Source organism: Streptomyces sp. Ru72 (assembly GCF_002920635.1).
In the GTDB taxonomy this organism is placed as follows: Bacteria; Actinomycetota; Actinomycetes; order Streptomycetales; family Streptomycetaceae; genus Streptomyces.
This window is the reverse complement of the sequence record NZ_PQSR01000035.1, coordinates 1-57,017: the sequence shown is the minus strand read 5'-3', so window position 1 is coordinate 57,017 and position 57,017 is coordinate 1. Positions and strand designations below refer to the sequence as shown.

At 71.7% G+C, this 57,017-nt stretch carries 50 protein-coding genes and 2 pseudogenes (1 of these 52 running past the window's edge); 31 read left to right on the top strand and 21 right to left on the bottom strand.

Translation table 11 applies throughout. The features are described from left to right. The 8 genes from C3488_RS18440 to der form a co-directional block, all read left to right on the top strand. On the top strand, nt 1–563 hold the 3' portion of the coding sequence (locus tag C3488_RS18440; protein WP_103840754.1) for a segregation/condensation protein A. 688 nt of this gene lie to the left of the window's left edge; only the last 563 of its 1,251 coding nucleotides appear in the window; its start codon lies off the left edge, out of view; its stop codon occupies nt 561–563. After that, nucleotides 560–1,231, top strand: a complete 672-nt coding sequence (gene scpB, locus C3488_RS18435; RefSeq protein WP_103840752.1) for an SMC-Scp complex subunit ScpB — start codon at nt 560–562, stop codon at nt 1,229–1,231. Before C3488_RS18440 ends, scpB begins: the two co-directional genes overlap by 4 nt. Further along, the gene (locus tag C3488_RS18430; protein WP_103840750.1) at nt 1,231–2,301 is read left to right on the top strand and encodes a pseudouridine synthase; all 1,071 of its coding nucleotides are present in this window, start codon (nt 1,231–1,233) and stop codon (nt 2,299–2,301) included. The genes scpB and C3488_RS18430 overlap by 1 nt, the downstream gene beginning before the upstream one ends. Before the next feature lie 171 nt (nt 2,302–2,472). Beyond that, the gene (gene aroH / locus C3488_RS18425; RefSeq protein ID WP_103840748.1) at nt 2,473–2,835 is read left to right on the top strand and encodes a chorismate mutase; all 363 of its coding nucleotides are present in this window, start codon (nt 2,473–2,475) and stop codon (nt 2,833–2,835) included. Continuing rightward, nucleotides 2,832–3,917, top strand: coding sequence for a prephenate dehydrogenase (locus C3488_RS18420; protein WP_103840746.1), 1,086 nt, complete (start codon nt 2,832–2,834; stop codon nt 3,915–3,917). Before aroH ends, C3488_RS18420 begins: the two co-directional genes overlap by 4 nt. Before the next feature lie 164 nt (nt 3,918–4,081). Further along, entirely contained in the window at nt 4,082–4,777 is a 696-nt protein-coding gene (gene cmk / locus C3488_RS18415; protein WP_103840744.1) for a (d)CMP kinase, read from the top strand. Continuing rightward, a complete protein-coding gene (locus tag C3488_RS18410; protein WP_103840742.1) occupies nt 4,774–5,421 on the top strand; it encodes a 1-acyl-sn-glycerol-3-phosphate acyltransferase in 648 nt (215 codons plus the stop codon). The genes cmk and C3488_RS18410 overlap by 4 nt, the downstream gene beginning before the upstream one ends. A 73-nt stretch (nt 5,422–5,494) precedes the next feature. Next, complete coding sequence (gene der / locus C3488_RS18405) at nt 5,495–6,976, top strand: ribosome biogenesis GTPase Der (RefSeq protein WP_103840741.1); 1,482 nt, start codon at nt 5,495–5,497, stop codon at nt 6,974–6,976. A gap of 76 nt (nt 6,977–7,052) precedes the next feature. On the opposite strand, the gene C3488_RS18400 is transcribed toward der, so the two are convergent. Both C3488_RS18400 and C3488_RS18395 read right to left on the bottom strand, forming a co-directional pair. Further along, nucleotides 7,053–7,379 carry a hypothetical protein gene (locus tag C3488_RS18400; RefSeq protein ID WP_103840780.1) on the bottom strand — a complete coding sequence of 109 codons (327 nt, stop codon included), beginning with the start codon at nt 7,377–7,379 and terminating at the stop codon, nt 7,053–7,055. A gap of 88 nt (nt 7,380–7,467) precedes the next feature. Beyond that, nucleotides 7,468–8,241 (bottom strand): hypothetical protein, encoded by a 774-nt coding sequence (locus tag C3488_RS18395; RefSeq protein ID WP_103840778.1) that lies wholly within the window; start codon nt 8,239–8,241, stop codon nt 7,468–7,470. Between the two features lie 540 nt (nt 8,242–8,781). Between C3488_RS18395 and C3488_RS18390 the strand changes: the two genes are divergently transcribed. The 3 genes from C3488_RS18390 to C3488_RS18380 all read left to right on the top strand — a co-directional run bounded on the left by C3488_RS18390 (nt 8,782) and on the right by C3488_RS18380 (nt 11,558). Further along, a complete protein-coding gene (locus tag C3488_RS18390; RefSeq protein WP_103840739.1) occupies nt 8,782–9,438 on the top strand; it encodes a transglycosylase family protein in 657 nt (218 codons plus the stop codon). A 240-nt stretch (nt 9,439–9,678) separates the two neighbouring features. Beyond that, nucleotides 9,679–10,473, top strand: a complete 795-nt coding sequence (locus C3488_RS18385; protein WP_103840776.1) for a hypothetical protein — start codon at nt 9,679–9,681, stop codon at nt 10,471–10,473. Between the two features lie 47 nt (nt 10,474–10,520). Beyond that, complete coding sequence (locus C3488_RS18380) at nt 10,521–11,558, top strand: YafY family protein (RefSeq protein WP_103840737.1); 1,038 nt, start codon at nt 10,521–10,523, stop codon at nt 11,556–11,558. Here the strand turns inward: C3488_RS18380 and ctaD are convergent. Continuing rightward, a complete protein-coding gene (ctaD, locus tag C3488_RS18375; protein WP_146067881.1) occupies nt 11,440–13,131 on the bottom strand; it encodes a cytochrome c oxidase subunit I in 1,692 nt (563 codons plus the stop codon). The genes C3488_RS18380 and ctaD overlap by 119 nt on opposite strands. A gap of 431 nt (nt 13,132–13,562) precedes the next feature. Between ctaD and C3488_RS18370 the strand changes: the two genes are divergently transcribed. Next, nucleotides 13,563–13,778: an I78 family peptidase inhibitor gene (locus C3488_RS18370; protein WP_103840735.1), complete on the top strand. Its 216-nt coding sequence runs from the start codon at nt 13,563–13,565 to the stop codon at nt 13,776–13,778. A 112-nt stretch (nt 13,779–13,890) separates the two neighbouring features. Here the strand turns inward: C3488_RS18370 and C3488_RS18365 are convergent, their stop codons facing one another. Next, nucleotides 13,891–14,907, bottom strand: coding sequence for a phosphatase PAP2 family protein (locus C3488_RS18365; protein WP_103840733.1), 1,017 nt, complete (start codon nt 14,905–14,907; stop codon nt 13,891–13,893). 241 nt (nt 14,908–15,148) lie between these two features. Next, complete coding sequence (locus C3488_RS18360) at nt 15,149–16,321, bottom strand: glycosyltransferase family 39 protein (protein WP_103840731.1); 1,173 nt, start codon at nt 16,319–16,321, stop codon at nt 15,149–15,151. A 257-nt stretch (nt 16,322–16,578) separates the two neighbouring features. Here C3488_RS18360 and C3488_RS18355 point away from each other — a divergent pair, with 257 nt between their 5' ends. Continuing rightward, nucleotides 16,579–18,180 (top strand): MFS transporter, encoded by a 1,602-nt coding sequence (locus C3488_RS18355; RefSeq protein ID WP_103840729.1) that lies wholly within the window; start codon nt 16,579–16,581, stop codon nt 18,178–18,180. Nucleotides 18,181–18,321: 141 nt separating this feature from the next. Beyond that, entirely contained in the window at nt 18,322–19,512 is a 1,191-nt protein-coding gene (locus tag C3488_RS18350; protein WP_103840727.1) for an acyl-CoA dehydrogenase family protein, read from the top strand. Between the two features lie 42 nt (nt 19,513–19,554). Here C3488_RS18350 and C3488_RS18345 read toward each other — a convergent pair whose 3' ends face one another. Continuing rightward, nucleotides 19,555–19,992 carry a cell division protein SepF gene (locus C3488_RS18345; RefSeq protein WP_103840725.1) on the bottom strand — a complete coding sequence of 146 codons (438 nt, stop codon included), beginning with the start codon at nt 19,990–19,992 and terminating at the stop codon, nt 19,555–19,557. A gap of 292 nt (nt 19,993–20,284) precedes the next feature. On the opposite strand from C3488_RS18345, the gene C3488_RS18340 reads away from it, so the two are divergent. Then, nucleotides 20,285–21,472, top strand: coding sequence for a DUF5685 family protein (locus C3488_RS18340; protein WP_181139074.1), 1,188 nt, complete (start codon nt 20,285–20,287; stop codon nt 21,470–21,472). 140 nt (nt 21,473–21,612) lie between these two features. Next, a complete protein-coding gene (locus C3488_RS18335; RefSeq protein ID WP_103840721.1) occupies nt 21,613–22,890 on the top strand; it encodes a nitrate- and nitrite sensing domain-containing protein in 1,278 nt (425 codons plus the stop codon). On the opposite strand, the gene C3488_RS18330 is transcribed toward C3488_RS18335, so the two are convergent. Continuing rightward, nucleotides 22,850–23,806: an ABC transporter substrate-binding protein gene (locus C3488_RS18330; protein WP_103840719.1), complete on the bottom strand. Its 957-nt coding sequence runs from the start codon at nt 23,804–23,806 to the stop codon at nt 22,850–22,852. The two genes, C3488_RS18335 and C3488_RS18330, sit on opposite strands and share 41 nt — an antisense overlap. Nucleotides 23,807–24,224: 418 nt before the next feature. Between C3488_RS18330 and C3488_RS18325 the strand changes: the two genes are divergently transcribed. From C3488_RS18325 to C3488_RS18290, 8 genes and pseudogenes are all read left to right on the top strand, one after another. Next, entirely contained in the window at nt 24,225–25,073 is an 849-nt protein-coding gene (locus C3488_RS18325) for an amino acid ABC transporter permease (protein WP_103840717.1), read from the top strand. Then, complete coding sequence (locus C3488_RS18320) at nt 25,070–26,827, top strand: FAD/NAD(P)-binding domain-containing protein (protein WP_103840715.1); 1,758 nt, start codon at nt 25,070–25,072, stop codon at nt 26,825–26,827. Before C3488_RS18325 ends, C3488_RS18320 begins: the two co-directional genes overlap by 4 nt. A 33-nt stretch (nt 26,828–26,860) precedes the next feature. After that, nucleotides 26,861–27,844 (top strand): LLM class flavin-dependent oxidoreductase, encoded by a 984-nt coding sequence (locus tag C3488_RS18315; RefSeq protein ID WP_103840713.1) that lies wholly within the window; start codon nt 26,861–26,863, stop codon nt 27,842–27,844. A gap of 139 nt (nt 27,845–27,983) precedes the next feature. Then, nucleotides 27,984–28,766 (top strand): DUF1684 domain-containing protein, encoded by a 783-nt coding sequence (locus C3488_RS18310; protein WP_103840711.1) that lies wholly within the window; start codon nt 27,984–27,986, stop codon nt 28,764–28,766. 228 nt (nt 28,767–28,994) lie between these two features. Then, nucleotides 28,995–29,900 (top strand): S1 family peptidase, encoded by a 906-nt coding sequence (locus C3488_RS18305; RefSeq protein ID WP_103840709.1) that lies wholly within the window; start codon nt 28,995–28,997, stop codon nt 29,898–29,900. A gap of 173 nt (nt 29,901–30,073) precedes the next feature. Continuing rightward, nucleotides 30,074–30,499 (top strand): annotated as a pseudogene (locus tag C3488_RS41080) (SPFH domain-containing protein); the annotation flags it as partial. Between the two features lie 559 nt (nt 30,500–31,058). Continuing rightward, entirely contained in the window at nt 31,059–34,490 is a 3,432-nt protein-coding gene (locus C3488_RS18295; RefSeq protein ID WP_103840707.1) for a DNA polymerase III subunit alpha, read from the top strand. Then, the gene (locus tag C3488_RS18290; RefSeq protein WP_103840705.1) at nt 34,487–35,461 is read left to right on the top strand and encodes a hypothetical protein; all 975 of its coding nucleotides are present in this window, start codon (nt 34,487–34,489) and stop codon (nt 35,459–35,461) included. Before C3488_RS18295 ends, C3488_RS18290 begins: the two co-directional genes overlap by 4 nt. A gap of 3 nt (nt 35,462–35,464) precedes the next feature. On the opposite strand, the gene C3488_RS18285 is transcribed toward C3488_RS18290, so the two are convergent. After that, nucleotides 35,465–35,839: a cupin domain-containing protein gene (locus C3488_RS18285; RefSeq protein WP_103840703.1), complete on the bottom strand. Its 375-nt coding sequence runs from the start codon at nt 35,837–35,839 to the stop codon at nt 35,465–35,467. A gap of 95 nt (nt 35,840–35,934) precedes the next feature. Between C3488_RS18285 and C3488_RS18280 the strand changes: the two genes are divergently transcribed. The 3 genes from C3488_RS18280 (at nt 35,935) to C3488_RS18270 (ending at nt 38,078) form a co-directional block, all read left to right on the top strand. Beyond that, nucleotides 35,935–36,381, top strand: a complete 447-nt coding sequence (locus C3488_RS18280; RefSeq protein ID WP_103840701.1) for a MarR family winged helix-turn-helix transcriptional regulator — start codon at nt 35,935–35,937, stop codon at nt 36,379–36,381. Nucleotides 36,382–36,572: 191 nt separating this feature from the next. Next, complete coding sequence (locus tag C3488_RS18275) at nt 36,573–37,430, top strand: triacylglycerol lipase (RefSeq protein ID WP_103840700.1); 858 nt, start codon at nt 36,573–36,575, stop codon at nt 37,428–37,430. A gap of 174 nt (nt 37,431–37,604) precedes the next feature. Next, nucleotides 37,605–38,078: a GNAT family N-acetyltransferase gene (locus tag C3488_RS18270; protein WP_103840698.1), complete on the top strand. Its 474-nt coding sequence runs from the start codon at nt 37,605–37,607 to the stop codon at nt 38,076–38,078. A gap of 80 nt (nt 38,079–38,158) precedes the next feature. On the opposite strand, the gene C3488_RS41610 is transcribed toward C3488_RS18270, so the two are convergent. After that, nucleotides 38,159–38,293: a hypothetical protein gene (locus C3488_RS41610; RefSeq protein ID WP_103840696.1), complete on the bottom strand. Its 135-nt coding sequence runs from the start codon at nt 38,291–38,293 to the stop codon at nt 38,159–38,161. Nucleotides 38,294–38,465: 172 nt separating this feature from the next. Here C3488_RS41610 and C3488_RS18260 point away from each other — a divergent pair, with 172 nt between their 5' ends. Further along, nucleotides 38,466–39,092 carry a bifunctional 2-polyprenyl-6-hydroxyphenol methylase/3-demethylubiquinol 3-O-methyltransferase UbiG gene (locus C3488_RS18260; protein ID WP_103840774.1) on the top strand — a complete coding sequence of 209 codons (627 nt, stop codon included), beginning with the start codon at nt 38,466–38,468 and terminating at the stop codon, nt 39,090–39,092. Nucleotides 39,093–39,152: 60 nt separating this feature from the next. On the opposite strand, the gene C3488_RS18255 is transcribed toward C3488_RS18260, so the two are convergent. Both C3488_RS18255 and C3488_RS18250 read right to left on the bottom strand, forming a co-directional pair. Further along, nucleotides 39,153–39,653 (bottom strand): DUF402 domain-containing protein, encoded by a 501-nt coding sequence (locus tag C3488_RS18255; RefSeq protein WP_103840694.1) that lies wholly within the window; start codon nt 39,651–39,653, stop codon nt 39,153–39,155. Then, on the bottom strand, nt 39,634–40,563 hold the full coding sequence (locus tag C3488_RS18250) for a GNAT family N-acetyltransferase (RefSeq protein WP_103840692.1): 930 nt from the start codon (nt 40,561–40,563) through the stop codon (nt 39,634–39,636). Before C3488_RS18250 ends, C3488_RS18255 begins: the two co-directional genes overlap by 20 nt. Before the next feature lie 71 nt (nt 40,564–40,634). Here C3488_RS18250 and C3488_RS18245 point away from each other — a divergent pair, with 71 nt between their 5' ends. After that, nucleotides 40,635–41,003 (top strand): GntR family transcriptional regulator, encoded by a 369-nt coding sequence (locus tag C3488_RS18245; protein ID WP_181139073.1) that lies wholly within the window; start codon nt 40,635–40,637, stop codon nt 41,001–41,003. 148 nt (nt 41,004–41,151) lie between these two features. Here the strand turns inward: C3488_RS18245 and C3488_RS18240 are convergent, their stop codons facing one another. Both C3488_RS18240 and C3488_RS18235 read right to left on the bottom strand, forming a co-directional pair. Further along, nucleotides 41,152–41,940: a DUF72 domain-containing protein gene (locus C3488_RS18240; RefSeq protein ID WP_103840688.1), complete on the bottom strand. Its 789-nt coding sequence runs from the start codon at nt 41,938–41,940 to the stop codon at nt 41,152–41,154. 114 nt (nt 41,941–42,054) lie between these two features. Beyond that, nucleotides 42,055–43,149 carry a DUF5925 domain-containing protein gene (locus tag C3488_RS18235; RefSeq protein ID WP_103840686.1) on the bottom strand — a complete coding sequence of 365 codons (1,095 nt, stop codon included), beginning with the start codon at nt 43,147–43,149 and terminating at the stop codon, nt 42,055–42,057. Nucleotides 43,150–43,325: 176 nt separating this feature from the next. Between C3488_RS18235 and C3488_RS18230 the strand changes: the two genes are divergently transcribed. Continuing rightward, nucleotides 43,326–44,747, top strand: a complete 1,422-nt coding sequence (locus tag C3488_RS18230) for a xylan 1,4-beta-xylosidase (protein WP_103840771.1) — start codon at nt 43,326–43,328, stop codon at nt 44,745–44,747. Nucleotides 44,748–44,818: 71 nt separating this feature from the next. Here C3488_RS18230 and C3488_RS18225 read toward each other — a convergent pair whose 3' ends face one another. The 5 genes from C3488_RS18225 to C3488_RS18205 form a co-directional block, all read right to left on the bottom strand. Beyond that, the gene (locus C3488_RS18225; RefSeq protein WP_103840684.1) at nt 44,819–48,475 is read right to left on the bottom strand and encodes a lipopolysaccharide biosynthesis protein; all 3,657 of its coding nucleotides are present in this window, start codon (nt 48,473–48,475) and stop codon (nt 44,819–44,821) included. Then, nucleotides 48,468–49,268: a polysaccharide deacetylase family protein gene (locus C3488_RS18220; protein ID WP_181139072.1), complete on the bottom strand. Its 801-nt coding sequence runs from the start codon at nt 49,266–49,268 to the stop codon at nt 48,468–48,470. Before C3488_RS18220 ends, C3488_RS18225 begins: the two co-directional genes overlap by 8 nt. Further along, on the bottom strand, nt 49,265–50,269 hold the full coding sequence (locus C3488_RS18215; RefSeq protein ID WP_103840682.1) for a glycosyltransferase family 2 protein: 1,005 nt from the start codon (nt 50,267–50,269) through the stop codon (nt 49,265–49,267). The genes C3488_RS18220 and C3488_RS18215 overlap by 4 nt, the downstream gene beginning before the upstream one ends. Next, nucleotides 50,266–51,084 (bottom strand): glycosyltransferase family 2 protein, encoded by an 819-nt coding sequence (locus C3488_RS18210; RefSeq protein ID WP_103840680.1) that lies wholly within the window; start codon nt 51,082–51,084, stop codon nt 50,266–50,268. The genes C3488_RS18215 and C3488_RS18210 overlap by 4 nt, the downstream gene beginning before the upstream one ends. 671 nt (nt 51,085–51,755) lie before the next feature. Then, the gene (locus tag C3488_RS18205) at nt 51,756–52,091 is read right to left on the bottom strand and encodes a hypothetical protein (protein WP_103840679.1); all 336 of its coding nucleotides are present in this window, start codon (nt 52,089–52,091) and stop codon (nt 51,756–51,758) included. Between the two features lie 316 nt (nt 52,092–52,407). Here C3488_RS18205 and C3488_RS18200 point away from each other — a divergent pair, with 316 nt between their 5' ends. Further along, nucleotides 52,408–53,214: an SGNH/GDSL hydrolase family protein gene (locus C3488_RS18200; protein WP_103840677.1), complete on the top strand. Its 807-nt coding sequence runs from the start codon at nt 52,408–52,410 to the stop codon at nt 53,212–53,214. A gap of 39 nt (nt 53,215–53,253) precedes the next feature. On the opposite strand, the gene C3488_RS18195 is transcribed toward C3488_RS18200, so the two are convergent. From C3488_RS18195 to C3488_RS18185, 3 genes and pseudogenes are all read right to left on the bottom strand, one after another. Continuing rightward, on the bottom strand, nt 53,254–54,858 hold the full coding sequence (locus C3488_RS18195; RefSeq protein ID WP_103840675.1) for a serine/threonine-protein kinase: 1,605 nt from the start codon (nt 54,856–54,858) through the stop codon (nt 53,254–53,256). Between the two features lie 72 nt (nt 54,859–54,930). Next, nucleotides 54,931–56,520, bottom strand: coding sequence for a sulfite exporter TauE/SafE family protein (locus C3488_RS18190; RefSeq protein ID WP_103840673.1), 1,590 nt, complete (start codon nt 56,518–56,520; stop codon nt 54,931–54,933). Then, nucleotides 56,517–57,017, bottom strand: a pseudogene (locus C3488_RS18185) (hypothetical protein); the annotation flags it as partial. The pseudogene C3488_RS18185 and the gene C3488_RS18190, both read right to left, overlap by 4 nt.

The window sequence follows — 57,017 nt, the reverse complement described above, 5'->3', positions numbered from 1 at the left end:
ACCTCGCGCTGCTCGAAGCCAGGGACCTGCTGTTCGCGCGGCTGCTGCAGTACCGCGCGTACAAACAGATCGCCGAGATCTTCAACCGGCGCACCGACGACGAGGCCCGGCGGTATCCCCGTACCGTGGGCCTCGAGCCGCACCATGCCGAGCTGCTGCCCGAGGTCGTCATCAGCATCGGGCCCGAAGGATTCGCCAAGCTCGCCGTCAAGGCGATGCAGCCCAAGCCCAAGCCGCAGGTGTATGTCGACCACATCCACGCCCCGCTGGTCAGCGTGCAGGAGCAGGCCGGGATCGTCGTGGCCCGGCTGAGAGAGCTCGGGGAGGCCAGCTTCCGGGCGCTGATCGAGGACACCGACGACACCCTCACCGTCGTCGCCCGCTTCCTCGCACTGCTGGAGCTGTACCGGGAGAAGGCCGTGGCGCTGGAGCAGGAGGCCGCCCTCGGCGAGCTGGTCGTGCGCTGGACCGGTGGGGACGGGGACGCCGACGTCATGGTCACCGACGAGTTCGACCGGCCGCCCGAGCAGCCCGAGCCGGCCAAGGAGGAGGAGAAGGCGTGAGCGAGGACACCATCGACGCACCGGCAGGGCTGAACACCGTCGCCGACCTCGACCTCAAGCCCGCCCTCGAGGCCGTCCTCATGGTCGTGGACGAGCCCGCCACCGAGGAGCACCTGGCGAAGATCCTGGAGCGGCCCCGCCGGCAGATCGCGGACGCGCTGCGCGAGCTGGCGGACGAGTACACCGTGCAGGGGCGCGGCTTCGAGCTGCGGTTCGTCGCGGGAGGCTGGCGCTTCTACACCCGCGCCGAGTACGCCCCCGCCGTGGAGCGGTTCGTGCTCGACGGGCAGCAGGCCCGCCTCACCCAGGCCGCCCTCGAGACCCTCGCCGTGGTCGCGTACCGCCAGCCGGTCAGCCGCAGCCGCGTCTCGGCGGTGCGCGGAGTGAACTGCGACGGGGTCATGCGCACCCTCCTCCAACGCGGTCTGGTCGAAGAGGCGGGCACGGAACCCGAAACAGGTGCGATCCTGTACAGGACGACGAACTACTTCCTGGAGCGGATGGGCCTGCGCGGTCTGGACGAGCTCCCGGAGCTCGCGCCCTTCCTCCCGGAGGCGGAGGCGATCGAGGCCGAGACCCAGGAGGGCGTACCGTCGTTCGACCCGGACGCTCCCGATGCTCCGGACGCAGACGACGATCACACGACGAAGACGACGACGGAACTTTGATGCGAAGCAGCGGCAGCGGCAAGAGCGGCGGGCGCGGTAACTACCGCGGTGCCGGCAACAACAGGGACCAGAAGCAGGGGCAGGGCCGCCCCCGCAAGCCCCGCCCCGAGGAGCGCCGCTACGACGTCGGCCCGGGCGCCACGCAGGACGGCCCGAAGGCCGGGCGCGGCGGCGCGGCCCGCGGCGGCGCCAAGGGCGGCCCGAAGCAGTCCCAGCAGCGCGGCGGGCGCGGTCGTACGGCCCCGGCGCGCCCGCGCGAGTACGAGGCGCAGATCGAGGAGCGCAACCGCGAGCGGTACGCGGGCAAGAAGGACCTCAAGCTGCCCAAGACCTTCCCGGGCGCCGAGCAGGAGGGCGAGCGGCTCCAGAAGGTGCTCGCGCGCGCGGGTTACGGCTCCCGGCGTGCCTGCGAAGAGCTGATCGAGCAGGCCAGGGTCGAGGTCAACGGCGCGATCGTCACCGAGCAGGGCCTGCGGGTCGACCCCGAGAAGGACGAGATCAAGGTCGACGGGCTGACCGTGGCCACGCAGTCGTACCAGTTCTTCTCGCTCAACAAGCCGGCCGGTGTCGTCTCCACCATGGAGGACCCGGAGGGCCGCCAGTGCCTCGGCGACTACGTCACCAACCGCGAGACCCGGCTCTTCCACGTCGGCCGGCTCGACACCGAGACCGAGGGCGTCATCCTGCTCACCAACCACGGTGAGCTGGCGCACCGGCTGACGCACCCCAAGTACGGCGTGAAGAAGACCTACCTCGCGCACATCGTGGGCCCGATCCCGCGCGACCTGGGCAAGCGCCTGAAGGAGGGCGTCCGGCTCGAGGACGGGTACGCGCGCGCGGACCACTTCCGGGTGGTCGAGCAGACCGGCAAGAACTACCTCGTCGAGGTGACCCTGCACGAGGGGCGCAAGCACATCGTGCGGCGCATGCTGGCGGAGGCCGGTTTCCCTGTGGACAAGTTGGTCCGCACCGCGTTCGGGCCGATCACGCTGGGGGACCAGAAGTCCGGTTGGCTGCGGCGGTTGTCCAACACCGAGGTCGGCATGCTGATGAAGGAAGTCGATCTGTAACGGCTGAGAACCCGGTGCCTGATGCCGGGTCGCGTCCGGCGGCTCCGTCGTGGTCGATCGCGCCCACGCGGCGGAGCCGCACATCGTCACAGCCCGCGTCCCTATCGGGGTGCGGGGCGTGCTCTACGCTGGTGAGCAGACCTTTTCCGTAGATCAGCAAGGAGCACCAGCGTGGCGGTACGAGCGGTCCGGGGCGCCGTTCAGCTCGAGCGGGACGAGGCCGGGCACATGGACGAGCAGGTCGGCGCCCTGCTCACCGCCGTCCTGGAGCGCAACGGGCTGACCACCGACGACCTGATCAGCATCTGGTTCACGGCCACGCCCGATCTGCACAGCGACTTCCCGGCGGCCGCCGCCCGCAAGCTCGGCATCGTCGACGTGCCGCTGATCTGCGCCCAGGAGCTGGACGTCGAGGGCGCGATGCCCCGGGTCGTCCGCATCCTCGCCCACATCGAGTCCGACAAGCCGCGCGCGGAGATCGCGCATGTCTACCTCGGCGCCGCCGCCGCTCTGCGCAAGGACATCGCCCAGTGAGGACCGCACTCGTCATCGGCACAGGGCTGATCGGCACGTCCGCGGCCCTGGCGCTCGCCGCCCGCGGGGTCACCGTGCACCTCGCCGACCACGACCCCGAGCAGGCCCGAACGGCCGCCGCGCTCGGAGCCGGGACCGACGAGGCGCCCGAGGGCCCGGTCGACCTGGTGGTCGTCGCCGCCCCGCCCGCCCACGTGGCGGCCGCGCTCGCCGACGCCATGCGGCGTGGCCTCGGTCGCGCCTACCTCGACGTGGCCAGCGTCAAGGGGGGACCGCGCCGCGAGCTGGAGGCGCTCGGCCTCGACCTGACCTCGTACATCGGCACACACCCCATGTCGGGACGGGAGAAGTCCGGCCCGCTGGCGGCCAGCGGCGACCTCTTCGAAGGGCGGCCCTGGGTGCTGACCCCGACCCGGGACACCGACACCGAGGTGCTCAACCTCGCTCTCGAGCTGGTCTCGCACTGCCGCGCCGTGCCGGTCGTCATGGACGCCGACGCCCACGACCGCGCCGTCGCGCTCGTCTCGCACATGCCCCACCTGGTCTCCAGCATGGTCGCCGCGCGCCTGGAGCACGCCGAGGAGGCGGCCGTGCGGCTGTGCGGGCAGGGCATCCGGGACGTGACGCGGATCGCGGCCTCCGACCCCCGGATGTGGATCGACATCCTGTCCGCCAACCCGGGCCCGGTCGCCGACCTGCTCTCCGAGGTGGCCGCCGACCTCGACGAGACCGTCCAGGCCCTGCGGGCCCTGCAGTCCTCCGACGAGGCCAAGCGGCGCGAGGGCACCGAGGGCATCCAGGACGTGCTGCGCCGCGGCAACGCCGGGCAGACCCGGGTGCCCGGCAAGCACGGCAGCGCGCCACGGGCCTACGAGACCGTGGCCGTCCTCATCGACGACCAGCCCGGCCAGCTGGCCCGTATCTTCGCGGACGCGGGCAGGGCCGGGATCAACATCGAGGACGTCCGCATCGAGCACGCGACGGGGCAGCAGGCCGGCCTGGTCCAGCTGATGGTGGAGCAGACGGCCGCTCCGGTGCTGAGCGCCGCGCTGCGGGAGCGGGGCTGGGTGATCAGGCAGTAGGGCGGCGGTACGACCGGTCACGGGTCCGCGCCGGGCGCTGCGGCGACCGGGTGACGGGCAGGCCCGGCCTACCGGGCCCCGCGAGCCAGTAACCTTGTGCGGGGCGCCCTCGCGTCCCGTCCGTCCACCCACCCGCCACACCCCACCAGGAAGGTGTTCCCACCGTGGAAAACGGCGCCGCCCGGACCGCCCCGGCAGTGATTGTCGCCATCGACGGCCCCGCCGGCACGGGCAAGTCGAGCACGTCGAAGGCTGTGGCCGCACAGCTCGGGCTGAGCTACCTGGACACCGGCGCCCAGTACCGGGCGATCACCTGGTGGATGGTGCACAACGGCATCGACATAGCGGACCCCACGGCCATCGCGGCGGTGGCGGGCAAGCCGGAGATCGTCTCCGGCACCGACCCGAAGGCTCCCACCATCACGGTGGACGGCACGGACGTCTCCGGGCCGATCCGTTCCCCGGAGGTCTCCTCCAAGGTCAGCGCGGTCAGCGCGGTGCCCGAGGTGCGCGCCCGGATCACCGAGCTGCAGCGCTCGCTGGCCGCCTCCGCCGAGAACGGCATCGTCGTCGAGGGCCGTGACATCGGCACGACCGTGCTGCCCGACGCCGATCTGAAGATCTTCCTCACCGCCTCCCCGGAGGCACGCGCCGCCCGCCGCAACGGCGAACTGAAGGGCGCGGACCTGCACGCCACCCGTGAGGCGCTGATCAAGCGGGACGCGGCCGACTCCAGCCGCAAGACCTCCCCGCTCGCCAAGGCGGACGACGCGGTCGAGGTGGACACCACCGAGCTCACCCTGCAGCAGGTCATCGAGTGCGTCGTCACCCTCGTCGAGGAGAAGCGGGCCGGGAAGTGACCGAGGTTCCTTCCGCGCGGAGCGCCGAAGTCGGACGTCGCATCGGCGTCCCGCTGATGTACGGGCTGTGGAAGCCGCGCGTGCTCGGCGCGTGGAGGGTGCCCGCGAGCGGCCCGCTGATCTTCGCCGTGAACCACTCCCACAACATCGACGGGCCCATGGTCATGGGCGTGGCGCCCAGGCCGACGCACTTCCTGATCAAGAAGGAGGCGTTCGTCGGCCCCCTGGACCCCTTCCTGCGCGGCATCGGCCAGCTGAAGGTGGACCGCACGTCCACCGACCGCACGGCCGTCACCCGGGCGCTCGGCGTGCTCCAGAACGGGGGAGTCCTCGGCATCTTCCCCGAGGGCACCCGCGGCGGGGGCGACTTCGCCTCGCTGCGCGCCGGGCTCGCCTACTTCGCGGTCCGCAGCGGGGCGCCGATCGTCCCGGTCGCGGTGCTGGGAAGCTCCGAGCGGCGGGGACGGTTGATAAAGGGGCTGCCCCCGTTGCGCAGCCGTATCGACGTCGTCTTCGGCGACCCGTTCCAGGCGGGCGACGGCAGCGGACGGCGTACGCGCAAGGCGCTGGACGAGGCGACCGTGCGCATCCAGAAGCAGCTCACCGAGCACCTGGAAAACGCCAGGCGTTCGACCGGGCGCTAGGCGACACTTGAGTAGTGGATCACCGTAGGCGCGGTGCCCCACCGATCACCACGATGAACGAGGTACGGACTTCATGAACGACCAGATCCAGCCCGATGGCTCGGCCGAGCACGAGTACGAGCACGGGGCGCTCGGCGACGCCGAGTACGCGGAGTTCATGGAGCTCGCCGCGGAAGAGGGATTCGACCTCGAGGACGTCGAGGGCGCCATCGAGGAGGCCGGACACGGCCCGCTACCGGTGCTCGCCGTGGTCGGCCGCCCCAACGTCGGCAAGTCGACCCTGGTGAACCGCATCATCGGCCGCCGCGAGGCCGTCGTCGAGGACAAGCCCGGCGTGACCCGCGACCGCGTGACCTACGAGGCCGAGTGGGCGGGCCGCCGCTTCAAGGTCGTCGACACCGGCGGCTGGGAGCAGGACGTCCTCGGCATCGACGCCTCCGTGGCCGCGCAGGCCGAGTACGCCATCGAGGCCGCCGACGCGGTCGTGTTCGTCGTCGACGCCAAGGTCGGCGCCACCGACACCGACGAGGCGGTCGTCCGCCTGCTGCGCAAGGCCGGCAAGCCCGTGGTGCTGTGCGCCAACAAGGTCGACGGCCCGAGCGGCGAGGCCGACGCGGCGTACCTGTGGAACCTCGGCCTCGGCGAGCCGTACCCGGTCTCCGCGCTGCACGGCCGTGGCACCGGCGACATGCTGGACGCCGTCCTCGAGGCCCTGCCCGAGGCGCCCGCCCAGACCTTCGGCGGCGCCGGGGTCGGCGGACCGCGCCGCGTCGCCCTGATCGGCCGCCCGAACGTCGGCAAGTCCTCACTGCTGAACAAGGTCGCCGGCGAGGAGCGCGTCGTCGTCAACGAACTCGCGGGCACCACCCGCGACCCGGTCGACGAGCTGATCGAACTCGGCGGCAGGACCTGGAAGTTCGTCGACACGGCCGGCATCCGCAAGCGGGTCCACCTCCAGCAGGGCGCCGACTACTACGCCTCGCTGCGCACCGCCGCCGCCGTCGAGAAGGCGGAGGTCGCGGTCGTCCTCATCGACGCCTCCGAGTCCATCTCCGTACAGGACCAGCGCATCGTCACCATGGCGGTGGAGGCGGGCCGTGCGCTCGTCCTCGCCTACAACAAGTGGGACACCCTGGACGAGGAGCGCCGCTACTACCTGGAGCGGGAGGTCGAGACCGAGCTGGGCCAGGTGGCGTGGGCGCCGCGCGTGAACGTCTCGGCGCGCACCGGCCGCCACATGGAGAAGCTGGTCCCGGCCATCGAGACCGCTCTCGCGGGCTGGGAGACCCGGGTGCCGACGGGTCGCCTCAACGCGTTCCTCGGCGAGCTGGTGTCCGCGCACCCGCACCCGGTCCGGGGCGGCAAGCAGCCGCGCATCCTCTTCGGAACGCAGGCGGGTACCAAACCCCCGCGGTTCGTGCTCTTCGCCTCCGGCTTCATCGAGGCCGGCTACCGCCGGTTCATCGAGCGGCGGCTGCGCGAGGAGTTCGGCTTCGAGGGGACGCCGATCCACATCTCGGTCCGCGTGCGCGAGAAGCGCGGCAAGAAGAAGTGAAGTGACGTGATGTGACACAAGGGCCGGCCCCGTGGGGGCCGGCCCTTTGCCTGTTCTGCGTCCTCGGCCGCCCCGCTCACAGTCCCCTGCGTGGTGCGGGGGGCAGCGCCGGGACGTGGTGCATGCCGCGCGCGTGCCGCGCCACCTGCTGCCAGACGTCGGCCGCCGAGGCCGTATGGCCGTGCTGGGCGGCCAGGTGCCCGGTCCCGTGCTGGGGGGAGGCGGAGAAGGCGGTGAAGCCCAGCTCCTCCTCGCCGCTGCGGTCGCCCGGGCACGTCCGGAAGGCCCTGACGTACTCGGCGTAGAGCGCGTCGTAGATCGGCGTGGCGGAGGGGTTCTGGACCGCTGCCCCGGAGCGGATCGGCTGGTAGGACTGGCGGCGGGGGACGTCATATGCGTGCACGTAGGTGCCAACGACCCCGCCGCTCAAGGGATGCGCACGATTAGTCCGCTTCGTCGGCAGCGGCGGCGCCCTGGACGGAGCCCAGGTCTCAGATGCCCGCCAGAGGCAACGCAGCTGCCACGAGCTTGCCGTTCGCCGCCGCCCTGTCCAGCGCCTCACGCAGCAGGTCCTCGCGCGGCTGACGCCCGATCGATCCCACCGGCGCGGCGAACATCAGCACCTGCTGGTGCTTGTTGGCGGCCGCCCGCCACCCGTCCGTCACCTGCAGCGGCTGGTGGGCCTGCCACCATGCCACCGGCTGCCCGCCGTTCGCTCCGGGCTGCAGCACCGCGTGCAGCTGGCCCACGGCGAGCAGGACCGACCAGCCGTGCAGCACCGGCGGCACCGACTCGATCGCCGTCAGCGGCATGAAGCCCTGCTCGATGAGCAGCGGCAGGAAGTCGTCGCCGATCCCGGTCGTGCCCGGACGGGCGATCGGCGCGGTCGGCTCCACGACGAGCGCCGGGTGCAGCTCTCCGGCGATCAGGACGAGTCCGCTGGTGACACCGAGCACCGCCTGCTCGGGGACGGCCGTACCGGGCCCCTGGTCGGCGGTGATGGACCGGACGGCGCCCTGGAGCTGTTCCTCGGTGACCTGGACGACCTGGGAGGGCAGGCAGGTGGCGTGGGCGAAGGCGAGGACGGCGGTCTCCTCGCCGACGAACAGGACGGTGCTGGTGCGCTCCTGGTCGGAGTCGCCCGGGGTGCGGCAGGAGGTGCAGTCGTAACTGCCCGGGGTGTTGTCTCCGGCGAGCAGCCGGTCGGCTTCTTCGTCGCCGATCTCGGCGCGTACGGCGTCGCTGACGTCGAGCATGCGCGGCACGGGTGGCTCCCTCGGGATGCGGTACGTGACGGTGCCGGGCGGCTCCCGGCCCATGAGCCCGGGGGTCCCCGGCTCATGAAGATGACAACGGACGATCTGTGGCCGGAGTCACGCCCGAAGGCGAACGGAATCGAACCAACCAGCGCGCAGGGTGAGGCCCCCCGCGGAATCGGTTACTCCATGTCAACTTCTCTGACGCCGCTGTGAGTTGATTCCGTGAACTGACTCACAGACCGACGCGTGCCCTGGTCGACAAATCCGGAAATCAGCGAATGAAATGGGTGGCCTGAAATCGACGATACCTGCGGTAACGGCCAACTGGCCTGGAATGACATGGAGTTGGTTGATTTCGGGCCGCCGACCTCCTTACATTCCTCCGCCGTGTGCAACGAGCACCGCCCGGGTACGTCCACCGGCCGCGCCGCACAGCCGGCGCGGAGCACCACCTCCGGTGGACGGGGCGGAGTGCGACGACCGCGTTCCATGCGCGGGACGGCGCGCCTCGCCTTGGGGGATCCGGGTCTGTGGAGAGGGAATTACATGTCCGAATGTGCCGATAACGCCCGTAAGACTCGTACGACCCGTAACTCGGCGGTCCTCGCCGGCGCGGCCCTGCTCGCCCCGCTCGGACTGCTCGCCGCGACCGGCAACGCCGCCGCGGCCGACGGTGGAGTGTGGGACCGCATCGCCCAGTGCGAAAGCGGCGGGAACTGGCACATCAACACCGGCAACGGCTACTACGGAGGACTGCAGTTCTCCGCCGGCACCTGGCGCGCGTACGGCGGCACGGCCTACGCCCCGACCGCCGACCAGGCCTCCCGCCAGGCGCAGATCGCCGTCGCCACGAAGGTTCAGCAGGCCCAGGGCTGGGGCGCCTGGCCGGTCTGCTCGCAGCGCGCCGGAGCCTACGGCAGCGCGCCCGCCGCGTCGGGCGCCGAGGTGAGCACCCGCTCCTCCTCGAAGGCGGCCACCACCGAGTCCGCTCCCGCGAAGCAGTCGTGGAAGGCGCCGCAGCGCTCGACGGGCCACGTCAACCGCAGCGCGTCCCGCGGTGACTACACCGTGCGCCAGGGCGACACGCTCAGCGGCATCGCCGAGCGGCACGGCACCACCTGGCAGCGGCTGTACGAGCGCAACAAGGCGGTCATCGGCGGCGACCCCGACCTGATCGTTCCCGGGCAGCGACTCGAAATCTGACCGCGCCCGGCACTGGGGCCCCGACGTCACAGCGGGACGTCGGGGCCCGACGCGTTCGAGCACGGCCGACGGGTCGCCGCCCACCGCAGCGGTGAGCAGCGGCCCCGCCTCCGACGACGCGCATGAGCCGCCCGTCCGTGGGAGGCTGGGAGGACAGCGCCTTCGGGACCGGAGGGACGAACCGCACGACGTACAGCGTCGCGAGCGCGCTCGCCGAGCAGCACGACGTGGCCCCGCATGATGACCGAGCCCCCACACACCGCCCCGCCCGTGACCGCCGACTGCGTCGCCGACACCGCGGGAGGGCTGACCTTCGACATCGGCATCGCCGGGCCGGGTCCCGCCTACCTGCTGCTGCGGCGCCGCGACGGCGAGGAGTGCGCGCTGCCACTGGCTCCCGCCGAGGGCGGCCGGCTGCGCGCCGCCCTACCCAGCAGCGTCGACCTGCCCGAGGGCCGCTGGAACGCCTACGCACGGTTCGCCGAGGACGAGCAGCACCCCCTCGTCCCGGGCGTCAGTGACCTGCGGTCCCTCGTCGACCGCGTGCCCGGGGAAACGGCCGCCCGGATCGCCGTCCGCATCCCCTACACCACCAGGCAGGGCACGCTGGCCGTCCGCAGCTGGTTGCGCGCCCCGCACGCCGAGGCCGGAGAACTGCACCTCACCCAGGGCGGGTTCGCGGTGAGCGGCCGGGTGTACGGCACCGGGCTCGAGCCGGACGCCTATGCCGAGGTCCGCGAGCGGAGCCGCGCGGAGAAGGTGCTGCGCGCGGACGTCACCGCCCGGGAGGCGGAGTTCGGCTTCACCGTTCCCTACGCGCCGCTCGACCCCGGCATCTGGGACCTCTGGCTGCGCCCGGCGGGGGAGGAGGGACCGAGGGTGCGGATCGCGCGGCTGCTCGACGACGTCGTGGACAAGAAGCCGGTCTTCCGCTACCCGAGGGCCGCGGTGCGGGCGGAGCACGGCGAGGTCCGGGCACGGCCCTACTACACCGTCGACAACGACCTGTCGGTGACCGTCAGCGCCGTGAGCTGACCGCTTCGCGGCCAGGCCCGGCCGCCGGGCCTGGCAGACTCGGGCCCATGCTGGACACCTCGGCCCGACTGCTGCGCCTGCTGTCCCTGCTCCAGGCCCACCGCGAATGGTCCGGAGCCGACCTCGCGCAGCGGCTGGGCGTCAGCCCCCGCACCGTCCGCCGGGACGTAGAACGGCTGCGCGACCTCGGCTACCCCGTCAACGCCAGCCCCGGGAGCGGCGGCGGCTACCAGCTCGGCGCGGGAGCCGAACTGCCGCCGCTGCTGCTGGACGACGACGAGGCCGTCGCCGTGGCCGTGGGGCTGCGCACGGCCGCCGGGCAGGGCATCGAGGGCATCGGGGAGAGTTCCGTCCGCGCCCTCGCCAAGCTGGAGCAGGTGCTGCCCGACCGACTGCGCCGCCGCGTCGGCGCCCTCAACGCCTTCACCGTGCCGATGCTGCGCGGGCCCGCCCCGTCCCCCGTGGACCCGGGCGTCCTCACGGAGCTGGCCCACCTGTGCCGGGACGCGGAGCGGCTGCGCTTCGAGTACCGCGATCACGAGGGCGCCGCCACCCGCCGTACGGTCGAGCCGCACCGCCTGGTGTGCACCGAGCGCCGCTGGTACCTGGTCGCCTGGGACCTCGACCGCGACGGCTGGCGCACCTTCCGCGTCGACCGCATCACCCCCAAGCCGCCGCACGGCCCCCGCTTCACCCCGCGCACACCACCGGCCGACGACCTGGCCGCGTACGTGTCGCGGGGCGTCTCCACGCGCGCGTACTCCGCGCAGGCCGTCGTACGGCTGCTGGTGCCGCTGCACGAGGCGGCCGAGCGTGTCTCCCCGTCGGCCGGGACTCTGGAGGAGGAGAGCGAAGGCAGCTGTCTGCTGCGGACCGGGGCTCCGAGCCTCGAGGCGATGGTGGTCCATGTGATGATGACCGGCTTCCCCTTCGAGATCCTGGAGCCCGCAGAGCTCACCGAGACCATCAGGACGGCTCGTGACCGGCTTGATGCGGCTCTGGCTCGGGCTGGGGGGCCTGGCCGGCGTACAGCGGATGGTGCAGGTCGAACGCCGGGGACTCCGAGCGGATCCGGGGCAGCGTGACGAAGTTGTGCCGTGGCGGCGGGCACGAGGTCGCCCACTCCAGGGAGCGGCCGAAGCCCCACGGGTCGTCCGACTCCACCTTCGGCGCGTACTGGGCGGTGCGCCACACGTTGTAGAGAAACGGCAGCGTCGACAGGCCGAGCAGGAGCGCGCCGATCGTCGAGACGGTGTTGAGCGCGGTGAACCCGTCGGCGGCCAGATAGTCGGCGTACCGGCGCGGCATCCCCTCCGCGCCCAGCCAGTGCTGCACCAGGAACGTGGTGTGGAAGCCGGTGAACAGCGTCCAGAAGTGGATCTTGCCGAGCCGTTCGTCGAGCATCCTGCCGGTGAACTTGGGCCACCAGAAGTAGAAGCCGCCGAAGGTCGCGAAGACGACGGTGCCGAAGACCACGTAGTGGAAGTGGGCGACCACGAAGTACGAGTCGGTGACGTGGAAGTCCAGCGGCGGCGAGGCGAGGATCACCCCGGTCAGCCCGCCGAACAGGAACGACACCAGGAAGCCGGTCGCCCACAGCATCGGCGTCTCGAAGGAAAGCGAACCCCGGAGCATGGTGCCGCTCCAGTTGAAGAACTTCACGCCCGTCGGCACCGCGATCATGAAGGACATGAACGAGAAGTACGGCAGCAGCACCGCCTGCGTGGCGAACATGTGGTGCGCCCAGACGACGATCGACAGACCGGTGATCGCCATGGTGGCGCCGACCAGCGTCAGATAGCCGAAGATCGGTTTGCGGCTGAAGACCGGGATGATCTCCGTGATGATCCCGAAGAACGGCAGCGCGATGATGTAGACCTCGGGATGGCCGAAGAACCAGAACAGGTGCTGCCACAGGAGGGCGCCGCCGTCCGCGGACTCGAACACCTGCGAGCCGAACCGCCGGTCCGCCTCCAGGACCAGCAGCGCCGCCGCCAGCACCGGGAACGCCATCAGGACGAGGATCGACGTGAACAGCGTGTTCCAGGTGAAGATCGGCATCCGGAACATCGTCATCCCCGGCGCGCGCATCCCGACGATCGTCGTCAGGAAGTTCACCGCGCCGAGGATCGTGCCGAAGCCGGACAGCGCGAGTCCCAGGATCCACATGTCGGCGCCGATGCCCAGTGTGTGCTGGTGGCTGTTGAGCGGGGCGTAGGCGAACCAGCCGAAGTCGGCGGCGCCGTCCGGCGTCAGCAGCGACCCCAGCACGATGAGTCCGCCGAACAGGAACAGCCAGTACGACAGCATGTTCAGCCGAGGGAACGCCACATCCGGGGCGCCGATCTGCAGTGGCATGATCTCGTTCGCGAAGCCCGCGAAGCTCGGGGTCGCGAACAGCAGCAGCATGATCGTGCCGTGCAGGGTGAACAGCTGGTTGTACTGGGTGTTGCTCATGATCTGCAGGCCGGGTCGGGCCAGTTCCGCGCGCATCAGCAGCGCCATGACGCCGCCGATCAGGAAGAAGCCGAACGACGTGATCAGATAGAGGTGGCCGATCTTCTTGTGGTCGGTGGTCGTCAGCCAGTCGACGACCAGCCGCCCGGCCCGCCTCCTCGGTACGGGCCCCGCGATCGCCCGCGCCGTGTCCGTGCCCATGCTTGCCTCTCGCTCGTCGCGCCCTGGGCCTGCCGGCGCCCGCGGCTCGGCACTCCCGCGGGCTCACGCCATGCTGCGCGCCGCCGACGGCTCCGACCGCAGACATACGGGGATTCTGTGCCGAAGCCGTGTGTTTCTTATGCGGAGTCGGGCGGCGCGGGCCGTCCTGGAATCGGAATGGAAAGAGCCGTGGTGAAGTGCGCACCCGGCTTTCCGCGGGGTTATTCCGAACCCCTTCCGACCGTGGTCAAGCTAGCCCTGAATTGCGTTCTGCGGCGTGCTCGGCGCGAGCGGAACCGCCCGTACGTGTGACGCCGTTGGGGCGAAACGGGTGTCGTGATCCTGTGACAGAAGCGTGATCAGAGGGGTATCAGGGCCACCTGAGGCGTTCCGGGCTTCCGCCTCGGGAGCCCGCGTCCTACGGTGGCGGCATGGCACCCCATCCCACACCTGACGCCGAACCCGAGGACTCCCCGGAGCGTTACGTCGGCCTGGAGGCCGGGCAGGCCGAGCGGCTCGCCCGGGAGCGCGGCTGGCGCACGGTCCGCTCGCTGCCGCCGGGCTCGATCATCACCATGGAGTACCTCTTCGGACGGATCAACTTCGAGGTCGAGGGCGGCAGGGTCAAGCGCTCCTGGAAGGGCTGACCGAACCGCGCGCACCCATGACGAAGGCCCCGGCTCCCAGGAGCCGGGGCCTTGGAGTTCCAAGCCCTGCGGAGAGGCGGGTGTGCGTACCGGTCCCCGCGATGCGGGCCGCTCAGCCGCCCGCCAGGGGCCGGGCCGAGGCGGTGCCGCGCGAGGCGCGGTCCGAGTGCGGCGGGCGGCGGCTGCCCACCGGGGTGACCGGAGTGCGTTCCGCCCGGGTCAGGTGCGGTCCCGGGGCCAGGTACGCCGGTGAGCGGGACCCGCGGGTGGCGGTCACCGGCTCCCACACGGGCGCCGGCTCGTCGGCGGCGCGCGGGGCGACGACCAGCGACGGGGCGCCGACCGGGGCCGGAGCGGGCACGGAGGCGGCACCGCGGCTGCGCAGGCGGTCCCGCAGCGCCAGGATGCGGACCTCGGCGGTGGCGATCGGCGACTCGAACCAGGGCAGCGCCAGCAGGATCAGCAGGCCCGCGGCCCAGCCGAGGAGCACATCGCTCAGCCAGTGCGTACCGAGGTAGACGGTGGTCATGCCGACCCCCAGGGAGGTCACCGCGGAGAGCGCGGACAGCCAGCGTCTGGCTCGCGGCGTGGAGGCCAGATAGGCGAGGATGCCCCAGGTCACCACGGCGTTCGCGGTGTGACCGGAGGGGAATATATCGCCGCCGCGCCACATCTCGTTCGACCCGATCACGGTCGCGTAGTGCGGTCCGAGACGGCCCATGCCGTACTTGGCGGCACCGACCGTGATGTTGAGCAGCAGCAGCGCCGTGGCCAGGGTGAGCAGCGGGCGCAGGGTGTGCTGCCGCCAGGAGCGCCAGCCGAGCCAGGCCGCGACCATCACCGCGGTGGGACCGCGCTGGCCGAGCACCACGTAGTAGTCGAGGAACGCGTGGATCTGCGGCCACTGCTGGTACGGCCGGAAGAACATGACCTGCCAGTCGAGCCGGACCAGCCAGGAGGAGACGACGACGGCCCACACGATCGCCAAGTAGAAGGCCAGAGTTGCCGAGAAGAGAACCACTCGGTGCCGGCTCATCCTGGGCACGTCGATGTGGGCCGGTCGGCTCGGCTCACGGTCCAACCGGGCGAAGACCCGCTCCCAACGGCTCAGCTTTCGTTCGGTACGCACTCAATCGACGTTACAGCGGGTGAGCTGTGAACCCGCCCGAAACACTGGGGTCGTGATGACGATGTGATGTGGGATTCCTCTCAACAGGCCGTTTATTTCGACGGATTCCGCAATGAGCCGCGAGGAGTGACCTTCAATTCCATTGATCTCCGCGGGTCCGTGTTTTGTGGACCCTTATCTATTCGTTCACCGAATGCTGGGACTCAATTCCCCGGCCGACCACCGCCCGTCGCGGAGTGGATCACAGGGGACCGGAGCCGTTCAGCCACAACGCTCCGTAGAGGGCCGATGCCACCGCGACACCGCCGAGCACCGACGCCGAAGCCGGTGTCCGTCCCCGGGCGAGAGCGCGGGCGAGGGGCAGCAGCAGCGGGAAGGCGGGCATCAGGAGGCGCGGTTTGGAGCCGAAGTAGCTTGCCGCGCCGAGCGCGAGCGCCGTGACCACGCCCGTGTACACGAGCAACGGCAGCGGCTGGCCCTGCCGTACGCACACCGCGTACAACCAGACGATCAACGCGACCCCGGCCACCAGACCCAGGCCGGCCGGCACCGAGGCCGGCGACGTGAACTTGGCGGCGGCGAAGCGCGCGAAGGCGTAGCCGCCGTCGAAGCCGTTGCGCCAGCCCGCCTGGACGTCGAGGTAGCCGAGCGGGCCCCGGCCGGTGCGGTGCCCGACCCACAGGACGTACCCGGCGGCGCCGAGCGGGGCGAGGAGCATCCCCAGCGCCCGGCGGACCGGGCCGCCCGTCCGCCCGTCCGCCGCCGACGCATCCCGGTCGCGTAGACACGAAAGGATCGCCGCCACCCACACGGCCGCGACCACGGCCGCACCGACCGGACGGGTCAGGCCCGCCAGCGACGCGAGCAGGCCCGCACTCACCCAGCGGTCCCTCAGCACCGCGTGCAGCGCCCAGGCGGCCAGCGCCGTGAACAAGGACTCGCTGTACGCCGTCGACTGCACGATCCCGACCGGCAGTGCCGCCCACACCAGCACCGCGCACACTCCGACACGGCGCCCGTACACATGGTCCGCGACGGCGAAGATCCCCCAGGCCGCGGCGAGCGAGGCGATCGTCGAGACGGCGAGGCCCGCGTCGGCGTACGACAGCGGGGTGAGTGCCGCGCCGAGCCGCTCCAGCCAGGGCAGCAGCGGGAAGAACGCGAGGTTCGAGTGCACGTCGCCGTTCGGCAGCCGGACCTCGTAGCCGTAACCGAGCGCGGCGACCCGGGTGTACCACAGCGAGTCCCAACGGGCGCTCAGCAGCGTGTGCGGGCTCGTGCCGCGCGCCGCGCTCCACACGGCGAGCACGACGAGCCCCAGGGCGCGCACGGCTGCGTACCCCGCCAGGGCGGGGGCGGCCCGGCGCACGGTGCCGGTGGGGGGCGGCACCCGGCGCGTTGCAAGATCGGTCACGCGCTCGATTATCGGCGCCGTACGGAACCGCAGCGGTCATCCGTGCGTGGTGACCGGGGGAGGCGTGGCGCATACCACACCCTCTCCCAGAGGAACGTGAGAGGTCTGCCACGTGACGGCCGGGGGAACTCGCGTACGCTGACCACTCACTCGCTTCGTTGCGCGGGCCCGGAGTACCGCTCCTCCCGGCCGTTACCACGGGGACGTCCCCACCTCGTGGATCCGCCGAAACGAGGGACCATCTGGGAGGTACGTACATGTCCGGGACGACCACGGGCGCCGCTCGGCTGCGCCGTAGGACGGCCGGGGTGGGTGCCAACCGCTGGGTCGTGCTCGTCGTCCTCTGTGCGAGCCTGCTGCTCGTCGCCCTCGACGCGACCGTGCTGCACGTGGCGATGCCCGCCGTCACCGAGGATCTCAAGCCCGGCGCGATAGAACTGCTCTGGATCGTCGACACCTATCCGCTCGTCTGTGCCTCGCTGCTGATCCTGTTCGGCACACTGGGCGACCGGATCGGTCGCAGACGCGTCCTGCTGCTCGGCTACGGACTCTTCGGAGTCGCCTCGGGTGTCGCCGCCCTCGCCCAGGACGCCCAGGTGCTGATCACGGCGCGGGCGCTGCTCGGCGTGGGCGGCGCGATGATCATGCCGGCGACGCTGTCCATCCTGCGCCAGGTGTTCCCCGACCGGCGCGAGCGAGCGCTGGCGATAGGCGTCTGGAGCGCGGTGGCCGCCGTGGGCGCGGCGGTCGGTCCGCTGCTCGGCGGCTTCCTGCTCGAGCACTTCTGGTGGGGTTCGGTCTTCCTGATCAACATCCCGCTGATGCTGGTCAGTCTGCCGGTCGGACGGCTGCTGCTGCCCGAGTCGAGGGGGGAGCGGGACGGCCCGTGGGACGTGGTCGGTGCGCTCATGGCGGCGGGCGGTCTCTTCGGGCTGGTACTCGGAGTGAAGCGGCTCGGCGGCGGTGAGCCGCCGTTGGGCCCGGCCACCCTGCTGCCGTTGCTGGTGGGCGCGGTCCTGCTGACGGGTTTCGTACGGCGGCAGCGACGCCGCGCGCACCCCCTGGTGGACCTGAGGATGTTCGCGCGTCCGGCGTTCAGCACATCGGTGGGGTGCATCGTGCTGGCGATGCTCGCGCTGGTCGGCCTGGAGCTGATCGCGGCACAGTACCTGCAACTGGTGCTGCGTCTCTCGCCACTGCAGACGGGCCTCAGGCTGCTGCCGCTGACGTTCGCGGCGATGGCGGCGGGCCTGGTCGGCTCCCACCTGCTGCACCGGTTCGGCCCGCGCCGGATGGTCGCCTTCGGCTTCTGCCTCACGGCGGCGGCGGTGCTCCTGCTGACGGCGATGGGCGGGGAGGACGACCCGGCACTGCTGCTGTCCGGTTTCGTCCTGCTGGGCTTCGGGCTGGAGACCACGCTGTTCGCGGCGTACGAGTCGATGCTGAGCGAGGCGCCGCAGGAGCAGTCCGGCGGCGCGGCGGCGATCGGTGAGACGTCGTACCAGCTGGGCGCGGGCATCGGCATCGCGCTGCTGGGCAGCGTGATGAACGCGGCGTACGCGCCCAGGCTGTCCTCAGTGCCCGGAGTGCCGGCCGGGGCGTCACGGGCGGCGGGGCACTCGCTGGGCGAGGCGTACGAAGTGGCGGACCGGCTGGGCGGTGCGCGGGGCGCCGCACTGCGCACCGCCGCGCGGGACTCCTTCGTGCACGGTCTGCATGTGACGCTGCTGGTGAGTGCGGGGCTGTTGCTGCTGGGGGCCGTGATGGCCGTGAGGCTGCCGCGGGCGATGAACTGTGAGGCGCCTCCGGCCGCCGTGCCGACCTCGCGCGAGGCCGCCGACACGCGCGTCTCGGCGTAGCCACGGCCTTTCCCACCCCCTGCAACGAGGTGCCCGGGTGGGCCCGGCCCGGTACTGGACGTGGAGCGCGCCGCGCCGTAGCGTCGGCCCCGTCCAACTTGGCTAGCGCTGTTAGTTTTCAGTGTCACGGAGGCTGCCCCCATGACCGCGTCCTCGACGTTGCCACCCTTCGACCCGGCCGACCCGCTGGGGATCGACGACCTGCTGGACGCCGAGGACCGCGCCATCCGCGACACCGTACGGGCCTGGGCGGCGGACCGCGTGCTGCCCTTCGTCGCCGAGTGGTACGAGAAGGGCGAGCTGCCCGGCATCCGCGAGCTCGCCCGTGAGCTGGGCGGCATCGGCGCCCTCGGTATGTCCCTCAGCGGCTACGGCTGCGCGGGAGCCAGCGCCGTGCAGTACGGGCTCGCCTGCCTGGAACTCGAGGCCGCGGACTCCGGTATCCGGTCCCTGGTCTCCGTGCAGGGCTCCCTCGCCATGTACGCCATCCACCGCTACGGCAGCGAGGAGCAGAAGCAGCAGTGGCTGCCGCGCATGGCCGCCGGGGAGGTCATCGGCTGCTTCGGGCTCACCGAACCCGCCCACGGCTCCGACCCGGCCTCGATGCGGACGTACGCCAAGCGCGACGGCTCCGACTGGGTCCTCAGCGGCCGCAAGATGTGGATCACCAACGGCTCCGTCGCCGGGGTCGCCGTCGTCTGGGCGCACACGGACGACGGTATCCGCGGGTTCGTCGTCCCCACCGACAGCCCGGGCTTCTCCGCCCCGGAGATCAAGCACAAGTGGTCCCTGCGCGCCTCCGTCACCAGCGAGCTGGTCCTAGACGACGTACGGCTGCCCGCCGACGCCGTACTCCCCGGGGTCGCAGGACTCAAGGGACCGCTCAGCTGTCTGTCCCACGCCCGCTACGGGATCGTGTGGGGTGCCATGGGGGCCGCCCGGTCGTGCTTCGAGGCCGCCGTGGAGTACGCCAAGAGCAGGGAACAGTTCGGCAGGCCCATCGGGGGATTCCAGCTCACCCAGGCCAAGCTCGCCGACATGGCGGTCGAACTGCACAAGGGGATTCTGCTCGCCCACCATCTGGGGCGGCGCATGGACGCGGGACGGCTGCGTCCCGAACAGGTCAGCTTCGGCAAGCTCAACAACGTCCGCGAGGCCATCGAGATCTGCCGCACCGCGCGCACGATCCTCGGCGCCAACGGGATCTCCCTCGAGTACCCCGTGATGCGGCACGCCACCAATCTGGAGTCGGTTCTCACCTATGAGGGCACCGTCGAGATGCACCAGCTCGTGCTGGGCAAGGCGCTCACCGGACTCGACGCCTTCCGCTGACCCGGAACCCGGGAGCGGGCAGGGCCGGTGAGCGGCCCTGCCTCAGCTCTGGTTGAAGAAGCCGTCGCCCTGCCGGCTCGCGGTGTCGCCGCTGACGATCTCCGTGTTCGCCGGGGTCAGCAGGAACACCCGGCTGGAGACACGGTCGATCGAGCCGCGCAGGCCGAAGATCAGCCCGGCCGCGAAGTCGACCACGCGCTTGGCGTCGCCGGGCTCCATGTTGGTGAGGTTCATGATGACCGGGACCCCGTCCCGGAACAGCTCGCCGATGGCCCGGGCGTCCCGGAAGCTGTCCGGGGTGACCGTGCCGATCCGGCGGCCCTTCTCCTCCGCCGTGTCGGAGGCGACCTTGACGCGCGGGTCGGTCACCCAGGCGTCGCCGTGCTCCTGGTCCTCGGCGTAGTCGTCGTCGTAGTAACGCTCGTCATCGTTGTCGTCGACGAGGCCGAGCCAGGCACTCGCCTTGCGCACCGATCCCATGGACGCCTCCTCTCACAGCGGTCTTTTTCATGCCTTCCGCAACCCCATGGTCGTCCATGATGCGGATGTGGCGCCAAGGGGATAGACGCCGCGCGGGGGTTTCGTGACGGTACTGGTGCACAGCGGATCCGTCGAGAGGCCGTATGCCCCAAGAGTTCGGGCTCAGACGCCTGCTGACTATGAGTGAAATACGATTTGTCGCGGCGTCCGGGTGACGATGGGTGCGTACGGGTGAACGAGTCGGCGGATAATCTGCCGCAGCTCAACATCGTACGAGCCACGGGGGAGTGTCGTGTTCGGAATGGTCCGGCCCTGCCGTCACCGGATGAGCGAGGGCCTGAGGGCCCAGTGGATGGCGCACTTGTGCGGGCTGTGTCTCGCGCTGCGCCGGGACCACGGCCAGCTCGCGCGTGTCGTCACCAACTACGACAGCCTGCTGATCTCTGTTCTGACGGAGGCTCAGGCCGGGGGGTCCGCGGGGTGGCGGCGCACCGCCGGTCCGTGCCCGTTGCGCGGGATGCGCACCGCGTCCGTCGCGCGGGGCGAGGGGGCACGGCTCGCGGCCGCCGTGTCGCTGGTGCTCGCCTCCGCCAAGGTGCGCGACCACATGGCCGACGGAGACGGGTTGTTGGCGCGCGCGCCGGTCGCGTTCGCCGCACGCCGGGTGGCCCGGAACTGGGGCAGCGCAGGGGCCCGTACCGGCTCCGACGTCGGGTTCGACACCGCCGTGCTGGTGGACGCCGTGGAGCGGCAGGTGGGCATCGAGGCGCTCGCAGGGCCCGGCACTCCGCTCCTGGCCGTCACCGAACCGACCGAGACCGCCACCGCCGCCGCCTTCGCGCACACGGCGGTCCTCGCCGGGCGCCCCGGCAACGCCGCACCGCTCGCCGAGGCCGGCCGGCTCTTCGGGCGGCTGGCACACCTGCTGGACGCCGTGGAGGACCGGGAGGCGGACGCCGCGTCGGGCGGCTGGAACCCGCTGGCCGCTACGGGTACCTCACTGGAGGAGGCCCGTCGCCTCGCCGACGACGCGTTGCACGGGATACGCCTCGCGCTGCGCGAAGTGGCCTGGGGGTCCGGGGCCTTTCCGGAAGGACACAGCGGCGATGGGCGGCTCGCGCACGTCCTGCTCGTCCACGAGTTGCGGCGCTCGGTGGACCGGGCCTTCGGCACCGAGTCCTGCGGGCACGGCCCCCAGGGCGCCTTCGGCCCACCGCGGCAGGACGGTCCGCACACCACGGAGGACCTCTCGAAGCCCGGCAAGCGGGGCTTTCTGGCCGGCTGCGCGGTCGCCATGGGGCTGTGCTGCACCTGCCAGGTGTGCTGCGCCGACGAGTTCGAAGGACCGTGGTCGCGGAAGAGGCGCGAGGGATGGTGCAACAACTGCGACTGCGACTGTGGCGGTTGCGGCGACTGCTGTGAGTGCTGCGGCAACTGCTGTTCCTGCGGCGACGGATGTGACTGCGGCTGCGACTGCTGACGTCCGCTGCTTAAAAAGATGTCCCTCAGGTGAAACAAGCACATGATCTGGTGACCGGTGCGCCATGGTGATCGTTGGCCGGGGGCAGAACGATTTTCTGCCCCTCCGACCATTCGTCCTCCATATAAGGCACTTCATCAGTGGACGTCACACCCCCCACCACCCGCGCCAGGCTGCTGAGGTTCCTCGTCCTCGCCCTCGCCGTCCTGCTCGCCCTGCTCGGCGCGGCAGCCGCCCAGCAGATCTCCCGACACCGCGACGCGGCCGCCACCGCCGACCATGCCCGGCTCGAGACCGCCCTCCAGGGGCTCGTCCACGAGCTGCAGAAGGAACGCGGGCTGACCACCGGATACGTCGGCGGCGTACGGCAGTTCGGCGCGAAGCTGCCCGCGCAGCGCAGAGCCACCGACACCGCACGCGCCCGGCTGGAACGGGAGCTGCGGGGCCGGGACGATGCTGCCGCCGCCTCCGTGCGCGCGTCCCTGGGACGGCTCGACGGGCTGACCGCGATCCGCCGGCACGCCGACGACGGTACCGGCGCCTTCCAGGAGACCTTCGCCTCCTTCAGCACCGGCATCACCGTCCTCGACCGGGTCGAGCTCGGCCTCGACGACGTGTACGACGCCCGGCTCCGCGCCTCCTGCCGGGCGCTCGACATCCTCGGCGACGCCAAGGAGTCCGCGGACGAGGAGCGCGCCATCGTCCTGGGCTCGCTACGCGCCGGACGGTTCCGCGGCGACGACTACAACCGCTTCCTGCAGCTCCGTGCGGCCAGGCTCGCCGCCCTTGAGAGCTTTCCGCACTCGGCCACCGCGGCCCAGCGACGGCGCCTCGACGCCGTGTTCGGCACACCCGAGGCCGAACGCGCCCTCGCCTACGAGAGCGTCGCCGTGCACGCGGACGGCCGGCTCACCACGGCCGCCATTCCCCCGATCGCCTGGTGGGAGTCCATGACCTCCACCGACGACGGACTGCGCGCGGTGCAGATCTCGCTCGGCAAGGACGTGGAGGAGCGCGCCGCCGCACTCCGGAGCGCCGCCCAGCGCGATCTGCTGCTGTTCGTGCTGTGCGCGTTCGGCACCGTCGCAGCGCTCGGCCACCTCGCCCTCGACTGCGTCCGGTCCCTCTCGACTCCGCTCGCCTTCCTGGCCCAGCAGGCGCTGGAGGCGGCCGCCACACAGCCGCCGCGCGCCGTCGCCGCCGGGCGGCACGGCACTTGGGTCGAGCACCCGGGCCCGCCCGCACCACTCGCGGTCCCGGGCCGGGCCGGGGCGGAGGTGCGCCACGTCGCCGAGGCGTTCGACCGTGTGCAGCGCGTCGCCCTCGACCTCGCCACCGAGCTGCGCCCCGCGTCCCTTGACGACGGGGCGGAACCCGTCAGTTCCTCAGCTCCGGAGGTGAGATCTGCGACGTGCTGATCGCCGAGTCCGTCGTCCCCCACTTCTTCAGGATCTTCCCGTACGTTCCGTCGGCGATCAGACGGTTCACCGCGGCCTGGAACGCCGCTGCCAGTTTCGTGCCCTTCTTGAAGGCGAAGCCGACGTCGAGGCGGTGGTACTCGTTCAGGAACTTCAGCCCCGGCTGCTGGGCGACCGCGTACCGCAGGCCGTTGATCGTCGACATCACCACATCGCTGCGGCCCTGCTGCAGGGACGACCACAGCGCGCCCGACTCGCTGTACGTCTGCACGCCGTACGGCTTCTTGCCCGCGTCCGTGCAGACGTGCTTGTTCTCCTCCAGGGTCGCCTCGAAGGTCGTGCCGGCGCCGGTCGCCACGTTCAGCCCGCACAGCTGCTTCAGATCGGTGACCTTCTCGAGGTCGCTGTCCTTGCGGGCGGCGAAGCCCTGGCCGTCGTTGATGTAGGTGACGAAGTCGATCGCCCTGCGTCGCTCGTCGGTGACACCGAAGTTGCTCGCACCGAAGTCGTACTTGCCGCTGCCGAGCGCCGGCAGGATCGCCTCGAAGCTCGCCGGTTCGAGCTTCAGCCTGAGCCCGAGCGTCTTCGCGACGGCGTTCGAGAAGTCGATGTCCTGCCCGACGAGCGTCTTGCCGTCGTCCAGATAACTGGTGCCCGGCAACTGGCCGGAGACGGCGACCCCGACGGTCAGGTCGTGCACGCCCGCCGGCAGCAGCCTGGCGGCGGGCTCGTAGGCCTTGACGGCCGAGACCACGTCCGTGGCCGGGATCTTCCCGGTCCTGGCGGCGGCCCGGGCATCGGTACCGCCCGATCCCGACGTGCCGCCGGAACCGCACGCGGTGAGCGACAGAGCTGCCGAGACAGCAAGGGCAAAGGGGGTGAGAAGCCTCGTGTTTGTACGTGTCGACGTACGCATGGGTCAGGGGTCTCCTGGGAGCGGAAGTGACAGCGCGCGAGGGAACGCGAAGAGGGTCAGGGCGCGTGTGAAGGCGTGGAAAGCGCGTGGCGAACGCGAAAGAGGCCCTGCGGATCAGGGCGTACAGGGCGTCGGAAAGTGCAGGGCGTCAGCTCAACAGGAACAGGACCACACACGACCGAAGTCGATGTGGGAGCGGGTGACCAGCCGCTGCTGTGGGCGCATGTGCCAAGTGGAACAGGCATCCGTTACCCCGTCAACCGACTTGAGACGCACGGCCCACACTGTGGACGGCCTTGACAGCTCGGGGAAACGGCCACGTACGCTCAGGACACGGCCCTGCTGAGGGGCTCGGCCGTACAGGGCCTGTGTGAAGGCACCCACCCGTGTTCGACTCGACGTATCACGGAGCCTTCGCATGTCCTCCGAGACCCTCGCCAAACCGGCCGCGGCCGCCGATGAAGCCGCACCCCCACGTCTCGTCCCGCGGCGCCACCTCGGTCAGTGGGCCGCGGCCCTCGTGGTCCTGGTCCTGCTCGGCTTCGCCCTCGCCTCCATCGTGCGCAACGAGGCGTTCCAGTGGGACGTCGTCGGCGCCTACTTCACCTCCACCGCCGTCCTGCGCGGCCTCTGGCTGACCCTCTGGCTGACCGCGGTCGTCATGGGCCTCGGCTTCGCCCTGGGCACCCTTCTCGCCGCGGCCCGGCTGTCCGCCAATCCGGTGCTCAAGAGCGTCAGTTGGGGTTACGTCTGGCTGTTCCGCTCGGTGCCGATCCTGGTGCAGCTGCTGTTCTGGTTCAACATCGGCGCCCTGTACCCGCACATCCTCGGCGTGAAGACCGTGAACCTGTTCGGCCCGGTCACCGTCGCCGTCGTCGGTCTGACGCTGCACGAGGCCGCGTACGCCGCCGAAGTGGTGCGCGGCGGCATCCTCTCCGTCGACCGGGGCCAGATCGAGGCCGCGCAGGCTCTCGGCCTGAGCCGGTGGCAGCGCTGGTGGCGGATCGTGCTCCCGCAGGCGATGCGGTCCATCGTGCCCCCGGCCGCGAACATGCTGATCGGCACCCTCAAGGGCACGTCCATCGTCAGCGTCATCGCCGTGCAGGACCTGCTCTACTCGGCGCAGCTCATCTACCACCGCACCTACCAGGTCATCCCGCTGCTGATGGTCGCCACGCTCTGGTACGTCATCGTCACCTCGGTGCTCAGCGTCGGCCAATACCACGTGGAGAAGCACTACGCGCGCGGTGCGGAGCGCACACGATGAGCGGTGACCGACCTTCGCTGGTGATCGTGGGGGCCGGACCGCGGGGGACCGGTTTCCTGGAGCGGATCGCCGCCAACGCGCCCGCTCTCTACGCCGGTTCCGAGCTGGACGTGCACCTGGTGGACCCGTATCCGCCCGGCGCGGGACGCATCTGGCGCCAGGCGCAGTCGCCGCTGCTGTTGATGAACTCGCACGCCGAGGACGTCACCATGTTCACCGACGAGACGGTGACCATGCAGGGCCCGGTGCGCGAGGGCCCCACCCTGCACGAGTGGGCGGGCGTCGACGGGCGTCTGTTCGCCGAGAGGCAGCGGCAGGGCGCGTACCTGCGCTGGGTCTACGAGCAGGCGGTCGCCGCCCTGCCGCCCGGTATCCGCGTCCACCACCACCCCCGTTTCGCCGTCCGGGTCGACGGCCCGCGCGAGGGCCGGCAGCGGGTCTGGCTGGAGGGACGGGCCGAGCCGCTGACCGCCGACCTCGTGGTCCTCACACTCGGCCACCTCGACGCCGAACTCGACGGCGAGCAGAGGGCGTTGGCGTCGTACGCCCGCGCGCACGGCCTCGTCCATCTGCCGCCGGACTTCACGGCCGACAGCGACCTGTCACCGCTGAAGGCCGGTGAGCCGGTCCTCGTCCGCGGGTTCGGACTCGCCTTCGTCGACCTCATGGCGCTGCTCACCGAGGGGCGCGGCGGACGGTACGAAGGGGACACGTACGTGCCTTCGGGACGCGAACCCGTCCTGTACGTCGGCTCCCGGCGCGGCGTGCCCTACCACTCCAAGCTCGGCTACGGCTGGACGGGGGAGAGGCCGCCGCTGCCCCGGTTCTTCGGGCCCGCCGAGGTCGACGCGCTGCTCGCACGCCCCGAGCGCCTCGACTTCCGGCGCGACGTGTGGCCGTTGGTCGAGAAGGAACTGGGCTTCGCCCACTACCACCGGCTGTTCACCGCCCACCCCGGGCGCACCACGGTCGCCTGGAGGGACTTCGAGGAGAAGTACGCCGTCGCGGACGCGGCCTCGATGCCCGCGCTGGTGTCCGCCGCCGTCCCCGACCCCGCCGACCGGCTCGACCTGAGCGCCCTCGACCGTCCGCTGGACGGGGTGCGCCACGCCTCCTTCGACGACCTCCAGGACGGTCTGCGCCGCTACATCGAGGCCGACCTGACCCGGCGCCACGACCCTGCCCACAGCCCGGACCTCGCGGTCTTCCTCGGGCTGCTCTCCGTCTACGGGCAACTGGTGCGGCTCGGCGACATCGGACCCTGGTGGCACGGCTTCTTCAGCCACCTGGCCTCCGGTCCGCCAGGGCCCCGGCTGCGGCAGATGCTCGCGCTGTCCCGCGCGGGCGTCCTGAGGTTCCTCGGCGCCGACATGACCGTCACCACCGAGGACGGTGTCTTCCGGGCGTCGAGCGGCACCGTGCCCGGCGCGTTCGTCGAGGCCCGCGCGCTGGTCGAGGCGCGGCTGCCGCACCCCACGGTCGAGCGCACCCGCGACCGGCTGCTGCGGGAGCTGCACGCGGACGGCGCGGCCGCCACCGGCGAGGGACTGCTCGCCGTGGACCCCGCCGACGGGCGCGTCCTGGACCGCTCCGGCCGCCCGCATCCCCGGCGCTTCGCGCTCGGCCCGCACACCGACGCCCGGGGTTCCGGCGCGTTCACCCGGCCCCGTACGGGCGGGCCCGCGTTCCGGCAGAACGACGCGGCGGCACGGGCGGCACTCACCGTCCTGCGCGGCCGGTCCACGACGCTGTGACGCCCCATCAGCCACAGAAGGGTTTCACTCGAGATGACCTCATCCCACGGCCGGGGACTGCTGCACCTGGCCGCCGCCGTCGACCAGCGGGAGGCCCGTGATGTCGACCGCCATGTCGAGGCGGTACGGCTCGCGGAGCGCGGTGCGCTCGACTTCGTCACGCTCGGCGACCACTCCGCCTGGTCCGGCCCCCACCGATCCCTGGCCCCGGGCCCCGATGCGCTCGCCGTGCTGCACCGCGCCGCGGCCGCAACCCGCCGTATCGGCCTGGTGCCCAGCACGTCCGCGGAGCCGTCCCGTGTGCGGACGGCCCTCGCGACCCTCGACCGGGACAGCGGCGGCCGGGCGGGCCGGCACCTCGACCTGCCGGCGGCCGAGGGAGATACCCGGCTACGGGAGGGGTGGGAGGACTCCGGGTCGCCGCAGGGCCACCCGGTCCGCGTCGCCGACGCCACCGACGCGGGCACCCGTACCGACGTCGCCCGCCACGCCGACGTGGCACTCGCCCGCGTCACGAGCCCCGCGCAGGCCGCTGCTCTGCGCGACGAACTGCGGGACGCGGCACGCGAGTCCGGCCGTCAACCGGACGCCCTGCGCGTCCTGGCGAGCCTCGTCGTCGACCTCGGCGACGGCGAACACGCGGCCGAACCCGGATGGGGGTCCCCGCTGTTCATGGGGGTCCCCTCGCTCGAGCGAAGCCGAGAGCGGGGGAGAAGCCGAGAGCTTGGGGGAGGCGGGGGCATACCTCGGCAGACCGCGCACGGCCCCTTCTACCGCGGCGGCCCCGTCGGCCTGGCAGAACTGATCGCCCACTGGCACACGGCCGGTGTCGTCGACGGCTTCCACCTCAGGCCCGCCGAGCCGCGCCGTGACCTGGAGCGGCTCGTCAACGGCACGGTCGCGCTGCTCCAGCACCGCGGTCTGTTCCGCACCTTCTATCCGGGCAGCACGCTCAGGGAGCACCTGGGCCTGCGGCGGCCCGCCCCCCGGTACGTCGTGACGGGCGGAAGGTCATGATGCCGCGCTCTGCGCGACGTTCGCCCGAGGGACGGGTTCGTCCGATCGGGCGCCGCCGATGGGTTCTTCCTCGTACCGCATCCCACCACGCTGCGCTCGCACCCCGGGCGCACGTGTCCCATATGGAAGGGTTGACCACATGACGACGGACGCATCCGACGAGTGGAAGCAGTGGCACGAGCACCGCACCGCGCAGGTGTCGGAGCCGTACGGGCCGCTCGCGTTGACCGGTACCTACTGGCTGGAGGATTATCCGGACGGTCACATTCCGGGCATTCCCGGACGGTGGACGGACGACGGTGACGCGGTGGCACTGACGGCCGGTGAGACCGACGGACTGACGGTCGACGGGCGGCCCTTCACCGGTGAGGTCCGCCTGGACGCCGATACCGGGCCGGTGGGCGCGGCCCGCGTCGCGGCCGGCGAGCGCCGCCTGGTCGTCCTCGCCCGCGAGGGCGTGTGGGGCGTGCGCGACTACGACCCGGCAGCCCCGGCACGCCGGGACTTCCGGGGTATCGACGTCACGCCCCACGATCCGCGCTGGTCCGTCGAGGGGCACTTCACCCCGTACGGGGAGAGCCGCACCGTACGCGTCGAGAACGCCGACGGACGTCACCGCGGGCTCGGTCTCGGCGGAGTGCTCGCCTTCACCCTCGACGGGCAGGACCTGACCCTCCAGGTGTCGGTCGAGGGCGATGGCTCGCTGTGGGCCGTGTTCGCCGACACCACCAGCGGGGACACCAGTTTCCGCTTCCGGTTCCTGCGGCCGCCCGCACCCGATGCCGAGGGGCGCACGACCGTGGACTTCAACCGCGCGCTGCTGCCGCCCTGTGCCTTCGCGGACCACTTCGTCTGCCCGTTCCCACCGCCGGGCAACACGCTGGGTGTCGCGATCGAGGCGGGGGAGCGTGCCCTGCTGTAGACACAAGGCGTCACAGGGCCGCTGTCAATCCCTTGGAGCCCCAGAGAGGTTAAAGACTGCGCGGCCGAAAGGCGCCCTTGCGTCCTTCGGTCACGCGGCCGAATACTCCCCCACAGCGCTTGTCAGGGGCACGGCGTGTCCGGAATCCGGATGGCACGGCCCCCGGCTGCGACTCACGGGCCCCATCCCCCACGTGGGCCCCCGACTTCCCTTGGAGGGGAACGACAAGTGAGGTTCAAGCGCACCAACCCCACGAGCGGCATCGCGAGACGGACCCGGCTGATCGCCGTGGCCACCGGACTCCTGGCCGCCGCCGCGTTCACGGTCCCCAGCGCGAACGCGAGCTCCGCACAGACCTTCAGCGCGAACCAACTCACCAAGGCGAGCGACTCGGTGCTCAAGGCCGATGTCCCGGGCACCGCCTGGGCCGTCGACCCGAAGACGAACCGCGTCGTCGTCACCGTCGACAGCACGGTCTCGAACGCCGAGATCGCCAAGATCAAGCAGGAGGCCGGCGGCAACGCCGGTGCCCTCACGATCAAGCACACCCCGGGCAGGTTCAACAAGCTGATCTCCGGCGGCGACGCCATCTATGCGAGTAGCTGGCGCTGCTCGCTCGGCTTCAACGTGCAGGACAACAGCGGGAACTACTACTTCCTGACCGCCGGTCACTGCACCGACGGCGCGGGCACCTGGTGGTCGAACTCGTCGCACTCCACCACGCTCGGCACCACGGCCGGCTCCAGCTTCCCCGGCAACGACTACGGCATCGTGCGCTACACCAACAGCTCGGTGTCCAAGTCCGGCACCGTGGGCAGCGTCGACATCACGAGCGCGGCCACGCCCTCCGTCGGCACCACCGTCTACCGCCGCGGCTCCACCACCGGCATCCACAGCGGCCGCGTCACCGCGCTCAACGCGACGGTCAACTACGGCAACGGTGACATCGTCTACGGCCTCATCCAGACCACGGTGTGCGCCGAGCCCGGCGACTCCGGTGGCCCGCTGTACTCCAACAGCGGTGTCGCCTACGGTCTGACCTCCGGTGGCAGCGGCAACTGCACCTCCGGCGGCACGACCTTCTTCCAGCCGGTCACCGAGGCCCTGAGCGCCTACGGCGTCCACGTCTACTGACGCGGAGGACCTCCACGCCGGCACACCCGCACGGCTGACCTGCATCCGGCAGCAGGCGAGCCCCCGTACGCAACCCGCGTGCGGGGGCTCGCCCTTGTCGCGTCCCGGGTCTACCGCCGAGGCGGGCACCGGGCAAGCACCTGATGCGCCCACTTCGGACCCTGTGGGCCGGCATGGTGGAGGAGCCGGAGGCGGCGGGGGCGGCGCTCGCGTCCGCCGGCGCCGTCTACGCGATGGCGGCGGTCCGGGGCGTCGAGCAGTACGAGCCGGGACGGTGTTCCGCCTCGGGTGGCTCAGGCCGAGGTGCGGGGACCCGGGCTGACGCTGGTCGTGCCGTTCGCCGACCGGCTCCGCCGGGTCGACGTGCAGATCGTGACGATGCCGGTGCCCGCGCATGAGGGCATCACCCGCGACAACGTCACGGTCCGGGTGGACGCCGACGCGGAACTTTGGGCTTCGAAGAAGTCGGCGGAGGCGGCGCAGCAGATGGCCGAGACGCCCGTCGCGCTGCAACTGCGGCTGCTGCAGACGGTGGTGGCGGTGGCGCCGAGAAGAACTCCTCGCCGGTCCTGCCCTTCCCGGTGGAGCTGCTGCGGTTCCCTGGAGCGGACGCAGCGGCCGGTGGCGGGGTACCGCGGCAGACGCCGGAGGCGGCCGAGTCGTCGATGCAGGAGCAACGCGCGCTGCCCGCGGTCACCGGCTTGAACCAGAAACCTCAGAGGCGAAATCCAGCCAGGACTAGACCGCGCTGCCCGCATGGGGACAACCCTCGGATGCACCGCTTGTCGGGATCGCCGGCCGATGGATCGAGGGCGCCGGCCGCGACGGCCTGGGCAGGACCGTCTCCGTCGGCGGGTGCCCGGGGGTGCTCGGCGTCGCGGCGTGGCTGAGCATCGGGAGTTTCCGATCATCGGGAGTTTCCGAGCCGCGTTCACGCCGGTGCGGTGGGTGTCTCTGCCCCCGTGTGTCCGCGATCCGCAGGCGGGCGACCGTATGTCCGCACGCTCTTGCGCGGGTATTTTGTCCATGTTTGGGCAGGAGCGCGCGCCCGAAAGGTAGTCGTACGACAGTTCGAAAATTGGTCTATGGTGGTGGTGAGGGAGATGGGAACGGACGTTCGAGAGCCGTGTGAGTGGCTCACGGGTACGGGAGGTGCGTGTGCCGGGTTTCGCGCATCTGCACACCGCCTCCGGGTTCTCCCTGCGGTACGGCGCCTCACACCCGGAGCGGCTGGCCGAGCGCGCCGGTGAGCTGGGCATGGACGCCCTCGCGCTCACCGACCGGGACACCCTCGCGGGCACGGTCCGGTTCGTCCGGGCCTGCGCGGCGGCGGGGGTCCGGCCGCTGTTCGGGGCGGAGCTGGCGGTGGCGGGGTATGAGCCGGTGCGGCGCGAGAGACGCCGTACCCCCGTGCGCGGCGGTGCCTTCATCGACGAGTCGACACCCCGCGCGGTCTTCCTCGCCCGGGACGGCGCCCGCGGCTGGTCCGACCTGTGCCGCCTGGTCTCCGCCGCCCACACGCAGGACACCCCGCTGCTGCCCTGGGCCGACAACCACGCCGACGGTCTGACCGTCCTGCTCGGTCCCGACTCCGACGTGGGCCGCGCCCTCGCCGCCGGACGCCCGGACCGCGCGGCGAAGCTGCTCGCACCCTGGCGTGAGGTCTACGGCGACGCCCTGCGCCTGGAAGCCGTCTGGCACGGCCGCGCCGGCACCGGCCCCGGCTCCCTGCGCCTGGCCGCCCGCACCGTCGGCTTCGCCGCCGAGCAGCGCGTCCGGCCCGTGCTCAGCAACGCCGTCCGGTACGCCGACCCCGGCCTCGGCCCGGTCGCCGACGTCCTGGACGCCGCCCGCCGCCTGGTCCCCATCGACCCCACCAAGGAGCTGGACTCCGGCGAGGCCTGGCTCAAGGACGCGGGCGCCATGTCCGAGATCGCCGAGCGGGTGGTGGAGGCGGCCGGCTTCCGCCGCGACACCGCCCACCGCCTGCTGGAGCAGACCCGGGCCACGGCCGCCGAGTGCCTGGTCGACCCCGAGGACGACCTGGGCGTCGGCACCGTCCACTTCCCCGAACCACACCTCGTCGGCGCCGGCCGCCGCACCGCCCAGCGCGTGCTCGCCTCCCGGGCGGCGGCGGGCATGGTGCTGCGCGGCTACGCCGGCCGCCGGGACTACTGGGAGCGGATGCACGAGGAACTGGACATCATCGCCCACCACGGCTTCGCCTCCTACTTCCTCACCGTCGCCCAGGTCGTGGACGACGTGCGGAAGATGGGCATCCGGGTCGCCGCGCGCGGTTCCGGCGCGGGCTCCCTCGTCAACCACCTCCTCGGTATCGCGCACGCCGACCCCGTCGAGCACGGGCTGCTGATGGAGCGCTTCCTGTCCAAACGGCGCACCGCCCTGCCCGACATCGACATCGACGTGGAGTCCGCGCGCCGCCTCGAGGTCTACCGGGCGATCATCGACCGGTTCGGCACCGAGCGGGTCGCCACGGTCGCCATGCCGGAGACGTACCGCGTGCGGCACGCCATCCGCGACGTGGGTGCCGCCCTGTCCATGGACCCGGCCGAGATCGACCGCATCGCCAAGTCCTTCCCGCACATCCGCGCCCGCGACGCCCGCGCGGCGCTGGAGGAGCTGCCCGAGCTGAGGCGGCTGGCGGGGGAGAAGGAGAGGTACGGCAGGCTGTGGGAGCTGGTCGAGGCCCTCGACGCCCTTCCGCGCGGGGTCGCCATGCACCCGTGCGGGGTCCTCCTCTCCGACGCCTCCCTCCTTTCCCGTACGCCGGTCATGCCGACCAGCGGCGAGGGCTTTCCCATGTCGCAGTTCGACAAGGACGACGTGGAGGAGCTCGGGCTGCTCAAGCTCGATGTGCTCGGGGTGCGGATGCAGTCCGCGATGGCGCACGCCGTCGCGGAGGTGAAGCGGACCTCCGGCAGGCGGATCGACCTGGACTCCCTCGCGCCGGGCGACCCGGCGACGTACCGGCTCATCCGTTCCACCGAGACCCTGGGTTGCTTCCAGATCGAGTCGCCGGGCCAGCGGGACCTGGTCGGGCGGCTCCAGCCGGCCGGCTTCCACGACCTGGTCGTCGACATCTCCCTGTTCCGGCCGGGGCCGGTCGCGGCCGACATGGTGCGGCCGTTCATCGAGGCGCGGCACGGGCGGGCGCCCGTCCGCTATCCGCACCCCGACCTGGAGGAACCGCTGAAGGAGACGTACGGCGTCGTCGTCTTCCACGAGCAGATCATCCACATCGTCGACATCATGACCGGCTGCGGGCGGGGCGAGGCGGACCAGGTGCGGCGCGGGCTGTCCGACCCTCAGGCGCAGGGGCGGATCCGGGTGTGGTTCGCGCAGCGGGCGGCGGCGAACGGATACGACGCGGAAACGATCCAGCGGACCTGGGAGATCGTCGAGGCCTTCGGCTCCTACGGCTTCTGCAAGGCGCACGCGGTCGCCTTCGCCGTCCCCACGTACCAGTCCGCGTGGCTGAAGGCCCATCACCCGGCCGCCTTCTACGCGGGGCTGCTCACCCACGACCCCGGGATGTACCCGAAACGGCTGCTGCTGGCGGACGCGCGGCGCCGGGGCGTGCCGATCCTGCCGTTGGACGTGAACAAGTCGGGCGCCGCCCATCGCATCGAACTGGTGTCTGAATCGCCTGGTTCCGGCGGGCGTTGGGGCCTCCGCCTCGCCCTCTCCGACGTGCACGGCATCAGCGAGGCCGAGGCCAAACGGATAGAGGCCGGGCAGCCGTACGCCTCCCTCCTCGACTTCTGGGAGCGGGCCCGGCCGAGCCGACCCCTCGCCCAGCGGCTCGCGCAGGTCGGCGCGTTGGACGCGTTCGGCGCCAACCGCCGCGATCTGCAACTGCACCTGACCGAGCTGCACCGGGGCTCCCGTGGCGCGGGCGGCGGCCAGCTCCCCCTGGCCGGCGGGCGCAGGACCGCCCCGGCCGGGCTGCCCGACCTCACCGCTGAAGAACGGCTCAGCGCCGAGCTGGGAGTACTGTCCATGGACGCCTCGCGCAACCTGATGGACGACTACCGCACCTTCCTCGACGAGCTGGGCGTCATCTCGGCACGCCGGTTGCGTGACGCACGGCATGGCGAGACGGTGCTGGTCGCGGGCGCCAAGGCGGCCACCCAGACCCCGCCGATCCGGTCCGGCAAGCGGGTCATCTTCACCACGCTCGACGACGGCACGGGCCTGGTCGACCTCGCCTTCTTCGACGACTCCCACGACACCTGCGCCCACACCGTCTTCCACTCCTGGCTGCTGCTGGTGCGCGGGGTGGTGCAGCGGCGCGGGCCGCGCAGCCTCAGCGTGGTCGGCTCGGCCGCCTGGAACCTCGCCGAGCTGATGGAACTGCGGGCGGAGGGCGGCCTCGACGAGGTCGCGGCGCGGCTGGCGGAGCCCGTACCGGCCCCGCCGGACGGCGGCGACGGCGACGCGGCGAGGGGCCGGCGCATCCGGATGTCCACGGGGTACGAGATGAACCCCTGGGCCGACATGCGTCCCGCGGGCGAGGGCCCGGCGGGCGGAAGGAAGTTGTGGCACCAGAGTCCGGGGAGTGCGGGATGACCATCCTCTGCGTACGTTTCCAGCTGCCCGAGCTGTACGAGGCGGCCCTGCCGGGACTGCTCGGGCTCCTCGAGGAGTTCACGCCCGTCGTCGAGGCGCTGCCGCCCGACGCCGCGCTCGCCGACCTCGGGGGAGCGGAGCGGTACTTCGGCCGGGACGCCGTCGAGCTGGCCAGGCTGATCCGGGTACGGGCCCTCGCGCACCACGGGGTCGACTGCGCGATCGGGGCCGGGCCGGGGCCGATGCTGGCCCGTATGGCCCTCGGGGAGGCCGCGCCCGGGGAGATCCGGGTGGTGCCCGACGACCCGGACGCCATCACGGAGTTCCTGGCCGACCGCCCGGTGCGGGCGCTGCCCGGGGTCGGCGGCGCGACCGCCCGCACCCTGTGCGAGTACGGCCTCGACAGCATCGGCAGGCTCGCCGCCGCGCCCCTGTCGACGGTGCAGCGCCTCGTCGGCGCCCGGGCCGGCCGTGAACTGCACGAGAAGGCGCACGGCATCGACCGCGGCCGGGTCGTGCCCAACGCCGTGACCCGCTCGTTGGCCACCGAACGCACCTTCCGGCGCGACGAACTGGACCCGGACCGGCACCGCCGCGCCCTGCTGTCGGCCACCGAGGAACTGGGCGCCCGGCTGCGTGCCGTGGAGCGGGTGTGCGGCAGGCTCACCCTCACCGTGCGCTACGCCGACCGCTCCGCGACCACCCGCACCCGCGCCCTCGCCGAGCCGACCGCGCACTCCACTGCGCTCACCGCCGAGGCGTACCGCATGTACGAGGCGCTCGGCCTCCAGCGCGCCCGTGTCCGTGCGATCGCCCTGCGCGCCGAGGACCTGGGCTCCGCCGAACACGCGGCCCACCAGCTCACCTTCGACCCGGTGGACGAGAGGGTCCGCCGCATCGAGGAGGTCGCGGACCGCGCGCGGGCGAAGTTCGGGCCCCGGGCGGTGATACGGGGGTCCCTGGCCGCGTAGGCGTCAACTCGCCCAGGGGGGCGTGATACGCGTGCCGTCCGCGAGCACCGCCTCAAGGCCGATGGATGTGGTGACCCAGGAGACGGCCACCTCGTCCGTGGGGTTCTCGACTCCGAGGGTGGCGCCGGGATTGATGATCACCGTGTCACCCGCGGTGATCCGCTCGGTATGGCCGTCGAGGGTGATCAGCAGTTCGCCGCTGAGCAGGTGGAAGATCTCCTCCCGGCTGACTGTGTGGAGGGGGGCGCGGGTCCCCGCCGGGATCTCACCGCGCCACGCGCACAGCTCCTTGCTGCCGGTCAGGGGGGTGGCGTACGAGACGAAGCGGGCGCCGTGCAGTTCATGGGTGACGGCTCGGGAAGGGCGGACGACGGGCATGGGCGCCTCCGAAAGTGGTCAAGCTGCTTGACTAATCGCTGTGCCCCCATGGTCAACCTGCTTGACCATTCCGTCAAGGGTGTTTCAATGCCCTCGTGCAGAACTCCGAGGCCATCTCCCTGTCCGCAGCCCTGCTCGCCGTCGCGGGTGAGCTCACACAACGCATTCATGACGGCGTTGTCGCGCGCGGCTTCGAAGGACTGCGACCCGCGCACGGGTTCGCCTTCGCGCGGCTGGCCCCGGATGGCGCGACGGTCACCGAGTTGGCCGCCCATCTGGGCGTGACCAAGCAGGCCGCCAGTCAGCTCGTCGAGGAGATCGTGCGCAAGGGGTACGCCGAGCGGCGGCCGCACCCCGGTGACGCGCGGGCGCGGCTGATCGTGCTCACCGGCCGCGGATGGGCCTGTACGCGGGCCGCCGAGGAGGCCGCGGCGGACGCCGTGCGGCCATGGGTGGAGCTGCTGGGGGAGCGTGAAATCCGCGCGCTGCAGCGCCAGTTGCTGCGTATCGCGCCCTATGGGCCGGTCAAGCCCGTCTGGTGACGGGTCGCCGCATACGTTCAGGGCATTACCAGCAATCGCTGCCGCGGTCAGCTATCACTGGAAGTTTTTACCGACGCGTAACTTCACTTGTCTGCTACTCGTTCGTAACTTGACGAGTGAACAGCATCCCGTGATCCGGATCACAGGGCGCAAGGTCGTCGCTTCTCCCCGAGCCGCAAGGAGATCACCCGATGCTGCCCTGGAAACGCCTGCTCAGACCCCTTGCCGCCCTGGCGCTGACCGCGGCGGTCGCCTTCGTCCCCGCCGCCACCGCCGAGGCCGCCGCCCCCAGCACAGGCTGGAACGACTACTCCTGCAAGCCGTCCGCCGCCCACCCCCGCCCGGTCGTGCTCGTCCACGGGACCTTCGCGAACGCGGTCGACAACTGGCTGGCCTTCGCGCCCTACCTGGAGGACCGCGGCTACTGCGTCTTCTCGCTCGACTACGGTCAACTCTCAGGCGTCCCGCTCTTCTACGGCCTCGGCCCCATCGACCAGTCCGCGCAGCAACTGTCCGTCTTCGTCGACAAGGTGCTCGCCGCGACCGGCGCCGCCAAGGTCGACATCGTCGGCCACTCCCAGGGCGGCATGATGCCCCGCTACTACCTCAAGTTCCTCGGCGGCGCCGCCAAGGTGAACGCCCTCGTCGGCATCGCGCCCGACAACCACGGCACCACCCTGGACGGACTCACCAACCTGCTGCCGTACTTCCCCGGCGCGCAGGACCTTCTCTCCGCGGCCACGCCCGGGCTCGCCGACCAGATCGCCGGGTCCGCCTTCCTCGCCAAGCTCAACGCGGGGGGCGACACCGTGGCCGGCGTCCACTACACGGTCATCGCCACCAAGTACGACGAGGTGGTCACGCCGTACCGCTCCCAGTTCCTGAGCGGATCCGACGTCCACAACGTGCTGTTGCAGGACCTGTGCGGGGTGGACCTCTCGGAGCACGTGATGATCGGGCTGTCCGACCGCATCGCCTTCCATGAGGCGGCCAACGCCCTCGACCCCGCCCACGCCACCGCCACCACCTGCGCGTCGGCGTTCAGCTGAAGCGCCACCGGGGCCTGTCCGGCCTGAGCCGCCGGACAGGCCCCGGAGTGAGGGGCGAACAGCAAGCTAGCCGCAGGAAGCCGTGAAATCCCCTGTTCAGGGCCGGTGGTGGAGATCCTTATGGTGCCGTTAAGGGAGTGCTGAGCCTGCGATCAGCCAAGTACCGTTCGGCCCATGACAGATGCCACGGAAGACGCCGGTACGCCCGAGGGGATCAGGCCGGCCCTCGCCGCCGATGTGCCGGCCGTACGGGCCGTGACGGATGCCGCGTACCACCACTACATCGCGCGTATCGGAGTGGTGCCCAAGCCGATGGAGGCCGACCACGCCGACGACGTGGCCGCGGGGCGGGTGTTCGTGACGGGAGAGCCCGTGAACGGGCTCGTGGTGGTGGAGGCGTTCGAGGACCATCTCTTCCTCGACAGCATCGCCGTGCACCCCGGCGCCCAGGGGCTGGGCGTGGGGCGCAGGCTGCTCGCCTTCGTGGACGCACACGCGCGTACGCTCGGCCTGCCCGAGGTCAGGCTCTACACGAACGCGCTGATGTGGGAGAACCAGAAGATCTATCCGAAGTACGGATACGAGGTCGTCGAGCGCCGTGTCGACGGGCCGTACGACCGAGTCCACTACCGCAAGCGGCTGGGCTGAGGGCATCAGCGCCCGGTCTGGATCGCTTTCCGTGTCTTTCGCGGGGGCACGGCACCTCGTGACGGTCGGTACGCCCCGGGTCAGCCGTCCGGCCACCAGATGCGGGCGATGTCCTTGCGGACCTCCGGGCGCTCCGTGGGGCGCTCGTCGGCCTCCTCGCGCGTCCGGCGGGAGTCGGTCCTCTTCAGGGGCTTGTGCACGGTCACTCGGCGCATGGCTGCCTCCTTGTGCCTACCGGGTTCCGCGTTTGCGCGGAGGTAGACCCTTTCGGCGAGGGTTCCTCATCGGTCGAGGTATGTCTGTGGCGGCTGTCACGATTCGACTGTCAGTGGTGGCTGTCACCCTGGCGTCATGGACCGAGACATCAACACGAACATGACCAGGAACATGGCCAGGAACAGCGGAGCCCAAACCTCCGTGGGCACGGACCCCGGCGTGGACTGGGACGCCGAGGCCGCCACCTTCGACGCCGAACCGGACCACGGCCTGCGCGACCCGGCGGTGCGCGAGGCATGGGCCGCCCGGCTGGGTACGTGGCTGCCGCGGCGGGCCGGTGACGTCCTGGACCTCGGCTGCGGCACCGGCAGCCTGTCACTGCTCGCCGCCGAACAGGGACACCGGGTGACAGGGGTCGACCTGTCACCGGCCATGGTCGCGCGTGCCCGCGCCAAGCTCGCCGGACGCGACGCGGTGTTCCTCGTCGGCGACGCGGCGGCGCCGCCGGTCGGCGAACAGCTCTTCGACGCCGTCCTCGTCCGCCATGTGCTGTGGACCCTGCCCGACCCCGGCCGCGTCCTGCGCCACTGGCGGGGACTGCTGCGCCCCGCCGGCCGCCTGGTGCTGGTGGAGGGCGTGTGGGGGACGGTGAGCCCGGTCGGCATACCCGCCGACCGCCTGACCGCTCTCCTCGCGCCTCTCGCCCAGGACGTACGCCTCGAGCGGCTGTCGGACGACGCGCGGCTGTGGGGGAGGGAGGTGGACGACGAGCGGTATGCGGTGGTGGCGGTCGTCTGACGGGCGGCTCGATGCGGACCGCTCGGTGCGGGTCAGCGCACGCGGGTCAGCGCACGCGGGTCAGTGCAGCAGAGCCGCGAAGCTTCCCTCCTTGGCCAGGAGTTCGAGCTCGTCCAGGGCGCTCACCGCGGCCGCCGCGGCTTCCGGGTCCCTGGCCGCGAGGCCGCTCGCCGCGAACTCGTCCTCGTCCAGGCGCAGTACGGCCGTGCCGTCCGCCGAGCGCCACAGGTCCAGGTCGAGGTCCTCCACGACGAGTTCGGAGCCGGAGACCGTGGCGGGGCGGGTGATGTCGCAGTACCAGCCCTTGAGCGTGCCCCGCGCGTCCCTGACCTCCTTCACCGCATACCACCGGTCGCGCCAGTAGTACTCGGTGAAGACGTCACCGGGCTCGAACCGCACGAAGCCGAAGTCGCGGACGCCGTCGCCCGCCCAGGGAGCGCGTACGGCGATCCGGTTGCCGTCGTCGGCCACGAGCTCGCCCCTGTAACGGATCTTCGTACGGCCCGCCTTGACCAGGACGACGTCCACCGGGGTCGCCGTCTCAGCCGAGTTCGCGGACATGGCGCACCTCCGTGCCGCAGATCTCGTAGCCGAACCCCTTGTTGATCGCGATCATCGGGCCGTTGCCCGCGTCGTTGCCCGTGAACGCCTCCGTGTACCCGGCGGCACGGGCACGGTGCAGGGAGTGGTTCTTGGCGAGCTTGGCGAGGCCCCGGCCGCGGAAGGCGCGGGCCGTACCGGTCATCACGGTGCCGTAGCGGGTGTCGCCGTCGGTGCGGGCCGCGCTGAACGCCACGGGGCGGCCGTCGACCACCGCCACCGAGGTCAGCTCGGGGCTGAAGAGGGGGTGGCGCCAGGTCTCCTCGAGCCAGGCCTCGTAGTCGGTGAACTCGTATGCGATGTCGCTCGGCTCGTCGGACATCGTCTCCGCGTCCAGTTCGAACAGGGGGCGAGGGTCGTCCGCGAAGTCCGCGCCGGTGCGCAGCTCGACGCCCGGCGGGGGGTCCTGGAGTGGGGGCAGGGTGCCGTTCGCCAGATCCAGGCGGAGGAAGTGGGCGGAGCGACTGCGCTTGTAGCCGTGCCGTTCCGCGAAGGCGCGGTTGCCGGGCTCGTCCAGGACCCAGGCGAAGATCCTGGTGGCGCCCACGGAGGCCAGGTGCTCCTCGGCGGCGCGGACGAGGAGCGTGCCCGCGCCGCGGCGGGTGCGTTTGGGGTGCACGTAGATGTTGAGGTTGCCCTGGCCGGGCTCCCGGCTCTCATGGGCGAGGTGGACCTGGGCCGTGCCGATGATCTCGCCGTCCTCCTCGGCCACGAGCGGGCGGTAGCGGACGTCGGCATGCATGTGGGCGGCGTCGTAGGCGATGGACTCCGGGGTGAACAGGATGAAGGGGAGGGCGAGTCGCCGGACCCGGGCGAAGCCCTCGGTGTCGGCTCGTACGTCGGGACGGAGGTCGCGCACGATCACTGTCATGGGGGCGCACGGTATCCGGGTCGGGCGCGGGGATGCCTCTCATTTTCCGGTGGGTGCGGGAGAATCGGGCCGTGACCTTGAAGATCCACATCGATGGGAGCGCGCCACCGTACGAACAGGTGCGGGCGCAGATCTCCGAGCAGGCCCGGGCGGGGGCGCTGCCGGTCGGGTACCGGCTGCCGACCGTACGGGGGCTGGCCGAGTCCCTCGGCCTCGCGGCGAACACGGTGGCGAAGGCGTACCGGGCGCTGGAGGAGGACGGCGTGATCGAGACACGGGGGCGCAACGGCACGTTCGTGGCTGCCGCAGGCTCGGCCGCGGAGCGAGAGGCGGCTGCCGCCGCCTCCGCCTACGCCGAAAGGGCGCGACGGCTGGGACTGGGCGAGGAGGCGGCGTTGGCCGCTGTGCGGGATGCCCTGCGGGCGGCCTACGGGCGTTGAGCAGTGCGGTCGGCCGGCCGCCGGGTGGCGGGGAGGGTTCGGCAGCCGCCCCACTGCCTCGACGGCGTGGGGGACCCCAGCTCCGCCGTCGTGGCTGATCGCCGTTGTGCGGTGGAAAGAGGCGACCCACCGCTGCGGCGGGAGGCGGTCACGTCGCCGTGTCCGCGGCTGGGGCGGGCAGCTTTCGAGGCGTGCGTGTCACCCGCATGCCCGCCGTGGTCGCCAACCGCGCGAACACCGTCGCGTCCAGGACCGCCGCCGCGTGCGGGTCGTTGTTGAAGTAGGCGTAGACGTCCACCTCCTCCGGCCACACCGCCCCGATCCGCTGGACCCACGTCGTCAGGGACCGGCGGCCGTAGCGGGGCCACGGGCGGGCCCGCCCCGTGTGGAAGCGGATGTAGCCCCAGTCCGTGGTGCGCCACAGCGGGGTGACCGGGCGGGACAGGACGTCGGCCCAGCACAGGGCGGCGCCCCGCGCCTCCAGCACGGCGCGCACCTCGGGGGTCCACCAGGAGTCGTGGCGTGGCTCCACCGCGACCCGGGTGCCGGACGGGAAGCAGGCGAGGCAGTCGTCCAGGAGCGCCGGATCCGCGCGCAGGGTGGGCGGGAGCTGGAGCAGGACCGGGCCCAGGCGGCTGCCGAGCCCGGCCGCGTGGCTCATCAGACGGTGCACCGGCTCCTCGGGCTCCTTGAGCCGCTTGATGTGCGTCAGGTAGCGGCTCGCCTTCACCGCCACCACGAAGTCCGCCGGCACCCGCTCCCGCCAGGCCTCGAACGTCTCCCGCGACGGCAGCCGGTAGAACGCGTTGTTGACCTCCACCGTGGCGAACCGCGTCGCGTACTCCTCCAGCCACAGCCGCATGGGGACGTCCGCCGGGTAGAGGACGTCCCGCCAGTCCCGGTACTGCCACCCCGACGTGCCGACGAACAGGGTCATATGTCCATCAAAGCACCGGTCGCCGTGGCGGCGCCGGTCGTGCCCCCGGCTCCGGGTGTCGACGCCGGTCCCGGCCCCGCTCCAGGCGTCGTACCCGGCGGCGGCTTCGTGCCCCTACAGGTACAGTCCCGCGCCCGCTCCCGCCCGCTGGTCCGGCACCGAAGCCGGGGACGTGCCCCGCCGCAGCGCGTACAGCTCCGCCAGCGTCGCGCCGTCGCGGCCGATCCCCTCCTCGCGGCCCAGCCAGCTCACCGCCTCCGTGCGGGTGAGCGGGCCGACCTCGATACGGGCCAGGCAGCGGCCGGGCCGGACGACGGCCGGGTGCAGGCGCTCCAGGTCCTCGTTCGTCGTCACGCCCACCAGCACGTTGCGGCCCTGCCCCAGCAGTCCGTCCGTCAGGTTCAGCAGGCGGGACAGCGCCTGGCCCGCCGTGTGCTTCGCCTCGCCGCGGATCAGTTCGTCGCAGTCCTCCAGCAGGAGCAGCCGCCAGCGGCCCTTGCCGGCCGTGTCCTCCTCGCCGATCGCGATGTCCATCAGATAGCCGACGTCGCTGAAGAGCCGCTCCGGGTCCAGGACGCAGTCCACCTGGCACCAGTCCCGCCACGAACGGGCCAGCGTCCGCAGCGCCGAGGTCTTGCCCGTGCCCGGCGGGCCGTGGAGCAGCAGCAGACGGCCCGCGATGTCCTCCGGGGTCGTCTTCATCAGCCGGTCCATGGCGTCCGCCACCGGCGCCGTGTAGTTCGGGCGGACCTCCTCCCAGGTGCCCGCCGAGATCTGCCGTGTCGTACGGTGCGGGCCGCGTCGCGGCGACACGTACCAGAACCCCATCGTCACGTTCTCCGGCTGCGGCTCCGGCTCGTCGGCCGCGCCGTCCGTGGCCTCGCCCAGCACCTTCTCCGCCAGCTCGGCGCTGGTCGCGGTCACCGTGACGTCCGCGCCGCGGTTCCAGCGGGACACCAGCAGCGTCCAGCCGTCGCCCTCGGCGAGCGTCGCGCTGCGGTCGTCGTCGCGGGCGACCCGCAGCACCCGGGCGCCCGGCGGCAGGAGCGTGGCCCCGGACCGTACCCGGTCGATGTTCGCGGCGTGGGAGTAGGGCTGCTCGCCCGTCGCGAAGCGGCCGAGGAACAGCGCGTCGACGACGTCGGAGGGGGAGTCGCTGTCGTCGACGTTGAGCCGGACCGGCAGAGCGTCGTATGGGTTGGCAGACATGCCGCCATGATCCGTCACGGGGCCCCCTGGTGCATCCGCTTTCCGCGGTGCGCCGGATGTGTCGTCTTTGCCTGGTGTATACCCGGCGGATCAGATCCTTCCGGTTCATGCTGTTACCTGGCTGTCGCAGCCGAAATCTGTCCGCGGCCCAAGGAGCGCCGTTAGTGTGGCCCATGATGGGACGTCATGGGTGGAATTCGGGGGAACGGCGGTGGCGACTCACCGCACTGCTCGGCGTGGCCGTGGCCGCTCTGGCCCTGCTGGTCACACTGATCAGCACACTGCCCGGGAACGGCGCGAGCATCAGAGGCACGACGCGCGACGGCGACAAGGTGCACGGCACCCCCGCCACCCCGCCCGAGGTGACGAAACCGGACGTCGGCTGGGGCTTCACCCACACCCAGTACAGCGCCGACCAGGGCAGCGACGCCGCCACCGGGCGCGTCGAGGGGCTGCTGTCCGGGGCCGTGCTGCCGCAGAACCAGGCGATCATGGGGTGGGGCGCCGACAACCCGGAACCGGTCAAGGGCCGATACGACTTCGCGGCGATGGACCGCCGTATCGACTTCGTCCGCAAGACCGGCGGCACCCCGGTCGTCACCCTGTGCTGCGCCCCGGACTGGATGAAGGGCGGCAGGGCGGGCGCGGACAACACCGACTGGAGCCAGACCGCGCTCGAGACCGCCCCGAGGCCCGAGCACTTCAAGGACTACGCCGCCCTCGCCGCGACCGTCGCCAGGCGCTACCCGGACGTACGCCACTTCATCGTCTGGAACGAGTTCAAGGGCTTCTGGAACGACTCCAGGGCCCGCTGGGACTACGAGGGGTACACCGAGCTGTACAACCTGGTCTACAAGGCGCTCAAGCAGGTCAACCCCGAGATCATGGTGGGCGGCCCGTACCTCGTCATGGACAGCGTCGACCCGCGGCAGAAGGAGAACGCCTCCACCGCCCTGCGCGGCCCCTGGGGCGCCATGGACCAGCGGATCATCGACGCCTTCAGCTACTGGAACACGCACAAGGCGGGTGCCGACTTCGTCGTGGTGGACGGCTCCAGCTACACCAACGACGACGAGCTGCTTCCGAACGAGTTCGCCGCGACCGACAAGTTCACCGCCGTCGGCGCGTGGGTGCGCCGGCAGACCCACGACCTGCCGCTGTGGTGGGCCGAGTACTACGTCGAGCCCGCCGACGGCGATGACGAGCGCAGGGGGTGGAGCGAGGACCGCCGCGTCGCCGTGCAGGCCGCCGGGATGATCGCCCTGGTCAAGGGCGGCGCGTCCTCGGGCTTCTACTGGAACCCGGAGGACGAGAAGGGCACCGACTGCCCCGGCTGTCTGTGGACGCCGACCGACACCGCCGCCGGCGGCCGGGCACTGCCGATGTACGGCCTGGTGTCCCGTTTCTCCAAGGAGTTCCCGCCCGGCGCCGCGTACCGGACGGTGACGGTGGCCCCCGACGACGTCCCGAACGTCCGTGTCCTCGCCACCGACAAGGTCGTGCTGGTGGTGAACACCTTGGGCCGCACGATCAGCGCCCAGGTCGACGGCAAGCGGTTCGACATGAAGGCGTACGAGGTGAAGTGGCTCCCGCGCTGAGCCGCTGCACCCCGTACGCCCCCCGGTACGGCCTCGTACGCCCCCCTAGACACCTGTAGACGGTGTGAGCCTCAGCCCTTCCCCATGGTCAGGAACCGCTGCACCAGCGAGGCCAGCAGCACCGCCAGCAGCGGCAGCGAGAACCAGAAGCTCGACTGCAGCACCCGCAGCTGCCGTACGCCCGGCCGCACCGCGACCCGCACCAGCTCCCGCGCCGTCAGCATCAGCACCAGCGCCACGGCCGCGAGCCCCCCGACCACCGACCACGGAGTCCAGGTCACCCGCGGGCCGATCGGGCCCGGATGCGGCTGCGGGACCTCTCCGGCGGGCTGCTTGCGCAGCGCGTACAGGGTCACGTCATCGTTGACCAGGACCTTCTTCAGCTCCTGACGGTCGTCCAGGTTCCTGATGAGCCGGGATTCCCAGGTCGCCGAGTAGCCCACGTCCATCTGGAGATACGTCACCTGGCTGCGGTTCACCATGAGGTACGAGTTGGGGCCCGCGTCCTTGAGCGACTTGACCAGCCCCGACACCAGGACCGGATCGGTGGGCGCCAGGGTCGGCACGTAGTTCACCTTCTCCATGTCCCTGGCGCCCCACGGCATCGCCGGTGTCACGTCGTTGACCGTGTCGTTGCTCAGCCACAGGAGTCGTACCGACGGCTTGTCGTGCGCGTACACATAGTCCATGGCCGCGACCTCGCCCGGGCGGATCCGCTCGAACGGCTCGTTGCCCCAGCGGGCCACCAGGAAGCCGCCCATCAGCAGCAGGCCCGCCATCAGTGCGGCCAGCGGGGCGAGGCTCACCCGGTCCTTGTCCCGCTCCTCGGCCGTCACGCCGGTGCGCGGGAACAGGGCGAGCGCGCAGAGAAGGGCCGCGCCCGGCACCGCGAACATGAACACGCGCAGCGCCATCTCGCCGCCGTAGGACTGCATGCCGAAGCCCAGGAACGGCACGAAGGTGAGTACCAGCAGCGACCGCTCCCGGTACTTGTGCTCGCGCCGCCGCCACCAGCCCCAGCAGGCGAACGCCATCACGACGCCGGCGAGCAGCACGCGCGTGTACAGCACCAGCTTGTGCGTGGAGTCGCCGCCCTGGATACGGCCGGAGACGGACGTCGACACATTGCTGCCGACGCCGCCGACGCCGCCGAAGAGTTCGTCGAAGTGCCCGGACCAGTACGGCTCCGCCATGAAGCCCAGCCAGAACATGACCAGCACCGCGAAGAGCACCGGTAGACCGCGCAGTTCGGAGCGGCCCACCAGGACGAGCACCGCCAGGACGCCCAGCATCATGAACGGGGTGAGCTGGTGCGCCGGCACGCTCGCCGCGTACAGGGCGATCAGCACCATGAGCAGCACGGCGCGTTGCCCGCGGCTGGTGGGCTCCACCTCGGCCTCGCCCGGGCGCCGCCTGGTCCACAGCACGCGCGGTGCGCGGAACCAGACCAGCAGGATCGCCACGAAGGCGAGGTAGAACAGATACGTGAAGCCCTGCGGGGAGAAGTAGTCCTGGCCGACCCAGCCACTGAGCACGAAGATCCAGACACCGGTCCACTTGGCCCGCCAGCTCGCCCGCATGGAGCGGACCAGCAGGAACATCGGCGCCAGATAGAGCAGCTGGATGGTCAGCGGCCACCAGCGGATGACCTCGGTGAGGTCGGTGACCCCGCAGGCCTTGGCGACGAACGCGGCCACCGCGAAGAATCCGGGCCAGCTCCAGCGTGCGTCGAGGAAGGGCACGGCCGACCCGGTGCGGTCGATGTAGTCCAGGAACCCGAGGTGCTGCCAGGCCGTCGGGAACCGCGGCTCGCTCTCGATCACGGCGGGCAGCGCGTGCAGTGAGACGACGGTGGCGAGCAGCGTGGCAAGGAGCAGGAGCTTGTGCTCGCGGCCGCGCCACAGCAGGGCGGTGAACACCACGACGAGGAGTGCCGCGCCGAGCAGGGTGGGCGGCGGCAGCACGGAGATCAGCCCGAGGCCGCCCATCCGGTCCAGGGAGGCGTCGTTCAGCCCCAGCGCCGGTACCCAGTACAGCAGGAGCGCGAGGACGAGCAGGCAGCCCAGCCCGATCGGCCCCAGAAGAGAGCCGGGGACGCGCGCGTCGTCCGTGGCCGGTCGTGCCTCCGCGGCCGAGCCGTCCGACGCCTCCTCCCGCGCCCCGTCCGGGCCGCTGTACGGCACCGGTGTTCCCGCGGGAGGGGTGCCCGGCCCCGGCCGCACGTCCGGCCTGCGCTCCTGGTGGTCGAAGTCCACGTGGACGCCGAGCGCCAGCGTGTCCGCGTCCAGCTTCCTCGCCCAGGACGGGCCTCTCCTCGGCTCGGGGACCTCCAGGTCGGCGAGGTCCCCGTCCGGTGCCGCGTCCTCGGGCACGGCGTCCGCCGGGGCGGCGCGCACGATTCCGATCAGCTTCGGCGCGGCGATCGCCACGATCACCGCCAGGCTGGAGATCTCGGCGACGCCGGCGCCGGTCAGGCCCATACGGGGCAGCAGCAGGACGGTCAGCCCGAGCACCAGGACGCACAGCAGCCCCTGGAGGTAGGCGAGTCCGGAGGTACGGCTCTGGGCGCGGAGTACCGCGAAGTACGTCTCCATCACGACCCGCAGCAGGGCGCCGACCGCGAACCAGCGCAGCAGCGGGGTCGCCGCGTGGGCGTAGCCCTCGCCGAAGACGTGCAGGACGACGGGCGCGCCCAGGAACAGCAGCCCGCACACCGGCAGCATGATCCGGGCCATGCGCTTCAGCGCCGCCCGGGTGTTCGCGGCGAGCCGCGCCGGGTCGTGCGAGCCCTCGACGGTGAGCGAGGCGCCCATGTTGATGGCGAGCAGGTTGACCGTGCCGCCGATGGTCGTCGTGATGTAGAAGTACGCGTTCTCCTCGGAGCTGACCTGCGAGGCGATGATCACCGGCACGAGGTAGACGACGGCGAGGGAGAAAAGCGAGCCGGTGTAGTCGCCGGCCAGGAACCTGCCGATCTCCTTGAACGTCGGTGGACCGGAGTGGCCCGCGGTCGCCTTGACGTGTCGTGGCACCAGGCGCCGGAACACCAGCCAGCCGAGCGGTATCACGGAGGTGCCGATCGCCAGCACCCAGGAGACGAAGACGCCGGTCGTCGGGATGGCGACCGCGAGCCCGACCAGCAGCGCGAGCTTCACCGCGGAGAACACGGTGTTGCCGACCGGTACCCAGGGCGCGCTGCGCAGCCCGGTCAGCACCCCGTCCTGGAGCGTGAGCAGGTTCCAGGCGACGATGGCCATGATGAAGCCCAGGCCCTTGGCCGGCCCGTGCAGGAAGCGGTATGAGGGCCCCCACACGTCGAGCGTCAGCAGGAAGATCGCCGCCGCGACCGCCACGACGGCCGAACTCGCCGCGTATGTACGGAAGATGAGGCGTCCGGTGGCGCGCCCCGCGACCGGGATGAAGCGGGCCAGGGCACCCGTGAGCGTCACCGCGGTGAGTCCGGCGAGCAGCTTCATCGCGGCGATCGCGGCCGAGCCCTGGCCGACCGCGGCGTCGGAGTAGTAGCGGGCCGCGACCAGCCAGTAGCCGAGGCCCAGCACCGCGGAGATCCCGGTGTTGAGCATCAGCGCGTAGGCGTTGCGGAACAGCTGGTTGCCGCCTCCTGGGCCGCCGCCCCTTCCGGGCAGGCGGAGGCGGCGGCCCGACGGCTGCCCGGGTTCCGCGGTGGTGGCCTCACCGGCCTGGGTTGTGGTGGTCGTGTCAGACACGGGACGGGATGGCCTTCCGGCGGACCTGGCGTGCTCTTCGGACCACGGCGTACCCCTTGGTCAGGGCGCGGTCCCTGGCGAAGGTGCGGGCGATCGCACGGCCCTGGACGAGCCGCTCGAACTCCTCGGCACCGGTGGTGCGGCGCACGGTGACCCGCTGCAGGGCGTACGGACCCTGGCGGCGGCGCGCGAGAGCGTTGCCCACGGCGAGCGACTGACCGAAGCCGGCCTCGCGCACGATGCGGCGCACCCGGCGGCTGGAGTAGCCGTAGGGGTAGGCGAACGACACCGGGCGGGCGCCGAGTTCGTCGGCGATGATCTCCTTGCAGCGCAGCAGCTCCAACCACAGCGCGTCATCGGGGAGCTGGTCGAGCTGCGGGTGCGTGTGGCTGTGTCCGCCGATCTCGACCCCCGCGTCCACGAGGTCGCGGACCTGGCGCCAGTCGAGCATCGTGTCCAGGCCGCCGCCGGTGTCGTGGGCGCCCCGGATCCAGCCGGTGGAGACGAACAGCGTGGAGGCGAAGCCGTGCCGCGCGAGCACGGGCAGCGCGTGCCGGTGCACGCCCTCGTAGCCATCGTCGAAGGTGATGAGGACGGGCCGCTCGGGCAGCGGGCCGCCCTCCCGCCAGCTCCTCGCCAGTTCGGCCGTGGTGACGGGCGTGAACTTGTGGTCGGCGAGCAGGGCCATCTGCTCGCGGAACGCCTCGGGCGCCACCGACAGCGCGCGCGTCGCCTCGTTGGGCGCCGTCGCCACCGAGTGGTACATGAGGATCGGCACGGGCTGGTCGCTCATGCGGCCGCCCCCTCACCGTCCGGGATGCCGGCCACGGCGAAGGTCGCGCTACTCCTGCGCGCCCGGACGCTCCCGACCAGGTACCCGCCGGCCGCCGTGAGCACCCCGGCGACGATCGCCCCCGCCCGGCCCGCGCCCCCCGGGCGGGCCAGCAGCGCGTCGCGCAGGCCGCGGCCCACCCCGGCGGGCAACACCCGGGTGGTGTAGCGGCGTTCGGACTCCAGGCCCTTCCCGGCGCCGACGCTGCGGGCCACGAGCGCCTTGGACAGGCCCTCTGCGTAGGTGCGGGTGCGGAAGTACGCGAAGTGCTCGCGCGGCTCGGGCACCCGGTGGTGGATCACCGCCCGGTCGTCGATCAGCAGGATCGCGTCGGGCCTGGCCCGGGTGAGGCGGATGCACAGCTCCGTCTCCTCGCAGCCGAGGGGACGCTTGTCGCCGTCGCGTCCGATGCCGGTGGCGAAGCCGCCCGCCGCGTCGAACGCGCTGCGGCGGAAGGAGGCGTTGCCGCCGAGGACGTTGCGCACCCGGGCCCGGCCGGGCGGCAGCCCCTTGTACGTACAGCCCACCACCCAGTCGAACTCCTCTGGGAACCAGGCCGGGCGGCGGCCCGACGCCCAGATCGGCATCGTACGGCCGCCGACGGCCATGACCCGCGGGTCCTCGTATCCTTCGGCGAAGTGCTTCAGCCAGTCCCGTTCGGCCACCGCGTCGTCGTCGAGGAAGGCGATGACCTCCCCGCGCGAGGCGGCGATCCCGGTGTTGCGGCCCGCGGACAGGCCGCGGGGGCCCGCGTTGGCGAGTACCCGGACCGATCCGTCCTCCCGGGCCTCCTTGTATTCGCCGGTCAGCCTCTCCAGCAGGGGTTCGTTGTGGTCCACGACCAGGAGCGTCTCGCGCGCCGGCCGGGACTGCGCCCGCACCGAGGCGACCGCCGCGAGGATGTCCTCCCAGCGGTCCTCGGTGTAGACGCAGATGACCACGGAGATATCCGGATCGCTCAAGACAGCTCTCCCCGGCCGGAGTTGAGCGCGACGGCACGAGGACGGCGGCGCTGCGCACGCCGGTTCGAGCGCTCCTTGAGGATCACCTTCAGCACCCGGAGCCCGTCACGCACCGCGCTCAGATTGCTGGTGCCGTGGATGCGGAGGTACTCGTGGCTGGGTATCTCCTGCACCTTCAGGCCGGCCTTGACCACCCGGATGTTCATCAGGGTCTCGACCTCGAAGCCGGTGCAGTCCAGGTCGATCTTGTCCAGGCAGTGCCGCCAGAACGCGTTGTACCCGTAGCAAAGGTCGGTGTAGCGGGCGCCGAACTTGGCGTTGACGATCGCGCACAGCACCCGGTTGCCCAGCTTTCGGATCGGCGTCATGTCGGAGGTCCCGCCCCCGTTCGCGAACCGCGAGCCCTTCGCGAAGTCCGCCCCGGACACCAGCGCGGAGACATAACTGACGATCTCCTGACCGTCCGCCGAACCGTCCGCGTCGACCATCACGATGATGTCGCCGGTGCACGCCGCGAAGCCGGTGATCAGGGCGTCACCCTTGCCTTTGCCCCGCTGCTCGACGACTTTCACGTCGGGCCACAGCTCGCGCGCCACCTCCACCGTGTTGTCGGTGGAATTGCCGTCCACCAGAACGACTTCGTGAATCCAGTCCGGAAGGGTCTTGAAGACGTAGGGGAGATTCTCCGCCTCGTTCATGGCGGGGATCACCACGCTCACCGGCGGCGCGATGGCCAGGTGCGAGGAGATCGGCCGGTACTTCCCCTGCGTTAACGGACCCTGATCCGAAAAGGCAGGGCGCAGAACAGAACTCATGAGTCTTGTCCCTCTCGTCCGGTCGGACCGTCCGCCCCTGGACGGTCCGGCTCTGTGTCCGGTTCGAAAGGGGGGGTTCTCACCGACGGCATGCTGCACGGATCTCCGTGCATGCCGGGTGAGCTGGCAAAGCTGACCGTCTGCCGGGAAAACGGCGGCCGGTCGCGCGGCACGACTCGTACGACCTCTCGGGTCGCCGAGCACGGCACCCCCCTACCGCGCCCCGCGCCGGAACCATCGCGGTACCTGAGCCCTCCCCTGGACCGCATGATGATGGACCGATGCGGGTTGATGTATGACGGTATTGACGATTGCGGCGATATGGCAAGACCTGTGACAGGGTCCGCGTTTTTGTTGGTATGGCCGTAACTCAACTCCTCGAACGGATTTGTCCCATCCGTTTGAGTGTCCGAGCGGTCGGTTCGAAGAGTTCCGGCCGCGACAGCGATGCATCGCGCGGTGCCCGGACCGGGGCGCGACGGGCCCCGTCTCCGAACACGGCAGGGTGACAAGGCGTCACCCGCCCTTCGGGCACGGAAGACGTCCGTGCCTTCGGGGAGTCCTTGTGTTCCGTTCGGGACAGGGGTCTCGGCATCGGCGGCGGAGCCGTCCACGTCGCCCGGCCGGCCTTCGTGGGCTCGCCGGGGGGTTGCGCGCCGATGTCCACGTCCTCAGCCCCGATTTCGTGCCGCGCGGGCGCGGTGACGCCGTACCAGGACCGGCAGGAGGACGAGGGCGCTGATCACGGTCACCGCGACGATCCCGCCGGTGACGGACCACCGGTGCACCGCCAGCATGCCCTGGGCGACCAGAAGATCGATCGCGATCGCTCCCGCCACGGACACCACTGTGCGGGGAAAGGGTTTCAGCCCTCTCAGGGTGGCGGCCACAGCCGTCGCCGGCGCGGCGAGCAGGAAGAAGAGGGTGAACGGGCCGCGCAGCGGTGAGTCGGAGCCGCTCAGCGCGAGGGTCGCGCCGGTCGCCGCGACCGCGACGGCCACACCCATGAGCAGGGGAAGCAGGTCCCTCCCCGGACCCTGTCCCGGCCGCCCGTCTCTCTGTGATGAAGGTGGCTCGATGCCTAAGGTCTGCATTGGCGACTTTGCCCCCCCGAAGCGCCGGATGCCGGGCTTCAATGTCGCGCAGTGAGCGGCAGGGCGTCAAGATGCGCACGCCGCCCGCGCAGGTTCTCGGCCTGCTTCAAACATCCGTTCTGCGGGAGTGAATCGGGCGGACCCCGAAAAGTCTTGGCATGGACACTTCCTGTCAACACGCGTAGCTGCTATGCCGGTTGTGGCAGAGATCCTGCTAAAGGGAGGTTCCATGAGACGTTCCCGATATGCGGCCTTTATGGGCTCGCTCCTCCTGGCCCTCGGCCTCGCCCTCACCGGGGCCGCCGCGGCGCAGGCGTCCCCCCTCGCCGCGGCCACCGGGTATGTGGCGCTCGGCGACTCCTACTCCTCCGGTGTCGGAGCCGGCAGCTACATCAGCTCCAGCGGCGACTGCGACCGCAGCACGAAGGCCTATCCGTACCTGTGGCAGGCCGCGCACGCTCCCGCCTCGTTCAGCTTCATGGCCTGCTCCGGCGCCAAGACCACCGATGTGCTGAACAGTCAGCTCGGCACCCTCAACGCCTCCACCGGGCTCGTGTCGATCACCATCGGCGGCAACGACGCGGGCTTCTCCGACGTCATGACGACCTGTGTGCTCCAGTCGGACAGCGCCTGCCTCTCCCGGATCGCCACGGCGAAGGCGTACGTCGACTCGACCCTGCCCGGCCGACTGGACGCCGTCTACTCGGCGATCCGCACCAAGGCCCCCTCGGCCCACGTGGTCGTGCTGGGCTACCCCCGCTTCTACCAGCTCGGCACCACCTGCCTCGGACTGTCCGGAACCAAGCGGTCGGCGATCAACGGCGCCGCGGACTACCTCGACGCCGCCATCGCCAAGCGCGCCGCCGACCACGGCTTCACCTTCGGCGACGTCCGCACCACCTTCACCGGCCACGAGATCTGCTCGGGCGACTCCTGGCTGCACAGCGTCGACTGGCTGAACATCGGCCAGTCGTACCACCCGACCACGGCCGGCCAGTCCGGCGGCTATCTGCCGGTGCTCACCAGCGCGGCCTGACGGTCACGAACCTCACGAAGCACCCGGCGGTCAAGAACGTCACGAAGAAGAGGGGGAGGCCCCGCCCGACGGGGTCTCCGTCTCACAGGTCACCGAGAACGGCACCGACTCGGACGTGACCTCGACCGGGCTGCGCACCTCCACGCCGATCGCGTTCCGCACGGAACCGCCCTCCTCGTACGTGGTGACGATGACCTGCCGCTGCTTGGTCTTCGCGTCACCCGCCGCGAACGACAGCGTCTTCCAGCCCGGGTCCGAGACCTGCCCCGTCTTCGTGACCCAGCGGTAGGACACATCGACCGGAACCCTGCCCACGGTGAACGTCGCCGTGAACGCGGGCGCCTCGGCGTCCGGCGGCGGACAGCCCCCCGCGTAGTCGGTGCGCGTGCCGGTGACCGTCACCCGGACCGACTGGGTGGGCGGGCTCGTCGTACGACCACCGCCCCCACTGCCACCACCGGCCGAGGTCCCGCGGGTGGCGGAAGCGGCCCGCGACGTGCTCACCTCCGGGCTGCTCGAGGACCCGCCGCTGACCGTGCCGCCCTGCGTGGCCCCGCTGTTCGTGCCGCCCGTGCCGTTCCGGTTCACCAGCGCGTACGTCAGCCCCGCCACCGCCAGGACGAGCGCGGCAAGGCCCGCGGCCAGCACGATGCCGGCCCGGCGGTTGCGGGGCAGCGGCTCCGACGGAGCGGCGTACCCGGGTGCGGGCGCGGGCCGGGTGGTGGCCGGCGGCGGAAGCGGGGCGGTGGGCGGTTCCGCCGGACCCGGGAACGCCGCGACCGTCGGCGTGTAAGCGGCGGCACCCGTGCGCGGGGTGCCGCCCGCCGCGATGAGCCGCAGGTCCCGCTCGGCCCGCTCGGCCGGGATCCGCTCGGCCGGGTCCTTGCGCAGCAGCCCCTCGATCACCGGAGCCAGCGGCCCCGCTCGGTGCGGCGGCGGCAGCTCCTCGTCGACGACCGCGCGGAGCGTGCTCAGCGGAGTGTCGTGCCGGAACGGCGAGTTGCCCTCGACCGCCGCGTACAACAGCACACCGAGCGACCACAGGTCGGACTCCGGTCCGGGAGTACGCCCGAGCGCCCGCTCCGGAGCGAGGAACTCGGGGGATCCGATGACCTCGCCTGTCATGGTCAGCGCCGAACTGCCCTCGACCATGGCGATACCGAAGTCCGTGAGCACCACCCGGCCGTCGTTCGCCAGCAGCACGTTGGCCGGTTTCACATCGCGGTGCAGCACCCCCGCGGCGTGCGCGGCGCGCAGGGCCGCCAGCACCTCGGCGCCGATGTGCGCGGCGCGCTGCGGGGAGAGGGGGCCCTCCGCGTCCAGCAGGTCCGACAGGGCGATGCCGCGGACCAGTTCCATCACGATCCAGGGGCGGCCGTCCTGGTGGGCCACGTCGTAGACCGTCACCACGTTCCGGTTCGCCACCCGGGCCGCCGCCCAGGCCTCCCGCTCCAGCCGGGTGTACATGCGCTGGACCTCGGGCGAGGGAAGTCCGGCCGGCGCGCGCACCTCCTTGACGGCGACCTCGCGGTGCAGGACCTCGTCACGGGCCCGCCAGACCGTCCCCATGCCGCCCTGGCCGAGGGGGGACAGCAGACGGTAGCGCCCGGCGATCACACGTTCACTGCCCGGTTCTTCGGACACGGGCCGTCCCCCATTCGCATCCGCGCGATGTATCCACGTATCCACTCCGCGTGATTTCTCCCCAAAAGTAGCTCAACCGAGTGCGGATGCCGCCCCCTTGAACACCAGTCCGGCGCCCAGGGCGAGGACCACGAAGGCGGATCCGAGGGGCGCGGTCCTGCGCAGGAGGGCGGCCGCCGGGTTCTGGGTCCAGCGTGGGCGCCGGTCCAGGAGGCGGTTCATCCCGCTGCCCAGCTTGACCACGGCGAACCCCGCCGCGGTCAGCGTCAGGGCGAGGCCTACGCCGTAGGCGACGACGAGCAGCAGCCCGAACCAGGCCTGGCCGAGCGCGGCGGCACCGACGAGGACGACGACGGCGGAGGGACTGGGGACCAGCCCGCCGGCGAAGCCGAGGAGGATCGTGCCGCGGAGGGTGGGGGCGGTGGGGTGGGTGTGGGGGATGCCGCCGTGGGTGTGGGTGTGGGTGTGGGTGTGGGTTTGGGTGCGGGTGTGTTCGTGTCCGGGATCGTGACTGTGGGCGTGATGTTCGTGCCCGTGGTCGTGTTCATCGGGGCGCTCGCCGTCGTGTGCATGCGCGTGCCCGCCGTCGTGTGCATGCGCGTGTCCGTGGTCGTGCGCGTGCCCGTGGCCCCGGTTGCGCCAGGCCCGGCGCACGAGGGACGCGCCCGCCACGGTGACCAGGACGCCGCTCGCCATCCCCAGCCAGGCGATCACCGACGGCGCCGCCGCCGAACCGGCCGTGACCAGCAGGCCCAGGGCGACCACGCCCAGGGTGTGGGTGACCGTCACCGACGCGGCCAGCGGAAGAACGTCCCGGAGCCCGGCCCGGCCCCCGCGGGCGGCTGCCGTCGCCGCCATCAGGGTCTTGCCGTGTCCCGGCGCGAGCGCGTGCATCGCGCCGAGGCCGACGGCGACGACCAGGGCGAGCGCGGCGAAACCGAGCGTGAGGTGGTGGCGGGCGACCAGGTGGTCCAGAGCGCGCGTCCAGCGGTCCGCGCCGCGCGGAAGGATCGAGGCGGCGGGCGCGTCCCGCCGGTCGTCGGCCAGGGCGGGGCCTCCCGGGCGCACCCGGAGCGAGGCCTTGACGGTGTCGGCCGGTGAGGAGAGCAACTCCTTGGGATAGCTGGTCAGTTCGCCGGACACCGACGTCTTCGGCACATCGGACGCGGTCAGCGTCATGCGGTCGCCGCGCGCGGTGATCTCGCTCCAGCCGGGCCCGGTGGTGGCGCCCGCGCTGTGGAAGCCGACGGCGAGGGTGTCGCCCTCGGGCAGCGCTGCGGTCAGCCGGCACTCCACGCGCAGGGTGTTGAGCCCCGCCTGCCCGGCCCGCAACTGGGCGCGGCTGGTACGGACGCTCAGCGGGGCCCGGTGTCCGCCGACGGTGAGCGTGCTGCCCTCGGCCGCCTTCGCGCACCGCTGCCGGGCCCATGCGGTCAGGCCGAGCCTGGTGACGTCGGGCCTGGCCTGGGTGGCGGGGATCTCGGCGAGGTCCTCGACGTGGTCGACGCGCATCTGCCCGGGCGCGGCGACCAGGCCGTCGTAGCGGTTGACGGTGAAGTTGCCGAGCGGGTGGGCGCTCGCTGCGGAGGCGGGGCCGAGGACGAGCGCGCACAGGGCCGTGAGGAGGGCCGCCCCACAGGCGGCGATACGACGGGTGTTCACCGCATCGCCTCCAGGACCTTACGGGCCTCACGCGCGCCCAGCGGGGAGAAGCCGGGGTTCAGCTTCAGCGCGTCGGTGAGGGAGGCGCGGGCCTGGTCGGTGTGACCGGTGGCGTGCTCGATCATGCCGCGGTGGTAGAGGAAGGCCGCGTTGCGGTAGCCGGTGGCCGTGGCCTGTCGGGCGTAGGGGAGGGCTTCCTGGTCGCGGCCGTTGACGTGCAGGGCCCAGGCCAGGGCGTCGGCGGTGTGCACGGTGTGGCGGCGCCCCCACTCGGCACGGGCGGCCTTCAGCGCGGCCGCGCGGTCGCCGTGGTCGGCGGCGGCGAGAGCGGTGTCGAGGTCCGCGTCGACCCCGTTGGCGCGGGCCAGGGAGACCCAGGCGTCGACGAGGGCGTACTGGTCGCGGGCCTTGGCCAGGTCACCGGACGTGCCGCGCGCCTCGTACAACTCTCCCAGCTCCACGAGGGGCTGGGGCAGCGGATACCGCTCCACGACCTG

What these genes read in the sequence shown, in the direction of transcription:
- C3488_RS18315 (WP_103840713.1), top strand. Translation starts at nt 26,861, where the DNA reads ATGACCTCATCCCACGGCCGGGGACTGCTGCACCTGGCCGCCGCCGTC.
- C3488_RS18310 (WP_103840711.1), top strand. Translation starts at nt 27,984, where the DNA reads ATGACGACGGACGCATCCGACGAGTGGAAGCAGTGGCACGAGCACCGC.
- C3488_RS18345 (WP_103840725.1), bottom strand. Translation starts at nt 19,992, where the DNA reads ATGGGATCGGTGCGCAAGGCGAGTGCCTGGCTCGGCCTCGTCGACGAC.
- C3488_RS18270 (WP_103840698.1), top strand. Translation starts at nt 37,605, where the DNA reads ATGACAGATGCCACGGAAGACGCCGGTACGCCCGAGGGGATCAGGCCG.
- C3488_RS18210 (WP_103840680.1), bottom strand. Translation starts at nt 51,084, where the DNA reads ATGAGTTCTGTTCTGCGCCCTGCCTTTTCGGATCAGGGTCCGTTAACG.
- C3488_RS18205 (WP_103840679.1), bottom strand. Translation starts at nt 52,091, where the DNA reads ATGGGTGTGGCCGTCGCGGTCGCGGCGACCGGCGCGACCCTCGCGCTG.
- C3488_RS18390 (WP_103840739.1), top strand. Translation starts at nt 8,782, where the DNA reads ATGTCCGAATGTGCCGATAACGCCCGTAAGACTCGTACGACCCGTAAC.
- C3488_RS18370 (WP_103840735.1), top strand. Translation starts at nt 13,563, where the DNA reads ATGGCACCCCATCCCACACCTGACGCCGAACCCGAGGACTCCCCGGAG.
- C3488_RS18330 (WP_103840719.1), bottom strand. Translation starts at nt 23,806, where the DNA reads ATGCGTACGTCGACACGTACAAACACGAGGCTTCTCACCCCCTTTGCC.
- C3488_RS18385 (WP_103840776.1), top strand. Translation starts at nt 9,679, where the DNA reads ATGACCGAGCCCCCACACACCGCCCCGCCCGTGACCGCCGACTGCGTC.
- C3488_RS18240 (WP_103840688.1), bottom strand. Translation starts at nt 41,940, where the DNA reads ATGACCCTGTTCGTCGGCACGTCGGGGTGGCAGTACCGGGACTGGCGG.
- ctaD (WP_146067881.1), bottom strand. Translation starts at nt 13,131, where the DNA reads ATGGGCACGGACACGGCGCGGGCGATCGCGGGGCCCGTACCGAGGAGG.
- C3488_RS18285 (WP_103840703.1), bottom strand. Translation starts at nt 35,839, where the DNA reads ATGCCCGTCGTCCGCCCTTCCCGAGCCGTCACCCATGAACTGCACGGC.
- C3488_RS18430 (WP_103840750.1), top strand. Translation starts at nt 1,231, where the DNA reads ATGCGAAGCAGCGGCAGCGGCAAGAGCGGCGGGCGCGGTAACTACCGC.
- C3488_RS18200 (WP_103840677.1), top strand. Translation starts at nt 52,408, where the DNA reads ATGAGACGTTCCCGATATGCGGCCTTTATGGGCTCGCTCCTCCTGGCC.
- C3488_RS18350 (WP_103840727.1), top strand. Translation starts at nt 18,322, where the DNA reads ATGACCGCGTCCTCGACGTTGCCACCCTTCGACCCGGCCGACCCGCTG.
- der (WP_103840741.1), top strand. Translation starts at nt 5,495, where the DNA reads ATGAACGACCAGATCCAGCCCGATGGCTCGGCCGAGCACGAGTACGAG.
- C3488_RS18320 (WP_103840715.1), top strand. Translation starts at nt 25,070, where the DNA reads ATGAGCGGTGACCGACCTTCGCTGGTGATCGTGGGGGCCGGACCGCGG.
- C3488_RS18235 (WP_103840686.1), bottom strand. Translation starts at nt 43,149, where the DNA reads ATGTCTGCCAACCCATACGACGCTCTGCCGGTCCGGCTCAACGTCGAC.
- C3488_RS18220 (WP_181139072.1), bottom strand. Translation starts at nt 49,268, where the DNA reads ATGAGCGACCAGCCCGTGCCGATCCTCATGTACCACTCGGTGGCGACG.
- C3488_RS18355 (WP_103840729.1), top strand. Translation starts at nt 16,579, where the DNA reads ATGTCCGGGACGACCACGGGCGCCGCTCGGCTGCGCCGTAGGACGGCC.
- C3488_RS18380 (WP_103840737.1), top strand. Translation starts at nt 10,521, where the DNA reads ATGCTGGACACCTCGGCCCGACTGCTGCGCCTGCTGTCCCTGCTCCAG.
- C3488_RS18260 (WP_103840774.1), top strand. Translation starts at nt 38,466, where the DNA reads ATGGCCAGGAACAGCGGAGCCCAAACCTCCGTGGGCACGGACCCCGGC.
- C3488_RS18255 (WP_103840694.1), bottom strand. Translation starts at nt 39,653, where the DNA reads ATGTCCGCGAACTCGGCTGAGACGGCGACCCCGGTGGACGTCGTCCTG.
- C3488_RS41610 (WP_103840696.1), bottom strand. Translation starts at nt 38,293, where the DNA reads ATGCGCCGAGTGACCGTGCACAAGCCCCTGAAGAGGACCGACTCCCGC.
- C3488_RS18290 (WP_103840705.1), top strand. Translation starts at nt 34,487, where the DNA reads ATGACCATCCTCTGCGTACGTTTCCAGCTGCCCGAGCTGTACGAGGCG.
- C3488_RS18250 (WP_103840692.1), bottom strand. Translation starts at nt 40,563, where the DNA reads ATGACAGTGATCGTGCGCGACCTCCGTCCCGACGTACGAGCCGACACC.
- C3488_RS18325 (WP_103840717.1), top strand. Translation starts at nt 24,225, where the DNA reads ATGTCCTCCGAGACCCTCGCCAAACCGGCCGCGGCCGCCGATGAAGCC.
- C3488_RS18275 (WP_103840700.1), top strand. Translation starts at nt 36,573, where the DNA reads ATGCTGCCCTGGAAACGCCTGCTCAGACCCCTTGCCGCCCTGGCGCTG.
- C3488_RS18230 (WP_103840771.1), top strand. Translation starts at nt 43,326, where the DNA reads ATGGGACGTCATGGGTGGAATTCGGGGGAACGGCGGTGGCGACTCACC.